This window comes from Streptomyces sp. NPDC044921 (assembly GCF_056432865.1).
Window position 1 is genome coordinate 57,672 of the sequence record NZ_JBWKIF010000026.1, and the last position, 57,671, is coordinate 115,342.

The window sequence follows — 57,671 nt, forward strand, 5'->3', positions numbered from 1 at the left end:
GAAGCGCGAGTAGAAACTGTCTGGCGTGACGCTCGTTTGACGCTCCGAGTTCCCGTACGCGGGACCGCGGGCGGATAGACTGCCTCTGACCTGGGCTTTTTCGTGACCCGTCCAGGTCGATCCCTTTCCGATGACGCATCATGTGGAGTGCGTGGCGATTCTGGAGCCGGCGCAGAAGGGCTCCTGAACTGCTGCTGTGCGGGGGAGCACTGACGATAGGTCAGCGTCTGGCAGTCCCGAGTGGGGGAACGCGCCCGCTCTCTCCGCTCCCCGCTCCCCGCTCTCCGCTCTCCGCCTCCCCGATCCGGTCGCTTCGCGAGGAGCGTGGGACGCGGGCTTCGAGCGGGCTCTGAGTAGCCTCTTGCGCCTCCAGGCCTGAGTGTTTTCGGTCAGGGTGCCGGTTCCGGGTGCGCCTGCGGGGCGCGGGGCATCGTCGATCCGGCCCCGGGGGCGGCGTTTTCTCCCTGCTCCGCCCTCCTCCCTGGGGCCCGTGGGCATGCCGAGCAAGGTGTCTGTCCGGTATGGCTTGATCGGATCACCTGTGCGATAGCGAATCGGCCATCCGGGCGGGCGCGGCGGCCGGATCCCGGGGCGGGATCCGGCCACTACAGGTACCGGGGAGTTTCACGGTTACCCGGTGTAAGGGCCAACAAATTCTCGAAAGTGGTATTCCGGTCCGGATTACTCGGTGCGAATTCGCACACCTGATCTCTCGGGCAATCCGTGAAAAGGGAAGAGGATTCCCCAATTCCGCGCCGTCGAAGCCCCTGACCACAGGGACGGCTGGAAAACGCCAGCGAACCGGCCCGGCCGCTCAGGTATTGTCGTCCAGGCGCTCTGGTGAGGACGGTGGGTGGAGTTCTGGGGGGAAACATCCGTGGGCGAGCGGCTCGGTTTCAAGATCCTGGGGCCCCTGTCGGTGACGGCGAACGGCCGTGCGCTCACCGTCGGCGGTGCGCGGCAGCGAACGGTCCTGGCTCTGCTGCTGCTCAACCCTGGCCGGATCGTACCGGTCGACACCCTCGTCGACGGTGTCTGGAACAGCGGCCCGCCCGCCACCGCCCGCACACAGATCGCGATCGTGATCGCCGCCCTGCGCAAGGCCTTCAAGGCCGAGGGCGTCACCGAGGACATCATCGTCACCGCCCACCCCGGATACGTCCTCAGAACCGAGGGGCACGCCGTCGACTCGGTGGACTTCGCCCGGCTGGTCAAGGACGCCGAGACGGCGGTGGAGCAGGGCCGGTACGCCGACGCGGCCGACAGCTACGCGCAAGCCCTCGCCCTGTGGACGGGCCCCGCCTTCGCCGGTATCGCCAGCCCGCTGGTGGAGGACGAGGCCGCCCGGCTCGAAGGGCACCGCCTCAACGCCTACGACGACGCCACCTCCGTCCTGCTGGAACTCGGCAACCACCAGGACCTCGTACCGGAGCTGGCGGCCGTCGTGCGGGAGCATCCGCTGCGCGAGCGCACCCGGCACCATCTGATGCTCGCGCAGTACCGGTCCGGGCGGCGGGCCGAGGCGATGGGCACCTTCCGGGAGGCGCGCTCCCAGTTCATCGAGGAACTCGGCATGGAGCCGGGCCCCGACCTCCAGGAACTGCACGACGCGATCCTGCGCGACGACCCCTCCCTCGCCCCCGCGCCGCCGGTCGTCACCGCCGACCTGCTGCGCTCCGACTCCGTCATCGTCCCTTCCGAACTCCCTCCGGACGTGCCCGGCTTCACCGGCCGCGAGCCCGAACTGGCGGTCCTCGACCTGCTGGTGGCGGACCGGGACCGCCACCAGGGGCCCGCCTTCGGGCTGATCACCGGCATCGCCGGCGTCGGCAAGACCGGCCTCGCGGTCCGCTGGGCCCACCGGGCCGCCGCCCACTTCCCGGACGGACGGCTCTTCGCCGACCTGCGCGGCTACGACGAGGAGCACGAGCCGACCGTCGCCGCCGACGTCATCAGCCGGTTCCTGCGCTCGCTGGGCGTGCCCAGTGACCAGATACCGCCGGAGACGGAGGCGCTCGTCGCGCTGTACCGCAGCGTGCTCGCCGAGCGGCAGGTGCTCGTCGTCCTGGACAACGTCCGCTCCTATGCGCAGCTGCGCACCCTGCTGCCCGGCAGCGGGCGCTGCGCCGTGCTGGTCACCAGCCGGGACCAGCTGGAGGAGCTGGTCACGTGGCCGCAGGAGGCCCGGGTGCACCTCGGCGTGCTGCCCGAGCCGGAGGCCGTGGAACTGCTCGGACGGATCGTCGGCACCGAACGCATCGCCTCCGCCCGCGCCGACACCGTACGGCTGGCCGAGCTGTGCGACCGCCTGCCGCTGGCCCTGCGCATCGCCGCCGCCCGGCTCGCCTCCAAACCGCACTGGAGCGTACGGCACCTGGTCACCCGGCTCACCGACGAGGCACGCAGGCTGGACGAGCTGAGCCAGGGCGCTTCCCGGGTGCGGGCCAGCTTCGCGCTGTCGTACCGCTACCTGCCCGAGGAGGCGGCGCTGCTCTACCGGCGGCTCGGCCTGCTCGACGTGCCGGACTTCGCGGCCTGGGTCGGGGGCGCCCTGCTCGACGTCGACGTGCTGGACGCCGAGCGGATCATGGAGGACCTCGTCGACGCCCAGTTCCTGGAGGTCGTCGGCGTCGACGCGACCGGCCGGCTGCGCTACCGGCTGCAGAACCTGATGCGCCTGTACGCCCGGGAGCGGGCCTACGCCGAGGAGCCGCCGGACGCCCAGCGGGCCGCCCGCGAGCGCGCCTTCCGCACCTGGCTGACGATCGCGGAGGAGGCCCACCGGCGGGAGTACGGGGGCCATTTCAGCGTCGTGCACAGCGAGGTGGCGCGCCGGCCGGTCGACCCCGTCCACCTCGACGAACTCCTCGACTCCCCGCTGGAGTGGCTGGAGGCGGAACGCCTGTCGCTGGTCGCCGCGGTCGAGCAGACGGCCGCCCTGGACATGGCTGACCTCGCCTGGGACCTCACGGTCTCGGCGGCGGTGCTCTTCGAGACCCGCCACTACCTGGACGACTGGCGCATCTGCTCGGAGGCGGCGCTGGCCACGGCCCGCAGGACGGGCAACCTGCGCGGGCAGGCCGCCATGCTCCACCAGCTCGGCGGCGTCGCCCAGTCCTACCGCCGGCTGGAGGAGGCGCACGCCCGCTACAGCGAGGCGCTGGAGCTGTTCGAGCGGGCCGGCGAGGAGCACGGGCAGGCGCTGAACCTGCGCAACCTGTCGATCCTGGACCGGTTCCGCGGCAACCTGGACGTCGCCATGGAGCGGCTGCGGACGGCCCGGGACATCCTGCGCCGGGTCGGCGACACCTCCTCCGAGGCGCACACCCTCGACAACATGGCGCAGATCGAACTGGACCGCGGAGCCACCGAACCGGCGATGAAGCTGAGCCTCGAAGCGGTCCAGCTCATGGAGTCGATCGGCGGCGGCAGCCGGCGCGGCGCCGCCCAGACGCTGCACCGGCTGGGCCGGGTGCATCTGGCCCGGTCGGACTTCGACCTGGCGGAAAAAGCGTTTCAGCAAGTGGTCACGCTGGTCACCGACAAGTCCGACCGGGTGGGGCTCGCCTACGCCCTGCTGGGACTCGGGGAGAGCCGCCTGGGCGCGGACGAGGTGGAGGCCGCCGCGACCACGCTGACCGAGGCGCTGGAGATCGTCGAACACATCGACTCCCCCCTCGTCGACGGCCGGATCAACCTCGTCCTCGGCGACGCGCTGCGCCGGCTGGGCCGCCGTGACGCGGCGCGGGAGCGGCTGACCGCCGCCCACGACGTGTTCGTCCGCGCCGACGCCCCGCAGTGGCGCGCCGAGGCGGAACGCGCGCTGGCCCGGCTGGAGGACGAGGAGGGCTGACGCCGGGCGCCGACGGGGGTGGGGAGGTCCGGGGGGCCCGGGTCCGCCACGTGCCGTTGTAGACGGCCGATACCCCACCGATAAGCGGGCTGCCTACGTTCGGCCGGTACCACTGCCAGCCGAAACGTGGAGTACACGATGCCGCCTGTCGCCAAGGCGCCCACCTTCGCCGTGATCTCCGGCGCCCAGGTCCACCGGGTCCTGGCGGGCCGGCACCGGGAGGTGGTGCGTCTGATCGAAACGGCGTACCGCGCCCACGGTGCCGGTGACACCGTCAACCCGCCGTCCTACTTCCTCCGCTTCCCCGACCGGCCCGCCTCCCGCATCATCGCGCTCCCCGCCTCGATCGGCGGCGGCATCGGCGTGGACGGCCTGAAATGGATCTCCAGCTTCCCCGGCAACGTGGCGGCGGGCCTCCCGCGCGCCTCCGCCGTGCTCATCCTCAACGACCCGGAGACCGGCTACCCGCTGGCCTGCCTGGAGAGTTCGATCATCAGCGCGGCCCGTACCGCCGCCTCCGCGGCGCTGGCCGCCGACACCCTCGGCCGGGCCCGCGGGGACCGGCCGCGCCGGGTCGGTTTCTTCGGCACCGGTCTCATCGCCCGGTACGTCCACCAGTATCTGGCGGGCACCGGCTGGGAGTTCGACGAGATCGGCGTGCACGACCTGTCGGCGGAGCACGCCGCCGGGTTCGCCGGGCACCTCGGCCGCTCCGGGGCCGGGGGCCGGGTCACCGTGCACGGGTCGGCCGAGGACCTCGTCCGCGGCAGCGACCTCGTCGTCTTCGCCACCGTCGCCGGCACCCCGCACGTCACCGACCCCGGCTGGTTCGGCCACCACCCGCTGGTGCTGCACGTGTCGCTGCGCGACCTGGCGCCCGAGGTGATCCTCTCCGGCGCCAACTTCGTCGACGACGTCGAGCACTGCCTGAAGGCCGACACCTCCCCACATCTGGCCGAACGGCTCAGCGGCGGCCGGGAGTTCATCGACGGCACCCTCCACGACGTGCTGACCGGCGCGGCCCGGGTGCCCGCCGGCCGGCCCGTGTTCTTCTCGCCGTTCGGCCTGGGCGTCCTCGACCTCGCCGTCGGCAAGCACGTCTACGACCGGCTGCTCGCCTCCGGCGAACTCGCCGTGGAGCAGGACTTCTTCCACGAGCTGCGCCGCTACGGCTGACCATCGACCGCCACCCTTCGAGGATGGGGTACACCTGTGACCACACTGCTCGACTCACCGCCCCGAGCGGCCGGCGCACCACGCCGGCTGCTCACCGTCCAGGTCGACGAGACCGTCCTGCCCCCGCACGACCCGCTGGACCTGTACACGGCGCTGCGCGCCCGTGCCGGCGACGAGGTGTTCCTGCTGGAGAGCCTCGCCGCCCCCGAGGAGGACGGCAACGGCGCCGTGGTCGGCCACGGCCGGCTCGCCGAACTCCAGGTGCACGCCGACCGCGTCACCGTCGACGGGGCCCCCGCCGTCACCGAGGCGCTGCGCGCCGCCGCCGACGACCTGGGGCTGGCCGAACTGCCGGACGGCGCCCGCGCCCTGGCCGACGCGGGCCAGGTGTGGGAGCTGCTGCGGGCCGCCCAGCGGACGTTCACCGTGCAGACCCCGGTGCCCGCCGACGGGTACGCCTTCGGCTTCCTGGCCACCGTCGGCTACGGCGCCGCCTGGCACATGGAGCGGCTGCCCGAGCGCACCCCCGGCGGCGGCCCCGACCTCGTCCTGACCCTCTTCCGCGAGGTCGTCTGCTACGACCTCGACGCGGGCACCGCCCGGCAGCTGACCGCCCGCTGCCCGGACTTCCCGCCCGCCGCGGTCCCCGACCTCGTCGCCACCGTCGCCGCCGGGCTGCGCCCGCCCGCCTGCGAGCCCGCCCCGCTGCCCGCGGCGCCCGCCGCGCGCGCGGTCCGGGACAGCACCGACGAGCGGGCCTTCCTCGCCCAGGTGGAACGCTGCCTGGCGCACATCGGCGTCGGGGACATCTACCAGATCCAGATCGGTCACCGCATCGACGTGGACACCGAGCTGACACCGCTGGAGGTCTACCGGCGGTTGCGGCACCGCAACCCGTCGCCGTACATGTACCTCGTCCCGCGGGACGGCTCCACGCTGATCGGCGCCAGCCCCGAGGTGCTGTTCCGCACCGAGGGCGACCGGATCGTCATGCGGCCCATCGCCGGCACCACCGCGCGCAGCGGCGACCCGGCGGTCGACGGGCCGCGCATCGAGACGCTGAAGGCCAGCGAGAAGGAACGCGCCGAGCACGTCATGCTGGTCGACCTGTGCCGCAACGACATCGGCCGGGTCAGCGCGCCGGGCACGCTGGACGTGCAGCGGCTGATGACCGTGGAGAGGTACTCGCACGTCTTCCACCTCGTCTCCACCGTCGAGGGGGTCCTCGCGCCCGGCGAGGACACCTGGTCGGTGCTGCGCGCCACCTTCCCGGCCGGCACGGTCACCGGCGCCCCGAAGATCCGGGCCATGGAGATCATCGAGGAGCTGGAGAGCGCGCCCCGGGGGATGTACGCGGGCGCGGTCGGCCTGGTCGACGTGCGCGGCTGGTCCCGGCTCGCCCTGTGCATCCGCACCGTCACCCACGACGGGACGGCGTACTCCACGCAGAGCTGCGCCGGCATCGTCGCCGACTCCGATCCGCTCGCCGAGTGGCACGAGACGCTGCACAAGATGGGCGCCGCCTACTGGGCGCTGACCGGTGAGGAGCTGCTGCCGTGAAGGTCCTGCTCGTCGACGCCTACGACAGCTTCACCCACATCATCGACCAGTACCTGCGCACGCTGGGCGCCGAGACGGACGTGGTGCGCTCGGGCACCCGCACCCCGGCGCAACTCGCGGCCATGGGGGCGGAGGCGGTGGTGCTGGGGCCCGGGCCCGGTCATCCGGCCGACTCCGGGCACGTGGAGCTGGTGCACGCCTTCGCCGGGCGGGTGCCGCTGCTCGGGATCTGCCTCGGCCACCAGGCGATCGCTCTCGCCTACGGGGCACGGATCGCCGTCGCCGCCCGGCTCAAGCACGGCAAGACCAGCCCGGTCGCGCACGACGGCGCGGGGGTCTTCACCGGCCTCGGCGGCGAGGTGACCGCCACCCGGTACCACTCGCTCGTCGTCGAGGAGCCGCTGCCGCGGGAGCTGGCCGTGACGGCCCGGGCCGCCGACGACGGCCATGTCATGGGCCTGCGGCACCGCACGCTCGCCGTGGAGGGGCTGCAGTTCCATCCCGAGTCCATCACGACGGTGGGAGGAATGCGGCTGCTGGACAACTTCCTGCGCAGGTCGGGACGGGCCGCCGTGCCCCTTGCCTGAAGTTATTCGATTTTCCCCTGTGCGGCCCGGGAAGGCTGCGGAGAGGGCCTCCGCAACCCCCGCGCAACCCCTGGAATCTATGGGTCCGAATTACTCCTAAACCCGTGGTGACCTGCGAGTATATCGTCGTTATCGCCCGAGCGGTGATCGCTGAAGCGCCTCCGATAATCGACTGAAGCCGCAGCTCCGTAATTTTCTCGGTGTCGGGACGGGACAGGCCGGACCGAAACCAAGAGAAGTAAATGACGGGGAGACGGAAATGCAGCTCACGCAGATCAGGAAGTCCGGGATCCACGCTCTCGCCGCCGCCGCCTTCACGGCCGGCGCCCTGTTCGCCAGCCTGGCGGTGGCCGGCCAGGCGCACGCGGCTCCGCACAGCGTGGTGGCCGTCGCCCACGAGGTGGACCCGTGGAGCGGCGTGGTCACCGGTGGCGACGTGGACCCCTGGAGCGGCGTGACCGCCGGTGGCGACGTGGACCCGTGGAGCGGCGTGACCGCCGGTGGCGATGTGGATCCCTGGAGCTGACGCCCGCGAGGCACTGGTCCGGGACCGGATGACTGAAGGAGAACCGGAGTGAACGCAAGGACCGCACCGGGTGGGCCGCAACGGTCCTGGCCCGAGCTGCTCGGCTCCGTCCTGAACGGTCGCGACCTGTCCGAGCCGGACACCGCGTGGGTGATGGACCAGGTGATGCGCGGCAAGGCCTCCGACGCCCTGATCGCCGGCTTCCTGGTGGCGCTGCGCGCCAAGGGGGAGACGACCGGCGAACTGGAGGGGCTGGTACGGGGGATGATGGCGCACGCCGTACGCATCGACGTGCCGGGGAGGACCGTCGATGTGGTGGGCACCGGAGGGGACGGGGCGAAGACCGTCAACATCTCCACGATGTCCGCGGTCGTGGCGGCGGGCGCGGGGGCGCGCGTCGTCAAGCACGGCAACCGCGCCTCCAGTTCCGCCTCCGGCTCGGCCGACGTACTGGAGAAGCTCGGGGTGAGCCTGCGGCTGCCGCCGCGCCAGGTGGCGGCACTGGCGGAGGAGGTCGGGATCACGTTCTGCTTCGCCCCCGACTTCCATCCGGCGATGCGGCACGCGGCGGTCGCCCGGCGCGCGCTCGGCATCCCCACCGTCTTCAACGCCCTCGGGCCGCTGACCAACCCGGCGGCCCCCGCGGCCCAGGCGGTCGGTGTCGCCGACGCCCGGCTGCTGCCGCTCGTCGCCGGGGTGCTGGCGCGCCGGGGGGTCGACGCGCTGGTGTTCCGCGGCGACGACGGGCTGGACGAACTGACCGTCACCACCACCTCCACCGTCCTCGCCGTGGAGGGCGGCACGGTCCGCCAGGAGGCGTTCGACCCACGGGCCCTCGGCTTCGGGTACGCCCCCGTCGAGGCGCTGCGCGGGGCGGACGCGGGATACAACGCGGACGTGGCGCGGCGGATCCTCGGCGGTGAGCGGGGGCCGGTGCGGGACGCCGTCCTGCTCTCGGCCGCCGCCGCCCTGGCCGCGCTGGAGCCGGCCGGCGGACGGACGGTCACCGAACGCCTCGCCCCGGCCGTCGGCCGGGCCGCCGAGGCGATCGACTCGGGTGCCGCCCGGTCCACCCTCGAACGCTGGGCCCTGGCCAGCGGCGCCCACGCCCTGACACCGGCGGCCTGACCATGGGCTCTCTGTGCGACCACCACGCCCCCGGTCCCCGCCGTCACGGCGGGGACCGGGGGCGCGGCCGGGGTGCGGAGTCCGGGCGGGGCGCGGGGCCGCGGGTCCGGACCGGCGTGCGGTGGGGGACGTGGCACACGTGCGGGCGTCGGTCCCGCGCGGAGGTGGGCCGGAGAGGCGCGCCGGGCGGGTCCGTCCGCGGCGGGGCGCGTCACGCGGCGGTGACCGGCCGGGAGGCGGGGACGGACGGTTCGGGGGCCGGTCCGCGGAGGAACCAGGTGAGGGCGGGGGAGGTCATGGCCGTGGTGACCAGGGCCATGAGGACCAGGATGGTGAACAGGTCCGGGCCGATGACCCCCAGTTCCAGGCCGATGTTGAGGACGACGAGCTCGGTCAGGCCGCGGCAGTTCATCAGCGCGCCGAGCGACATCGCGTCCCGCCAGGACTGGCCCGACAGCCGTGCCGCCGCCGTACTGCCGCCGAACTTGCCGAGCAGGGCCACCGCCAGGACCGCGCCGGCCCACAGCCACTGGGCGGCGTCACCGGTGAGCAGCGAGACATCGGTGCGCAGTCCGGTGCTGACGAAGAACAGCGGCAGCAGCACCGGGACGGTGAACGCCCGCAGCCGGGCCGCGGACAGCTCGACCGCCCGGGAACCGCGCGGCACGGCCACGCCGAAGAGGAACGCGCCGAACAGGGCGTGGATGCCGATGCCGTCCGTGACGAAGGCCGACACGCACAGGCCGGCGAAGACGAACACCAGGACCGAGCTCTCCGCGGCCTTGCCGGCCTGCCGGGTCAGCCGGGTCAGCACCGGCCGGACCACGTACATCATGCAGGCCACGAAGACCAGTGACCAGGCGGCGGTGACGGCCGCCTGCTCCATCGAACCGCTGGTGCTGACCGCCGCGACCAGCGCCAGCAGGCACCACGCGCTGACGTCGTCCACGGCCGCGCACGCCATGGCCAGCGATCCGAGGGGAGTGGTGTAGAGGCCGCGGTCGGTGAGGATCCGCGCCAGCACCGGGAACGCGGTGATGCTCATCGCGACGGCGACGAACAGGACGAACGGCAGCCGGCCGACCCCGGCCGGAGCGAACGGGCCGTACATCCCGAGCGCCAGCAGCGCGCCCAGCAGCAGGGGCAGCGCGACGCCGGCGTAGGAGACGGTGACTGCGGTACGGCTGTGACCGCGCAGGGCCGACAGGTCCAGTTCCAGGCCGACCAGGAACATGAAGGCGAGCAGGCCGAGGTTGCCCAGCACCAGCAGGTGCGGGAGGACGTCCGCCGGGAACAGCCAGTGCTGGGCGGCGGGGGAGATCCAGCCGAGCAGCGACGGGCCGAGCAGGATGCCGAGGGTGATCTCGCCGATGACGGGGGGCTGCCCGATCCGGCGGAAGAGCAGCGCTCCGACACCGCAGACGCCGATCACCACGGGGACGGCGACGAGCAGGCCCGGCAGCGGGTCAGGAGCCGACATGCGCTTCTCCTTCCAGGGGTGAGGGCGCGGCGAGCGCGGGTGCGGGCAGGGTGCGGGCCGGGGCGGACCCCGCCTCCGGCGCCGGGGCCGACGCGGCCGCGGACCAGCGGGCGTACCGGCGTCTGCCGTAGAGCAGCGGTGACCGGCCGTCGGTCTGGGTGACGCGGGTGACGCGGCCGAAGACGGCCGTGTGGTCGCCGACCTCCACGGCGTGCACCACCGCGCAGTCCGCGACGGCGAGGGCGGCCTCCGTCAGGTGCGGCCCCGCGGCACCCAGCGGGAGCCGCCACTCGGCCCGTGCGAACCGGTCGGTGCCGCCGGAGGCGAACAGGTCCGAGACGGACCGCGCCTCCTCGTGCAGCAGGTTCAGGGCGAAGTGCCCGCTGTCCAGGGCGGCGCGCAGGGTCGGGCCGGCGGTGCGCAGGCAGACCACCAGGGTCGCCGGGTCGAGCGCCACGCTCGCCAGCGAGCTGCAGGTCATGCCGCGTGGGGCGGAGTCGGCGTCGAGCGCGGTCACCACACTGACGCCGGAGGGGAAGGACGCCATCAGGGGGCGTATGTCGGTGGGCTCCGGCGCGGCGGCCGGTGCCGCCGAAAGGGCCGAAGCGGCCGGGGGAGTGCTCGTGTGCGTCTCAGCTGTACCAGTCATGCGGTCGGCTCCTGTCGGAAGCAGGATCGGGTCCTGAATCGGGACGGTGCGGGTCCGCCCGGCGGACTGCGGGGTTCAGCGCCGCCGGGCTGATCCGTGGCCGGAGCGGCCGGGGCCTACGCGCCGTGCAGGCGGCGCAGGTAGTCGTGGGCGCTGGGCAGCGTGTCCAGCAGGTGCTGCTGCTCCTGCCTGACCTTGTCGAACAGCGGCTGGGCGCCCGCGACGGACTCCGGCTTGTGGGCGAGCGCGGGCAGCGGTGTGTCCGGCTCCAGGCCGAGGCCGGCGAAGATGCAGTAATAGCTGCCGTTGGTCCAGAAATTGCGGAACTCCGCCTCGAAGTTCCCGTAGTACGTGGACTCGTCGGTGATCGGCGAATTGATCGGGAGCCCGGCTTTGTACGCCTCGATCTTCCGCTGGATGTTCTCCGGCAGCTTCAGCTCCTTCTGGGCCCGCCAGAACGGCGAGTCGTCGCGCGGCGCGTAGTAGAAATGCGCCTGGATGAAGTCGCGGGTGTCGTCGAACATCACCTCGATCTCCTGGTTGAAGCTGTCCGCCAGCGCCGGGTTGAAGGTGCGGTCGGGGAAGTGCTTGGCGAGCTGGTGGATCGCGGCGGTGATGAAGTAGATGCCGGTCGACTCCAGCGGCTCCAGGAAGCACGAGGAAAGGCCGATGCTCACCACGTTGTTGACCCAGGCGCGGCGGTTGCGGCCGACCCGGAAACGGACGTGGTTGAACTGTGTCTCCGCGGGGTCGAGCCCCCACAGTTCACAGAACTCCGCGGTCGCCTCCTCCTGCGAGGTGAACTTGCTGGAGTAGACGTAACCGGACCCGAAACGACCCAGCATCGGGATCTTCCAGGCCCAGCCGGAGGACATCGCGATGGCCGAGGTGTACGGCTCGACCCCGTTCGCCTCGTCGTCGTGCGGTACGGCGGTGGCCACCGCCCGGTCGCACAGCAGGTGGTCGCTCATGTCGATGAACGGCTCGCCCAGCGCCTTGTTGATGAGCAGTCCGCGGAAGCCCGAGCAGTCCACGAACAGGTCGGCGTCGAGCACCCGGCCGGACTTGGTGTGCAGGGCCGTGACGTGGCCGCGCCCGTCCTGCTCGACCCGCACCATCTCGTCCTGGACGTGCTCCACGCCCTGCTTGTCGGTGGCGAAGCGGCGCAGGAAGTCGGCGACCAGAGCGGCGTCGAAGTGCCAGGCGTAGCGGGTGGACGGGGTGCCGTCGAGCCACTTGGGCGACTTGTTCGCGTCCATCACCGGCGGCTCGCGGAAGCAGGCGTAGTCGAACGGCTCGTCGGTGCGGCCCTCGTGCCGGTTCTTGTACCAGTAGTGGGACAGCGGCGTGTTGTCGTGGTCGGGGAGGATGCCGAACGGGTGGTAGAAGTGGTCCGGCCGGCCGCTGTCCAGCGTGCGCGCCCCGGGCTCCCCGCGGCCCGGGGTGCGCCAGTTGACGAAACGCACGGCCATCTTGAAGCTGGCGTTGCACTCGCGCATCCACTCCTCCTCGGGTATGCCGAGGTAGTCGAAGAGCACGCGGTGCAGATTCGGCACGGTGGCCTCGCCCACGCCGATCCGGGGGATGGCCGGGGCTTCCAGTACCTGGATGTCGACGGTGCCCTGGAGCGCCTTGCCCAGATAGGCGGCGGTCATCCAGCCGGCCGTGCCACCGCCGAGGATGACGACTTTGCGGATGCGGGAGTCGGTGTCGGTCGTACCCATGTCGGTCATAGGAAGGCTCATTTCTCCGGTCGGGTGCGTCTGTGTGTCCTTGTGTGCAGCGCCTTTGTGCGCTGTCGAGTGGATTTACACGCCAGAATCGGCTGACCCGCTATGCGGCATCTATAGGTGGCCGGAATTGCCGCTTGAGCAGGTTCGTATGGGTGAGGTATAGGCGGCTCGGCGATTCTCGGTTGGCGTCGAATACCGCCCCGCAACTCCCAGCAGAGGATGGCTGCATCAGATGCCGTACGAAGACGGGAAGGCCGTTGCCCAGGGACCGGGCGGACTTCCCGGCATGCCGCTCGCCGAACTCCGGGGAATCCTCGCCGTGGTGGGGAACACTCCGCTCATAGAGCTGGAACGGCTCGCACCGGACTTACCGGTACGGCTGTTCGCCAAGGCCGAGCGGTTCAATCCCGGCGGCAGCGTCAAGGACCGGTCGGCGCTGTCGATGGTGCTGAACCGGATCCGCTCCGGGGAACTCGTGCCCGGTCGTTCCACCGTGATCGAGTCCAGTTCCGGGAACCTCGCGATCGGACTCGCCCAGATCTGTGCGTACTTCGGACTGCGCTTCGTCTGCGTGGTCGACGCGCGCACCACCCAGCAGAACCTCGCGATCCTGCGGGCCTACGGCGCCCGGGTCGAGGTCGTCACCGACCCGGACCCGGTCACCGGGGAGCTGTTGCCCATGCGGCTGCGCAGGGTGGCGGAACTGCTGGCCTCGACACCCGACTCGTACTGGCCCGACCAGTACGCCAACCCGCTCAACCGGCAGGCGCACCTGACCACCATGCGCGAGATCGCCGAGGCGCTGGACGGCAGGGTCGACCACCTGATCCTGGCGGCCGGCACCGGAGGCACCCTGGGCGGCTGCGCCGAGTACATCCGGCAGAACGGCCTGACGACGACCGTGCACGCGGTGGACGCCGTCGGCAGCGTGCTGTTCGGCCGGAGCGCCGGCTGCACCCGGCTGGTGCCGGGCCACGGCGCGTCGATCCGGCCCCAGCTGCTGCGGCCCTCGGACGCCGACCACGTCGTCCACGTCACCGACCTGGACTGCGTGAGGGGCTGCCGCCGGCTCGTACGGCGCGAGGCGATCCTCGCGGGCGGCTCCTCGGGAGCCGTGGTCTCCGCACTGGACCGCGTCGCACCGCACCTCGAACCCGGTTCCAACGTCGTGCTGATCCTGCCCGACGGCGGCGACCGCTACCTCGACACGATCTACGACGACGCCTGGGTGCGGCGGCACTTCGGCGAGGTCGCCGAACTGTCACAGGACACCGACCTGCCGACTCAACTCGTCTCCGAACCACCGGAGTTGGCGGATATAGGGCACCGATAGCGGGCCCCGCCACCATGAACGCATCCCCGAACACCACCACCCGAGGCCCGCGCGGCCGCACACCGACGCACGGAGGCATCCCATGACCACTCAGCTCCCCGCCCTCGACGACGGGCAGAAGGCGGAGATCAAGGAAATCGTCTGCGACATCCTCGAGCTGGAACTCGACGAGGTCACCGACGTCAGCCTGTTCAAGGAGGAGCACGACGCCGACTCGCTGCGCACCATCGAGATCCTCTCCTCCCTGGAGCGGACCTTCGGCATCGCCCTGACGCAGTCGGAGCTCGGCCGGATGGTCAACCTCGCCGGCGTCTACGCCGTGGTCGCCGAGGCGCAGGTCAAGTGAGCGGGGTCGCGACGCCGGACCGCGGCGGGCACGGTGCGCGGCACCGGGTGGTCGTCACCGGCCTCGGCGTGGTGACGAGCATCGGTACCGGTGTCGACGCCTTCGCCGCCGGCCTGCGGGCCGGCCGCAGCGGCGCCAAACCGATCGGTGCCTTCGACACCACCGGTTTCGCGTACTCCAACGCCTGCGAGATCACCGACTTCGACGCGGCGGCCTGGCTGGCCGCCCAGTCCCCGGACGACCTGGGCCGGGCCGCGCAGTTCGCGGTCGCCGCGAGCCGGATGGCGGTCGCCGACGCGGGCCTGACCGCACAGCAGGTGCGCGACGTGCGCTCGCTGGTCTCGGTCGGCACCACCGACGGCGAGTCCCGCGACCTCGACCACCTCACCGCGCTCCAGGTCGCCGAGGGCGATGACGCCCTCGACGAGGTGGCGGCCCGCCGGGTGTGGCCCGGCCGGCTGTCGGCCGGCATCGTCCGCGAGCTCGGCCTGGAGGACGTGGAGACCGTCACGGTGCCCACGGCCTGCGCGGCCGGCAACTACGCGGTCGGCTACGGCTACGACGCGATCAGCTCCGGAGACGTCGAGATGGCGCTGTGCGGCGGCGCGGACGCGCTGTGCCGCAAGACCTTCACCGGCTTCTACCGGCTCGGCACCATCGCGCCCGACGTGTGCCGCCCCTTCGACGCCGACCGGCAGGGCATCCTGACCGGCGAGGGCGCCGGCATCCTGCTGATGGAGTCGCTGGAGTCCGCGCTCGCCCGCGGCGCCCGGATCTACGCCGAGGTGCTCGGCTACGGCCTGTCCTGCGACGCCAGCCACCCGGTCGCGCCGGACCGGGACTCCATCGCCCGCTGCATCACCGCGGCGCACCGCAACGCCGGCATCGAGGCCACGGACGTCGACTTCATCTCCGCGCACGGCACCGGAACCAGGGCCAACGACGTGACCGAGGTCGGCGCCATCCGGCAGGTGTTCGGCGGCACCCTGCCGCGCACGGTCTCCATCAAGTCGATGATCGGCCACACCATGGGCGCCGCCAGCGCCCTCGCCTCCGCGGCCTGCGCGCTGGCGCTGCGGGACGGCTTCATCCCCCCGACGATCAACCACCGTGCGACCGACCCCGAGTGCGCGGTCGACTGCGTGCCCAACGAGGCGGTCGAGGCGGAGCTGAGGGTCGTGCAGAACAACGGCCTCGCCTTCGGCGGCAACAACGCCGTCCTGGTGCTCGGCAAGTGGGAGCAGGCGGCGTGAGAGCCGGCCGCGTGAGAGCCGGTGGCCGCAATCTTGGAAGGAGTTGACGCACATGGCGCTCCAGGCGAACGCCGCCGCGCCCCGGCTGGCGATATCCGGCTGGGCCGTGTCCTCGCCGTACGGCTTGGGCAGGGAGGGCTTCACCGAGGGTCTCAGGTCCGGGCTGCGGGCGGTCGCGCCGGTGGACGCGGCCACCTGGCCCGTCCCCTACGCGGAGGCCGGACTGATCCCCGGCTTCGACATCAGGGCCGTCCTCGGCCGCAAGGGTACCCGTTCCATGGACCGGGTCACCGGCATCGCGGCCACCACGGTCGGCATGCTCCTCGACGAGTACGGCACCCGGCTCGCCGCCGACCCGGAGCGCACCGGCCTGGTGCTCGGCACCTCCGGCAGCGTCCAGTCGATCATGGACTTCACCCGGGACGCGCTCACCGGCGACAAGCCCTACCTCGTCGACCCGGCACGCTTCCCCAACACCGTCATGAACTGCCCCGCCGGGGCCAGTGCCATCCGGCACACCCTCAAGGGCCCCAACGTCACCGTCTCCGGCGGCGCCGCCACCGCCCTGCTCGCCCTCCAGTACGCCTCCCGGCTGCTGCGCGGCGGACACGGCACGGCCCTGCTGGCCGGCGCGGCCGAGGAGTTCTCCGTGCAGCGGGCCCGGCTGGAACGGGTCGCCGACCACGACGGCGCCGAACCCCAGCCGCTCGGCGAGGGCGCCGCCCTCTTCCTGCTGGAGGAGGCGTCGGCCGCCCGCGAGGGGGGCCGGCCCGTGCTCGCCTCGGTCCTCGGCTCCCGTTTCCGCGCCTTCCAGGACAGGGGCCGGGCCGGAGTGGCGCTGGAGCGCTGCGTCGCCGATGTGCTGGCCGGCGCGGACGCCGCCCCCGGCGACATCGAACTGATCGTGCCCGGCAACCCGCCCGGCCTGCTCGGCAAGCAGGAGGAGTCCGCCCTCGACGGGCTGACCGGCAACCGGCTCCCGGTGCGCTCCCTGGTGGGCGACGCCGGCGCGGCCTCCGCCGCCTTCCAGCTCGCCGCCGCGCTGGCCGAGGCGGGCAGCGACCCGAGCCTGGTGGACCGGCTCGCCCTGATCACCGCGGCCGACCGCGACGGCACCGTCGGCGCGCTGCTGCTGCGGCTGGCCTGAGACACCCGCGGCCCCCCGTTCCGTCACCGAGGAAAGAGGCACGTCACATGTCCGACACACCGAGGCCGGTCGCCCTGGTCACCGGCGGTTCGCGCGGGATCGGGCGGGCCGTCGTGGAGACCCTCGCCCGCGACGGTCATGACGTCGCGCTGTGCTACCAGTCGAACGAGGAGGCGGCCGCGCTCGCCGCCAAGTCCGCCGCCGCGCACGGCGCCCGCACCCTGGCCCGCCGCGTCGACGTCACGGACCGCGCCGCCGTGGCCGCGTTCGCGGCCGAGACCGAGGAGCTGCTCGGACCGGTGGACGTGGTGGTCACCGCGGCCGGGATCGTCCGCGACCAGCACCTGGCGATGATGGCCGACGAGGACTGGGACGCCGTGCTGCGCACCAACCTCGACGGCACCTACAACGTCGTCCGCGCGCTCGCCTTCCCCATGCTCAAGCGCCGCCGCGGCACCGTCGTCACGCTCTCCTCGGTCGCCGCTGCGGGGCACGCCACACAGACCAACTACTCCGCGTCCAAGGCCGGGATCATCGGCTTCACCGCGGCGTTCGCCAAGGAGGCCGGACGCTCCGGCATCCGCGCCAACGCCGTCGCCCCGGGCTTCATCAGCACCGACATGACCGGCGGCCTCTCCGAGAAGCACGCCAAGGAGATGACCCGCCGCATCCCGCTGGGCCGCTTCGGCGAACCCCAGGAGGTCGCGGAACTGGTGTCCTTCCTGGCCGGCGACCGCGCCGCCTACATCACCGGACAGGTCTTCGCCGTCGACGGCGGACTGGTCGTCTGAGAACACCCCATCCGCCCAAGGGAGTCAGCCATGCCACGCGCCGCCCGGCCGCCGCGCTTCTACTTCAACCTGCGCAGCCCCTACAACTTCCTCGCGCTGCTGGAGCTGCGCGAGAACCACCCCGGCCTGCTCGACCGGCTGGAGTGGCGGCCCTTCTGGGAGCCCGACGAGATCAGCCGGAAGCTGCTGGCCGAGGCGGGCGCCGAGTTCCCCTACGTCCCGATGTCCCGGGCCAAGCAGTTCTACATCCTGCGGGACGTGCGCCGGCTCGCCGCGGCCCGCGGGCTCACCCTGACCTGGCCGGTGGACGCCGACCCGTGGTGGGAGCCCGCGCACCTGACGTGGTTCCTCGCCGAGCGCCGGGGCCTGGGCCGGGCGTGGGTGGAGCGGGCGGGCCGGGCCCGCTGGCTGGAGGGCCGTGACCTGTGCGACCCGGCCACCGTGCGGGAACTGGCCGTCTCCATCGGCCTGGACCCCGAGGAGGCGGGCGCCGTCACCGACGACCCGGAGATCCGGGCACAAGGTGTCCGGGCCCTGGTGGACGTGGACCGCGACGGTGTGTTCGGGGTGCCGTACTTCATCCACGGCTCGGAGCCCTTCTGGGGCCTGGACCGGGTCGCCGACTTCGCGGCGTCCTTCCCCGAGCACGCCCCGGCGCCCGCCGCGCAGGACCCCGGGCCCGGTATGGCCCTCGCCGGCGGCCCCGCCTCCGACCTGAGCCACGCGGGAGGCTGCGGATGACCTCCGCCGTGCGGGCCCTGCCGCTGACCTCGATCCAGGAGTCGATGTGGACCGCGTACCGCATCGCCCCGGACAGCGCCGCCTACAACATCGTGATGCCGCTGCGGCTGAGCGGCCGCGTCGACCCCGCCGCCATGGACGCCGCGGTCACCTCCGTCGGCGAGCGCCAGGAACTGCTGCGCTCCGTCTTCGCCGAACACGGCGGACGCCCGGTCCGCATCGCCTCCGACACACCCGTCGTACGGCTGGAACTGCGCGACCTCGACGGCATCGACGAGGGCGGACTGCTGCGCGCCGTCGAGGAGGCCGGGGCCCGGCCGTTCCGGCTGGAGTCGGGCACCTTCCGGGTGGTGCTGCTGCGCCGCGCCGACGACGACTGGGCGCTGGTCACCTCCGCCCACCACATCGTCAGCGACTTCACCTCCCGCTGGCTGCTGGTCCGCGACGTCCTGGTCGCCTACGCGGCCCACGCCGCCGGCACCGCCCCCGACTGGCGCCCGCTGAAGGGCACCTACACCGAGCACGCGGCGGCGGAGCTCGCCCACACCGCCTCCGAGGCCGGGGTGCGGGCCGCCGCCGCCTGGCGGGAGTCGGTCGCCGGATCGGCCCCGGCCGAACTGCCGCTGGACCGCCAGCGCCCCCGGGTGCGCTCGCTGCGCGGCGACACCGTCGTGCGGCGGTTCGCCCCCGAGGCCGCCGACGGGATCGGCGCGGCGGCGGCCGCGGCGGGCGTGACGCCCTTCGCGTACCTGCTCGCCGTGTTCCAGTCGCTGACCCACCGCTGGACGGGACAGGACGACTTCCTGCTCGGAGTGCCGGCCTCCAGCCGCTCCGGCCGAGGCCAGCGGGACGTGATCGGATGCTTCCTCAACACCATCCCGGTGCGCGCCGAGTTCGGGCCCGGCACCACCTTCCGGGGCGCCGCCGCCCAGGCCGGTGAGCGGATCATGCGGGGCATGCTGGGCGTGCGCTACCCGTGCGGCCTGGCCTTCCCGCAGGCCACCCTGTTCCGCGCCGCGCTGTTCCTGGTCCACATGGACCGCATGGAACCACCGGTGCCCAACGTGCCGCCGGGCCAGGCGGTGGGCCGCGCCATCCCGTACGCCGGGCTCGACATCGCCCTGATCGACGTGCCGCAGCAGGAGGGCCAGCTGGACCTGCTGCTGCGCATCGAGCAGACCCCCGAGGGCGTGACCGCCGTCTTCTCCTACGACACCGACGTCCTGGACCGGACGACCGTCGAACGATTCGCGGACGGCTACGAGCGGATGCTCACGGCCGCCGTACGGGACCCGGACGCCCGGATCACCGATGTGGAACTGGCCGCCGACGCCGACCTGGACGCCGTCCTCGCCCTCGGCTCCGGCGAGACCGGCGCCTTCGACGACTTCAACTCCTTCAACTCCTTCGATTCCTTCGAGAAGGCATGGGACCACCGATGACCACCACCACGATCGCGGTGATCGGCGCGGGCATCGGCGGACTCGCCACCGCCGCCGCCCTGCACCGCCGCGGCATCGACGTCCACGTCTACGAGCGGGGCGGCACCCTGCGCGAACAAGGCGTCGGCATGCACCTCGGCCCCAACGGCACCCGGCTGCTGACCCGCATGGGACTGGCCGGGCAGCTCGCCCGCGAGGCGGTGCGGCCCGAGGCGCTGGAGGTCCGCGCCTTCCACGACGGCTCCACGGTGGCGCGGCAGGAGATGGGCGCCGCCTGGGAGGAACGCTTCGGGGCCCCCTACCTGACGGTGCACCGCGGCGACCTGCACCGGATGCTGGCCTCGCTGCTGCCCGCCGAGCGGGTCCACACCGGGCGCGAGCTGACCGGTTACGAGGAGGGCGCCAAGGGCGTCACGCTCCGGTTCGCGGGCGGCACGGTCACCCGGGCCTCCGCGCTGATCGGCGCGGACGGCGTGCACTCCCTGGTCCGCCGTCGGCTCGCCGGGCCCGAGCGGCCCGTGTACTCCGGCAACTGCGCGCTGCGGGGCCTGGTCGACGCGACCGCCCTGCCCGACCTCGACCCGGCACGGATGTACATGTTCGCGGGCCCCGCCGGGCGGGTCCTGCTCTACCCGGTCAGCGGGGGACGGCAGTTCACCTACGTCGTCGTCGCCCCGGCGCCCGAGGGCCCCGACGAGTCCTGGACGAGCGCGGCCGGGCCCGCCGACCTCGACGCGGCGCTGGCCGGTTGGGCGCCGCAGGTGCGGGCCCTCGTCGGCGCGGCACGGGACGTGCGCCGCTGGGCGCTGTACGACCGGGCGCCGCTGGAGCGGTGGAGCACCGCCCGCACCACGCTGCTCGGCGACGCGGCCCACCCGATGCTCCCGCACCACGGTCAGGGAGCCAACCAGGCCATCGAGGACGCGGTGGCGCTCGCGACCTGCCTCAAGGAGGAGGCATCGGGAGCCGCGGGCATCGCCGCCGCGCTCCGCCGCTATGAAGCCACCCGCCGGCCGCACACGACCCGTGTGCAGCTGGGTTCACGGGACGGACAGCCCACCACCACACAGAAGAGGAGCCCTTCCATGACCAGCAACCTCAACAACAACCCGAACAACAACCGCAACCTCAACAACCGCAACGTCAACCACCAGGCCGCCGATGTGGCGTGGATCCTCGCCAACGACGTCGAGGCCAACCTGAACCACGACAACGCCGACGACAACGTGTTCGGCAACGCCGCCTGATCGCTCGTCAGCGACAGGTCGCGGCAACCACGAGCCCCCGGCGCCCCCCGGCGCCGGGGGCTCGCCCCTGTCCGCGGTGTCCCGGCGGAGCGTATAGGCGGCCGATAAACGCCCGATAGCGCTGCGTTCAACCATGGGCCACACCTCACCGCACAGAAGGGACACCCCATGGCTGAACACGCGAGCGACGAAAACGTGTACCGCGTCGTGCTCAACGACGAGGAGCAGTACTCGATCTGGTGGGCCGACCGCGCCCTGCCCGCCGGCTGGCACGCCGAGGGCACCGAGGGCAGCCGGGAGGAGTGCCTGGAGCGCATCAACGCCCTGTGGACCGACATGCGCCCGCTGAGCCTGCGCCGCCGCATGGCCGAGGCCGGCGCCGGCAGCTGATCCGCACCGCCGATCCCGATGGAGGAGAGATCGTGAACGAGCCTGCGAAGTCGGGACGCGTCCCCGGCCACCTGCTGATACCGCGGCTGTTCCGCACCCAGGCCGACCGCACCCCGGACGCGGCCGCCGTCGTCCGAGCCGACGGCACCGCCGTCACCTATGCCCAACTGGCCGCGCTCGCCGACCGGTTCGCGGCCGGCCTGCGGTCGGCCGGGGTGCGTCCCGGCGACTTCGTCGGGGTGTGCCTGCGCCGCGGGCCGGAACTGGTCGCCGCGTTCCTCGGCGTCTGGCGCGCGGGCGCCGCGTACGTGCCGCTGGACCCGCACCACCCGGCCACCCGCCTGGCAGCGGTCCTGGCGGACACCGGGGACCCGGTCGTCCTCGCCGAGCGGGCCACCGCGGACAGCCTGCCCGGCACCGTCCGCACGCTGACCGTCGAGGGCCTTCAGGACCTTCAGGACCTTCAGGGCACCCAGAGCGTCGAAGGCGAACTGCACCACGAGGGAGTGCAGTTCGCGGCCGACGCCGACCACCCCGCCTACGTCCTGCACACCTCCGGATCCACCGGCCGCCCCAAGGGCGTGCTCGTGCCGCACGGCGGGATCGCCAACCGGGTGCGCTGGCTGGCGCACCGGCACCGGGTGGGCCCGGGCGACCGGATGCTGCTCAAGACGACCGTCGGCTTCGACGCCGCCGGCCTCGAACTGTTCTCCCCGCTCGTCGCGGGCGGCGCCGTGGCGCTCGCCCCCGAGGGCGCCGAGCGCGACCCGGCCGCCCTGCTGCGGGCCGTCATCGACGGCGGCGTGACGATTCTGCAGGGCGTGCCGTCCGTCTACCGGCGTCTCGTCGAGGAGCCCGGCTGGGAACGCGCCGGCGCCCTGCGCCTGCTCTTCAGCGCCGGAGAGCCGCTCCACGCCGAGCTGTGCCGTGCCCTGCGCGAACGGGTGCCCGGGGCGGAGATCTGGAACACCTACGGGCCGACCGAGGCGTCCGTCGACATCACCGAGCACCGCTGGGACCCGGCGCGGGACACCGGGGCCGTGCCGATCGGGCGGCCCATCGGCAACATGCGCGTCCTCGTCCTGGACCAGGCAGGGCGCCCGGTGCCCGTGGGCGTCCCCGGCGAACTGCACGCCGGCGGCGTCGGCCTCGCCCTCGGTTACCTCGGCCGCCCCGACCAGAGCGCCGAGCGCTTCGTGCCCGACCCGCACCGGGCGGGCGCCCGCCTCTACCGCACCGGCGACCGGGCGCGCTGGCGCGCCGACGGCGTCCTGGAGTACCTGGGCCGCCTGGACCACCAGGTCAAGGTCAACGGCGTCCGGATCGAGCCCGGCGAGGTCGAGGCCGCGCTCGCCGCCCACCCCTGGGTGCGGGCCGCCGTCGCCGCCGGCGTGCCCGACGGCCGCGGAGGACACCGGCTGGTCGCCTGGGTGCAGTCGCGTGGCGAGCCGCTCGGCCCGCAGGAGCTGCGCGCCTTCCTGCGCCACTCGCTGCCGGAGCCGCTGGTGCCGACCGCCTACGTGCCGGTCACCGAGTTCCCGCTCACCCCGAACGGCAAGATCGACCGGTCCGCGCTGCCCGACCCGGCGACCGCCGCCATCGAAACCGCGCACATCCCGGTCCGCACGCCCGCCGAGCGGGTCGTCGCCGAGGAGTGGACGCGGCTGACCGGCACCCCGGCCGCCGAGATCGGCGCCGACCACGACTTCTTCCAGCTCGGCGGGTCCTCACTGATGCTCAACCGGCTGGCGGCCGGACTGTCCCGGGCCGCCGGACGGCCCATCCCGGCGACCGCGCTGCTGACCGCCACCACCGTGGAGCAGCAGGCCGCGCTGCTCACCCCCGGCCGGGCGGCGGACGACACCGCCGTCCCCCCGGCGCAGCGCTCCGTGACCCCGGTCGCCCGCGACCCGCACGGCCTGCCGCTGTCGCCCGGCCAGCAGAGCATGTGGCTGCTGGACCGGCTGCGCCCCGGCAGCGCCGAGTGGAACGCGCCGGTCTTCCTCACCCTGCCCCCCGAGTACGACGACACGGTCGTGCGCGGGGCGCTCCGCGCGCTCGCCGCCCGCCACGAGATCCTGCGCACCCGCTACCTGCTGCGCGGCACCGAGCCCGTGCAACTGGCCGACCTGCCGGCCGAGTGGGACGTGCGCTTCGCCCGCGCCGACACCGCGGACGAGCTGAACGCACTGGTGGAGGCCGAGTTCGCCGTCCCCTTCGACCTGGCGCGGGGGCCGGTGCGCCGGGCCCTCGCGGTGCGCGGCCGGGGCACGCTGACGCTGCTGCTGAGCATCCACCACATCGCCTGCGACGGCTGGACCTCTGTCGTGCTGGAGCGCGACCTCAAGGCGCTCGCCGAGGCCCTGCACACCGGCACCGACGCGCACCTGCCCGCCCTGCCCGTCCAGTACGCCGACCACGCCGCCCACCGGCGCGCCCGGCTGACCGACACCTTCCTGACATCCGAACTCGCCCACTGGAAGCAGACCCTGGACGGCATCACGCCGGTCGACCTGCCCGCCGACCGGCCCCGCCCGGCCACCCGGGACGCGGCCGGCGCCGCGCACGTCTTCACCGTGCCGGCCCCGCTCGCCGAGCAGGTCGCCGCGCTCGGCCGCAGCTGCGGGGCCACCTTGCAGCAGACCCTGCTGACCGCGTTCGCCGCGCTCGTGGCCCGGTTCAGCGGCAGCTGGGACGTCCCGGTCGGGGTGCCGGTCGCCGGACGGCACGGCGACGAGGCCGCCGACGTGGCGGGCTACTTCCTCAACACGCTGGTGCTGCGCTGCGACGCGCCCGCCGGCACACCGTTCAGGAAGGCGCTGGTCCGGGTCCGCGACACCGCCCGTACGGCCTTCGCCCACCAGGAGCTGCCCTTCGACCGGCTGGTGGCGGAGCTGGACGACACCCGCGACCCGGCCCGCACCCCGCTCTACCAGGTGATGTTCGACGTGCACGAGGAGGGCCGCACCGGCACCGCGGTCGACGCCGGTGACGTGGCCGCCTTCCGCGGGGCCTGGCGCACCGCCCGCACCGACCTGACCTTCGTGCTCCAGCGCCGCCCCGACGGCTCGCTGCTCGGCCTGGCCGAGTACGCCACCGCCCTGTTCGACGCGGCCACCGTCGAGCGGCTGGCCGACTGCTGGATCCGGCTGCTGGAGTCGGTCACCGCCGACCCGGACCGCCGGCTGGCCGACGTCGACCTGCTGCCTCCGCCGCTCCGCGCCGAACTGCTCGGCCGCGGTCCCGGCAGGCCGGAGCCCGGCACGGTCACCGGACCCGAGCGGACCGTCGACGCGGCCATCGCCGCCGCGGCCCGGCGCGCGCCGCGGGACACCGCGGTCGAGTGCGGCGGCGAGAGGTGGACGTACGAGCGGCTGGAGCGCCGGGCCGAGGCGTTCGCCGCCCGGCTGCGGGCCGCGGGCGCCGGCGAGGGCTCGGTGGTCGCCGTCCTGCTCGGCCGCACCCCCGACCTGGTCGCCGCGCTCCTCGGCGCCTGGCGGGCGGGAGCCGCCTACGTGCCGCTGGACCCGGCCGCCCCGGACGAGCGCACCGCGCACGTCCTGGCGGACGCGGCGGCGACGGTCCTGATCACCGACGGCACGCACGCCGGCCGGTTCACGGGCCGCTTCGCGGGCCGGGTGCTGGACGTGGGCACGGTCACCGGGACCACGCGTACCGGTGCCGCGTCCGCGCCGCCCGTCCCCGCGCCGGCCGACGACCCCTCCCGCCTCGCCTACCTCATGTACACCTCCGGCTCCACCGGGCGGCCCAAGGGAGTCGCCGTCGAGCACGGCTCGCTGCTCACCATGCTGCGCGCCTCCCAGGCCCACCTGGACTTCGGCCAGGGCCCGGACGACGCCTGGCTGGCGCTGGCCCAGGTCACCTTCGACATCTCCTGCACCGAACTGTTCATGCCGCTGGTGGCCGGGGGACGGGTGGTGCTCGCCCGGGAACAGGAACAGCGCGACCACGCCGCCCAGTTGCGGCTGATCGACGCGCACGAGGTCAGCCACCTCCAAGCGGCCCCGACGCACTGGCAGCTGCTGCTGGACGCGGGACTCGAACGCCGTCCGATCGTCGGCCAGACCGGCGGCGAACCCTGCCCGCCCGCGCTGGCCCGCGAACTCTCGCGCCGCCTGATGCGGTTCATCAACGAGTACGGCCTGACCGAGACCACCATCGCCGCCACCCGCTGGGACGCCGACGACACCGCCACCGGAGTGCCCGTCGGCCACCCCTACCCGCACGTGACGGCGTACGTCCTCGACGACCGGCTGCGGCCCGTGCCGTACGGCGTCACCGGCGAACTGTGCGTCGGCGGCGACGGACTGGCCCGCGGCTACCACGGCCGTCCCGACCTGACCGCCGCCGCCTTCGTGCCCGACCCCTACGGCCCCGCCGGGGCACGGCTGTACCGCACCGGCGACCGGGCCCGGATGCGGCCCGACGGCACCCTGGAGTTCGCCGGCCGCGCCGACGGCCAGGTCAAGATCCGCGGCCGCCGGGTGGAGACCGGCGAGGTGCAGGGCGTCCTCGTCGAGCACCCGGCCGTCGCCCAGGCGCACGTCACCGTCCACGGCTCCGGGCCGGAGGCCGCCCTGGTCGGCTACTGGACGCCCGCCCCGGACGCCGAGCCGGCCACCGAGGGCGACCTGCTCGACCACTGCGCCCGCCGGCTGCCCGACTACATGCTGCCCGCCTTGCTGGTGGGCCTGGAACGGCTGCCGCTGACCCGGCACAACAAGGTCGACACCGCCGCGCTGCCCGTGCCCGACCTGGCCGCCGCCCTCGCCGACGAGCCGTACTGCGCCCCCGAGGGACCGGTCGAGGAGGCCCTCGCCGCGATCTGGTCCGACGTGCTGTTCGGCGACGGCGCCGCCCGGCCGGTCGGGGCCCGCCAGGGCTTCTTCCGCCTCGGCGGCAACTCGGTCCGCGCGACCCGGGTGATCGCCCGCGTCCAGGAGGAGTTCGACGTCGAGCTGCCGCTGAGCGCCGTCTTCGAGCGGCCCACCGTGCGGGGCCTGGCCACCGCCGTGGAAGAGGCCGTACGCGCCGAGATCGAATCGCTCACCGAGGCCGAACTGGCCCTCGCCCACCGGGAGTACCAGCCGTGACCGCACCCACCGCACCCAACCGGGAACAGCTGGCGGCCGAACTGCTGCGCCGCCGGCTGGCCGCCCGCGCCACAGGCCGCCGCGCGGTCCCGGCCGGCATACCCCGCGCCGACCGCTCGGCACCCCTCGTCCTGTCCGCCGGACAGCGCAGCCTGTGGTTCCTGCACCAGCTCGACCCGGACAGCCCCGAGTACCTGCTGCCGATGGTGTACCGGCTGCGCGGCGCCCTCGACACCGGCGCCCTGCGCCGCGCCTTCGACACGCTGGCCGCCCGCCACGAGATCCTGCGCACCCGGTACGTCCTCGACGGCACCGAGCCCCGCCAGGTGATCGACCCGGCCGGCCCGGTGGACTTCGCCGTCGTCCACGGCGGCGAAGGCGACGGTGACGCCGACGGCCGCGCCGTCGCCTTCGCGGAGGAGCAGGCCGCCCGGCCCCTCGACCTCGCGACGCGGCAGCCGCTGCGCGTACGGCTGCTGCGGCTCGCCGCCGACGACCACGTGCTGGTCGCGGTGGTGCACCACATCGCGTGCGACGCGATGACCAGACCGCTGCTGCTGTCCGAGCTCTCGGCCCTGTACACGGCCGCCGTCGAGGACCGCGACCCGGCGGGCGCGCTGCCCGAACCGGCCCTGCAGTACTCCGACTACGCGGCCTGGCTCGCCGAGCGGGACGGCTCACCGGCCGCGGCCGCCGGCCTGGCCTGGTGGCGGGAGCGGCTGGCCGGGCTCGCCCCGCTCGGGCTGCCCACCGACCGGCCCCGGCCCGCCGTCCGCGACGGCGCCGGCGCGGTGGCGCGCTTCGAGGTGCCCGCACCGGTCGCGGAGAGCCTGCGGGGCCTCGCCCGGGACGAGGGCGCCACCGTCTTCATGGCGCTGCTCGGTGCCTGGCAGCTGCTGCTCGGCCGCTACGCCGGCACCACCGACGTGTGCGTCGGCACCGCCTCCTCCGGCCGCACCCGGCCCGAGCTGCGCCGGATGGCCGGCTACGCCTACAACACGCTGGCGCTGCGCGCCGCCTGGCGGCCCGGGACACCCTTCCGCCGCTTCCTCGCCGACAGCCGTACGGCCGTGCTGGCCGCCCTCGACCACCAGGGCACCCCCTTCGACCGGATCGCCGACGAGGTGGAGCCGGAGCGGGACCTGTCCACCACCCCCGTCTTCCAGGTCATGTTCGACCTGGTCTCCGGCGAGGGCGGCCCCGAGGGCCCCGAGCTGCCCGGTGTGACCGTCGCGCCCGTACCGGCCGAGAGCCGCGTCTCCCGCTTCGACCTCACGCTGCACCTGGCGGAACGGCCGGACGGCAGCCTGCTCGGCAGCCTGGAGTACGCCACCGCCCTCTTCGACGCGGCCACCGCCGAGCGGATCACCCGCCACTACCGGACCCTGCTCACGGCGATCGCCCGGGACCCGGGCACCCCGGTCGCCGACCTCGACGTCCTGGACGCCGCCGAGCGCGCCCTGCTCCTGGACGGCCCGGCCGCCCCCGTCGGCACCGACCGCCCGCTGGAACTCGCCGCGCTGCGCCCGGTCCACGAGACGATCGCCGCGCAGATGGCGGCCACCCCGGACGCGCCCGCGCTGCGGCACGACGGCACCACCGTCACCTACGCGCAACTCGACGCCCGGGCCGACCGGTTCGCCCGCCGCCTGACCGAACTGGGCGCCGGACCCGAGGCCGTCGTCGCCGTCCTCCTCGACCGCGGCCCCGACCTGGTCGCCGCGCTGCTGGGCATCTGGCGGGCGGGCGCCGCCTACCTCCCCGTCGACCCGGCCCACCCGGACGACCGCGTCGCCCACATGCTGGCGCAGACCGCGACCACCCTGGCCGTCACCGAAAGCCGGTACACCGGCCGCCTGACCGGCGTCCGCACGGTCGTCGTCGACGACCCGGCCGACCGGGCCGCGCTGGAGACGGCCGACGCCGAGCTGCCCGCCGCCCACGACCTGGACCGGCTCGCCTACGTCATCTACACCTCCGGCTCCACCGGGCGCCCCAAGGGCGTCCTGATCAGCCACCGCGGCCTCGCCAACTACCTCGGCTGGACGGTCCAGGCGTACGCGAGCGCGGGCACCGGGGGAGCGCCGCTGTTCTCCTCCATCGCCTTCGACCTGGGCGTGCCCGACCTGTACACGCCGCTGATGACGGGGCAGCCGGTGCACCTGCTGCCGCAGGACGCCGGCACCGCCGACCTCGGCGCCCTGCTCGCGGCAGGCGGACCGTACGCGTTCATCAAGCTCACACCGGGCCATCTCAACCTGCTGGTGGAGCAGTTGAGCCCGGAACAGGTGCGCGGCCTGGCCGGACTGGTCATCGCCGCCGGTGACTCCTTCACCGTACGGCTCGCCGAACGGTGGGCGACGGCGGCGGGCGAGGGCGGCACCCGGCTGGCCGCCGAGTACGGGCCCACCGAGATCACCGTCGGCAACTCCGCCTACTTCCTGCGCGGGCCGGTCGCCACCGAGCTGGTCCCCATCGGCCGGGCCGTCCCGCACACCACGATGTACGTCCTGGACGACCGGCTGCGCCCGCTGCCCACCGGCGTCCCCGGCGAGGTGTGGATCGGCGGCACCGGCCTGGCCCGCGGGTACGCCGGCCGGCCCGACCTGACCGCCGAACGGTTCGTGCCCGACCCCTTCGGCCCGCCCGGCAGCCGCCTGTACCGCTCCGGCGACCTGGCCCGGGTGCTGCCCGACGGCAACCTCGACTTCCTCGCCCGCGCCGACCACCAGGTCAAACTGCGCGGCTACCGCATCGAGTTGGGGGAGATCGAGACCGCGCTCACCGCGCACCCGGCCGTCGCCGAGGCCGTCGCGCTCGTCCGCGAGGACACCCCCGGCGACAAGCAGCTCGTCGCCTACCTCGTACCCGCCCCCGGCGCCGCTGCCGACGACCTCGGCCCGGCCGCCCTGCGCGCCCGCCTCGGCGCGTCGCTGCCGCCGTACATGCTCCCCTCCGCCTACCTCACGCTGGACTCGCTGCCGCTGACCGGCAACGGCAAGCTCGACCGGCGCGCGCTGCCCGCGCCCGGCCGCGCCGCCACGGCCGTCGGCGCGCACGTCGAGGCCCGCACCGACACCGAACGGGCCATGGCCGCCGTGTGGGCGGGGGTGCTCGGCCTGGACACCGTCGGCGTGCGCGACAACTTCTTCGACCTGGGCGGCGACTCGCTGCGCGCGGTCGCACTGGTCGGGGCGCTGCGCGCGGCCGGCTGGGAGACCAGCGTCCGGGACGTCTTCGCGCACCGGACCGTCGAACGCCTGGCACCGGCCGTCGCCCGCACCGGCGCCCCGGCCGCCGACGCGCCCCGGACCGTCGCACGGTTCGCGCTGATCGACGCCGCCGACCGGGCGGCACTGCCCGCCGACGTCACCGACGCCTACCCGGTCTCACGCATCCAGGCCGGGATGCTCGTGGAGATGCACGGGGGCAGCGGCGAGAACCGCTACCACAACATCACCTCCTTCCGGATCCGCGACGAACTCCCCTTCGACGCGGCCGCGTTCCAGCGGGCCGCCGACCTGATCGCCGAACGGCACGAGGTGATGCGCACCTCCTTCGCCCTGGACGGGTACTCCCAGCCGCTCCAGCTGGTGCACGCCGCCGCCCGCATGCCCGTCGTCCACGAGGACCTGCGCCACCTCCCCGAGGACGCCCGGCAGCAGGCGCTGTGGGACTTCGCCGACCGGGACCGGGCCGAGCTGTTCGACCTGACCCGGGCGCCGCTGATGCGGATGGCCGTGCACCTCCTGGACGACGAGAGCTGGTGGCTGTCGATCACCGAGTGCCACCCCGTCATCGAGGGCTGGAGCTACCACTCCCAGCTGATGGAGATGCTGCGCGCCTACCGCGCCCTGCGCACCGGCGGCGAACCCGCCCCCGCGCCGCCCGCGCCCGCCGTCCGCTACGCCGACTTCATCGCCGGTGAGCTGCGCGCCCTCGACGACCCGGCCGACCAGGAGTTCTGGCGCGGGATCGTCGAGGAGTACGACAAGGTCACCGTGCCGCCCGGCTGGGCGGGCGACCCCGCGGGACCCGACGAGCGCTACCGCATCGACCTGCCGCTGGCCGACCTGGAACCCGGCCTGCGCGCCCTGGCGACCGCCGCCGAGGTGCCGTACAAGAGCGTGCTGCACGCCGCGCACAGCAAGGTGCTGTCGCTGCTCACCCGTTCCGCCGCCTTCCGCGGCGGCATGGTCGCCGACGCCCGCCCCGAGGAGGCCGGCGCCGAGACCGTCTCCGGCATGTACCTCAACTCGGTGCCCTTCCCCTACGAGCGGACCGCCCGCACCTGGGGCGAACTGGCCCGGCAGGTCTTCGCGCACGAGGTCGCGCTGTGGCCGCACCGCCGCTACCCGATGCCCGCGATGCGGGTGCCCGGCGGGGAGGCCCACCTGATCGACGTGCTCTTCCACTACCTGGACTTCCACCAGGTCGACACCGAGCTGATCGACATCATGGCCAGCCGCGACGACAGCCCCAACGAGTTCCCCCTCGTCGTCGGCACCCCCGTCCGCGGCCACCTCTCCCTCGCCTCCCGCACCCGCACGCTCTCCCGGCCCGCCGCCGGCCGGCTGGCCGGGCTGTACCGCGCGGTGCTCACCGAGATGGCCCGCACGGGCGCCGACGGCGACAGCACCGGCGCCTTCCCCGACCGGTACGAGAGCGCCCGCCTCAAGGCGCCCGCCCTGCCCCACCCCGACACCCCGGCCGACGTCCTCGGCGCCTTCGAGGAGCGGGCCGCCCGCACCCCGGCGGCCACCGCCCTGCACGGCGAGGACTTCCGCCTCTCCTACGGGGAGCTCGACGTCCGCGCGAACCGGATCGCCCGCCGGCTGCGCGCCCTCGGCGCCGGCGCCGAGACGCGGGTGGCGGTGCTGCTCGACCGCGGCCCGGACCTCGTCGCCGCCCTGCTCGGCGTGTGGAAGGCGGGCGCCGTGCAGGTGCCCCTCGACCCGTGCGCGCCGGACGCCCGGCTCGCCGGGACCACACCACGGATCGCCCTCACCCAGCGCTCGTACCTCTCCCGGCTGCCCCTCGCGGACGTGCTGCTCGCCGAGGACGCCGCCCTCGAGGGCGACGGCTCGCCGCTCGGCCTGCGCCACGACCCGGACCGGCTCGCCTACGTCCTGCACACCTCCGGCTCCACCGGCGCCCCCAAGGCCGTGGAGGTCTCCCACCGGGCCCTCGCGCACTACCTCGACTGGGCCGTACGGCAGTACGCCGAGGCGGGTTCCGGCGGAGCGCCCTGGTTCACCCCGGCCGGTTTCGACCTCGGGATGCCCGCGCTGTACGCGCCGCTGATGACCGGGCAGCCGGTACGGGTGCTGCCGCAGAGGTACGGCACGGCCGAGTTCGGGCCGCTGCTGCTGCGCGGCGCGCCGTACGCGTTCGTCGGCCTGACGCCGGGCCATCTGGCGCTGCTGGAACACCAGCTGACCGACCGGGAACTGGCCGGGCTGGCGGCGCTCGCGGTCTGCGCCGGGGACGCCTACCCCACCGCGCAGGCCGACCGGGTCGCGGCCCGGATCCGCGCCGGCGGCGGGGGCATGGCCCTGGGCGCCGAATACGGGCCCACCGAGGCCACCGTCGCCGCCACCTACGGCCCCGTGCGCGAGCGTTCCGCGCGCGCCCTGGTCCCGCTCGGCTCGCCGCTGCCCGGCGTCCTGGTCCGCGTCCTCGACGCGGAGCTTCGGCCCGTGCCCGACGGCGTCACCGGTGAGGTGTTCCTCGGCGGTGACGGACTCGCCCGCGGCTACGGCGGCCGTCCCGACCTGACCGCGCTCGCCTTCCTGCCCGACTCGTACGGACTGCCCGGCAGCCGCCTCTACCGCACCGGCGACCTGGCCCGGCGACTGCCGGGCGGGCACCTGGAGTTCGCGGGCCGCACCGACAGCCAGGTCAAGATCCGCGGCCACCGGGTGGAGCCCGGCGAGGCCGAGGCCGCCCTCACCGCCGACCCGGCCGTACGGGAAGCGCTCGTCACGGCGGTCCCGGCCGCCGACGGCGGGAAGCGACTCGCCGCGTGGGTGGTGCCCGCCGAGGGCCGCACCGTCGAGGTCGCCGCGCTCCGGGACCGGCTGCACACCCTCCTGCCCACCGCGCTCGTCCCGGCCACCGTCGAGGTCGTCGCCGCCCTGCCGCTCACCGCCCACGGCAAACGCGACCGGGCCGCCGTCGTGGCCCGCGAGGCGACCGGCGCGGGCGCGGCACCGTACACGGCACCGCGCACCGCCACCGAACGGCGGCTCGCCGCGGTCTGGGCCGAGGTGCTCGGCCTCGAACGGGTCGGCGTCCACGACGACTTCCGCGAACTGGGCGGCGACTCGTTGCTCGTGCCGCCGCTGCTGGTCGCCGCCCGCCGCGCGGGCCTCGCCCTCGACCTGACCACGGCCCTGCGCCACCCCACCGTCGCGCGGCTCGCCGCCGCCCTGGACCACTCCGCAACCAGCTAGGGAAGGCTGATCCATGGAAGTCCCCCGCCACGCGCGCCACGCGCGCCACCTCATCTCCGTCGACGACCTCACCGACCACGAACTGCACCGCGTCGTCGCACGCGGCGCCGCCTTCTCCGCCGGCCTCGCCGGCCCGGCCCGCCCGCTGGACGGCCTGGTCACCGGCGTCTACTTCGCCAAGACCTCCACCCGCACCCGGACCGCCTTCTCCTCCGGCGCGCTGCGCCTGGGCGCCTCCCTGATCTCCTACGGGCCCGGCGACCTCCAGCTCAACACCGGTGAGACCACCGAGGACACCGGCCGGGTGCTGTCCGGCATGCTCGACGTGCTGGTGGCCCGCACCGCCGGCCCGGAGGCGGAACTGCGCGGCTGGGCCGGCCAGCACCGGATGGCCGTCGTCAACGCCATGACCGCCGAGGAGCACCCCACCCAGGCGCTGACCGACCTGACCACCCTGCTGCGGCACTTCGGCCGCATCGAGGGCCTGCGCGTCCTCTACGCCGGCGAGGGCAACAACACCGCCGCGGCGCTCGCCCTGGCCCTCGGCCGCTACCCCGGCGTCCACCTCGACCTGCGCACCCCGCCCGGGTACGGGCTCACCCCGTCCGTCGCCGCGCGGGCCGCGGCCCACGCCGCCCGCAGCGGCGCCCGGATCACCGAGCGGCACGACATGGCCGCCCTCGACGGGGCGTACGACGTCATCTACACCACCCGCTGGCAGACCACCGGCACCAGCAAGCCGGACGCGAACTGGCGGGAGATCTTCGCGCCGTTCCAGGTCGGCGCGTGGCTGTGGGACGACTCGCCCCGCGCGGTCTTCCTGCACGACCTGCCCGCCCACCGCGGCGAGGAGGTCACGGCGGACGTCCTGGACGGCCCGGCGAGCATCGCCTTCGCGCAGGCCACCAACAAGATGCACAGCGCCATGGCGGTCCTGGAGCACGCGTGCGCCCCGCTGACGGCCCGGGTGCCCCAGATCGCCTCCGTCCGATGAGCGGCCCCACGGGCCGTCCGGCCACGGACCCCGCGGAAGTACCGTGGCTGATGACGGAGCAGACGCGCGCCGGGAGCGAGAGCGGGGTGGGTACGGTCACCGAGGCGTCCGAGCCGGCACCTGGCACCGCACCGGAGCCGGCACCCGGCACCGCACCGGAGCCGGCACCCGCCGGGCCCGCGCCCCACCCGCCGTTGCGCCGCAACCGGGACTTCACCCTGCTGTGGGGCGGCGCCGGGCTGTCGCTGCTGGCCGGGCGGGCGACCGCGGTGGCCTATCCGCTCACCGTGCTGTGGGCCACCGGATCGCCGGGCGACGCCGGACTGGTCGGCACCGCGCTGCTGCTGCCCATGCTGCTGATGCAACTGCCGGGCGGGGTGCTCGTCGACCGCTACGACCGGCGGCGCATCATGATCGGCGCCGGGCTCGGCCAGGCACTGATCGCCGTGGCGGTGACCGCGCTGCTGCTCAGCGGACGCACCTGGCTGTGGGCGCTGCTGGTCGCCGCGTTCGCCGAGGGCGCCCTCGGCGTGCTCCACCAGCTCGCCGAACGGGCGGCCGTACCGGCCGTCGTCCCGCGCGAGCAGCTGCCCGCCGCGCTCACCGGCAACGAAGCCCGCACCCGCGGCGCCGCCATCGCCGGACAGCCGCTCGGCGGCGGACTCGTCGCGCTCGGCGCCGCACTGCCTTACGCCGCCGCCGCCGTCAGCCAACTGGCCGCTGTCCTTTGCCTGTTCGGAGTACGCGGCAAGCTCCAGCACCCACGCACCGGACCACCGGCGCGGCTCGGCACCGAGATCCGCGAGGGTCTGGTGTGGATGTGGCGGCAGCCCTTCCTGCGAGCCGTGATGACCGCCGTCGCGGTCACCAACGTCCTGTTCCAGGGCCTCAACCTGGCCGTGATGGCGGGCATCCAGGAACGCCACGGCACCCCCTTCGAAGTCGGCCTGGTGCTCTCCCTCAGCGGCGCGGGCGGGCTCGTCGGCGCGATCACCGGCGGCTGGTGGAGCACCCGGTTCCCGCTGCGCACCCTGGTCCTGGGCGGACTGCTCGCCTGGACCGCCTTCATGATCCCGGTGGCCGCCGCCCTGAACACCCCCGTCCTGCTCGGCGCCCTGTTCGCCGCGAGCGGCTACGTCGGCGGAGTCTTCAACGTCGCCGGCGGGGTCCTCCTGGTCCGGGCCGCACCCGACCAGCTGCGCGGTCGCGCCAACTCGCTGGCCAACCTGGTGGGTTCGGGCGCCATGGCGGCCGGGCCGGTGGCCGCCGGCCTCCTCCTGGAGTCCACGGGCGCCCTGCGCACCGCCCTCGCCCTCAGTGCCGTCATGGCGCTCACGGCACTGGTGGCGCTGGCCTCGCCCGGCCTGCGCCAGGCGCCGTTCCCCGAGCCGGGCGACACCCCCGCCGGCGACCCTGGGAACACCGCCCGCAAGCGTCCCTGAGACCTGCCCGAAAACCGGCCCTGACCTGCTCGTTTCCGGTATAGGTCGCCCATAGGGCCGTGCGCGAGAGTCGTAGCACGTGAAGCCTTCGGGCCACCGGCCCGCATCCCGCCCGGCCCACCTCGTGCATCCGCCCTTTCCGCCCCGTGTAAGGAGAACGCGCATGACGCTCAACACCCTGGACCGCAGGACCGCGCTGCGGGCCGCCTTCGGCGTCGCCGGAGCGGCCGCCACGGCGTCTCTCATCGGCGCCACGCCCGCCGAGGCCCACGGCGGCCGCCGCCACCCCTCCCTGCCGAAGGTCCCGGGCATGGTCGGCGACCGCTGGGCGAACGAGTTCTGGTACCAGTACGACGAGATGTCGTACTACACCCCGTCCCAGGAGATGTCGGACGCGGTCTACGCCATCATCGAACCGTTCGGCGGCTTCACCAAGACCTACGACGCCTGGGTCGAGACCCGCAAGAGCGGCCGCTACCCGCGCAGCTTCCTGGAGCTGATCAAGCCGAACAAGGCCGCCTTCGAGGTCATCTCACGCGAACAGATCAAGGTCTACGACCAGTTCTACGGCCGTGACCCGCGCGGACTGCTCTTCGCCTTCCAGGAGTACGGCCAGGGCACCCTGTTCGACCCGCGCCGTCCGGACGGCCAGAAGGTCCACATGATGAACTACACGCCGCCGTCGCCCACCCACGCCTACCACCGCTGGCACCCGTTCCTGGCCGGCTTCGCGCTCCTCGGCATCAAGCCGCACTACTGGACCCACATCAACCGGCTCGTCGGCGTCGCCTGGGAGCTGCAGTCGCTGGCCCAGCCGATCACGGACCGCGACGACAACCCGCACCTGCCCAAGCGCACCGTCCGCCGCGTCACCGCCAAGTGGATGTGCCGCGACCGCGCCGAGCTCGACCGGGCCTTCGACGTCTGGCCCTTCCCGGCCGACCTCGGCAAGTAGCGGCACGCAGCGGCAGACACCGACCCAACCGGGCAGGGGGCGCCCCCGCGGCGCCCCCACCGGCCCCCGTCCCGACCCGGCTCAGCCCCGTCCCAGCGCAGGAGGCACGTTCACCATGCAGGACACCGCCCGCTCCCTCGGATCCCCTCCCCGCATCGGCGTCTGGCTGGTCGGCGCCCGAGGCTCGGTCGCGACCACCGCCGTCGCGGGCGTGGCCGCCATCGCAGCGGGCCTCGCCTCCGCCACCGGATGCGTCACCGAGTCTGCCGACTTCGCCGGCGCCGGCCTGCCGGACCTCACCGACCTCGTCTTCGGCGGCCACGACGTGGTCGACGTGCCGCTGACGGTGCGGGCGGGCGAACTGGCCCACGCGGGCGTCCTGCCCGCCCCCGTCGTCGCCGCGGTGCGCCCCGCCCTGGAGACCGCCGACACCGCGATACGCGACGGCTCGCCGCTGCCGGGCGAGCCCCAGTACACCACCGCGCGCCGCCTCGCGGCCGACATCGACGACTTCCGCACACGGCACGGCCTGGAGCAGGTCGTCGTCGTCAACGTCTCCTCCACCGAACCGCTGCCCGAGCCCGACCCCGCCTTCCTCGGCCTCGCCGACCTCGACAAGGCCCTCGCCGCCAGCACGGACCTGCTGCCGCCGAGCGCGCTGTACGCCTACGCCGCCTTCCACGCCGGCTGCGCCTACGTCAACTTCACCCCGTCCGCCGGTGCCGCGCTGCCCGCGCTGGAGGAACTCGCCCGGCTGCGCGGGGTCCCGCACGCGGGCCGCGACGGCAAGACCGGCGAGACGCTGGTCAAGAGCGCCCTCGCGCCGATGTTCACGCAGCGCGCGCTCCGGCTGCGCTCCTGGTCCGGCACCAACCTGCTCGGCGGCGGCGACGGCGCCACCCTCGCCGACCCGGCCGCCGCGCGCAGCAAGACCGAGTCCAAGCAGCGCGCCCTGGAGGAGACCGTCGGGCACGCCGTCGAAGGCGTCGTGCACATCGACAACGTGCCGGAGCTGGGGGAGTGGAAGACCGCCTGGGACCACATCACCTTCGAGGGCTTCCTCGGCGTGCGCATGACCCTCCAGTTCACCTGGCAGGGCTGCGACTCGGCGCTGGCGGCGCCGCTCGTGGTGGACCTGGCCCGGCTCGCCGCGCTGGCCCGCCGCCGGGGGGAGAGCGGGGCGCTGCCCGCGCTCGGCTTCTTCTTCAAGGACCCGGCGGCCTCCGCGGAGCACAACCTGACCCTGCAGTACGCGGCCCTGACCGAGTGGGCGGCCACCTCCGCCGAGCCCGCGCGCCGGTCCGAGGTGGCGCGATGACCACCGCGACCGCGCCGCCCCGGGTGGCGGGCGCTTCCGGCTCCCCGGCACCCCGGCAGCCGCGTCCGCGCCGCCGCACCCTGCGGGAGATGACCCGCGGCGCCCGTGACACGCTCACGGCGTGCCGCGCCGCGGCCCGGGGGGCGTCGACGGCGTTCCGGACGGCGCGGGAGACCCCTGCCGCTCCTCCCCGCGGTCCCCGGTACGACACCGGCTACCGGCCCCGCTCCGTCGCGGTCCGGCAGTACGCCACCGCGGTCGCCGAGCTGGTACGGGCGCCCGCCGCGCTCACCGTCCCCGGCGACGTCCTGGCCGGTGCGCTCGGCGCCGGCCGCCCGGCGGGCGGGCGGACCCTGCTCCTGGCCGCCTCCTCCGTCAGCCTGTACTGGGCCGGCATGGCCCTCAACGACTGGGCCGACCGCGAGGAGGACGCCCGCGAACGCCCCGAACGCCCGGTGCCGTCCGGGCGGATCAGCGCCGGGGCCGCGCTGGGCATCGCCGGCGGGCTCACCGCCGCGGGCCTCGCCCTGGGCGCGCTCGCCGGCGGCCGCCGCGTCCTGCTGCGCCGGACCCTGCCGCTCGCGGCGACCGTGTGGGCGTACGACCTCGGCCTGAAGCACACCCCGCTGGGACCCGTCGCGATGGCGGCGGCCCGTGCCCTCGACGTGCTGCACGGCACCGGCCCCTCGCCGGCCGGTCCCGCGCTGCGCGCCGCGGCCACGGTCGGCGCCCACACCTGGGCACTGACCCGGCTCAGCCGCCACGAGGTGCACGGCACGGCGGGCCGCGAGCCCCTGCTGTCCATGGCCGCGACGGCGGCGGTGACCCTGGCGGCGACGGCCGGCACCCGGGGAGCCCCCGAGCGCCGGCGCCCGGACCCCGCGTCCGCCGCGACGCGGCGGACGTCGAGCGGCCCGCCGGCCACCCCGTCCGCCGTGACGCGCCACCTCACCGGCTCCGTTGGGCGTCACCTCGCCGGTTCCGTCGGGCGCCCCCTAGCCGACGCCGTTGGGCACCACCTCGCCGGTCCCGTTCGGCACCACCTCGCCCACTCCGTTGGGCGTCACCTCGCCGGCCCCGTGGCGCGTCCCCTCACCGGCACCGCTGCCCGGTCCGGCCCCGGTTCCGCCGCGTGGTCCGGCCCCGGCACCGGCGCGCCACGGCCGGCCGGCCGCTCCACCACGGTGACCGCCGTGACCGCCCTGACCGCCACCGTCTACGCCGTCACCTGCGCCCGCGCCCAGTGGGCCGCCCTGCGCGACCCGGACCCCGCGCGGACCCGGGCCGCGGTCGGCGCCGGCATCCACGCCCTCCTGCCCCTCCAAGCCGCCCTCGTCTCCCGCACCGGCGCTTCGAAGCTCGCCGCCCTGCTCGCCGCGGCCCTCCCGCAGGCAGCCCGCCTCGCCAGGAAGGTGTCCTCGACATGACAGCCCACCACGGCCACGGGCCCGGGACCCACCCGGCCGACACCGGCGACGGTGCGGCGGCGACCGGAGCCCGCCCGGGCACGGCGGCCGGCGTCGCCCCCCGAGCGCACCCGCGCCCGGCGCCGTCGGGCCGCCTCCGCTTCGCCTACGGCACCAACGGCTTCGCCGATCACCGGCTCACCGACGCCCTCGCGGTCCTCGCCGACCTCGGGTACGACGGGGTCTCGCTCACGCTCGACCACCAGCACCTCGACCCGTACGCCCCTGATCTGGCGGCCCGTGTCCGGGACGCCGGGCGGGCGATCCGGCGGGCCGGGCTGGCCGTGGTCGTGGAGACCGGGGCGCGCTATCTGCTCGACCCGGTGCGCAAGCACCGGCCGACACTGCTGAGCGCCGAGCCCGAGGGGCGGGCCGCCCGGCAGGAGCTGCTGCGGCGGGCGATCGTCATCGGAGCCGAACTGGGCGCCGAGGCCGTGCACTTCTGGAGCGGCACGCCCGACCCCGGCACCACCCGGGACGAGGCGTGGAGGCGGCTGGAGGAGGGCTGTGCGACGGCCCTCGCCCACGCCGAACGGGCCGGGGTCCGGCTGGCGTTCGAGCCGGAGCCGGGCATGCTCGTCGCCGACCTGGCCGGGTACCGCAGGCTGTGGCGGTCGCTCGGCGCGCCGGACCGGCTGGGGCTCACCCTGGACATCGGGCACTGCCGGTGCCTGGAGCCGTACCCGGAGCCGCGGTGCGTCGAGCTGGCCGCCGACACGCTGGCCCACGTGCAGATCGAGGACATGCGGCGGGGCGTGCACGAGCACCTGCCGTTCGGGGCGGGGGAGATCGACTTCCCGCCGGTCCTGGACGCGCTGCGCGCGGCCCGGTACCGCGGCCTGGTCTCCGTGGAGCTGCCCCGGCACAGCCACGCCGCGACCGCGACGGCCCGCCACAGCATCGAGTTCCTGCGCGCCGCGGCGGCCCGAACCGCCCTGCCCGCGCCCCGCACCCCGCGTGCGCCCGCATACCTCTCGAAGGAGGTCACACCGACATGACCGCGCCCACACTGACGCAGGCGCCCGGGGCCGTCCACGACGCCCTGACCGTGCGCACGCTGAGGGAGTCCCTGCTCTCCGTCCTCTCCACGGACCAGCGGAACCGTTTCGCCCGGGACGCCGCCGCCGTCGCCGAACAGGGCGCCGCCGCCCTGGACGCCCGCTTCCCCGCGGCCGGCCGGCACTACGGACGCGGCCCGCTGCCCGGCTGGGCCGGCTGGAGCGTGGAGGACGGCATCCGTACCGTCCTGCTGCTGCGGCTGCCGGCACAGGGCGGCGACCTGGCCGCGGAGGCCGCCGCCCGCTACCGGGACGGCGACGCCGCCGAGCGCCGGGGCGTCCTGCGCGCCCTGCCGTTCCTGCGCATCGGCGCCGCCGGCCTGCCCCTCACCGACGACGCACTGCGCACCAACGACACCCGGCTGATCTCGGCCGCGCTCGGCCCGTACGCGCGCGTCCACCTGGACCAGTACCGCTGGCGCCAGGCGGTGCTGAAGTGCCTGTTCACCGGGATCCCGCTGCACCGCGTCGCAGGCCTGCACGAACGCCGCGACGCCGAACTCGCCCGCATGGCCCAGGGGTTCGCCGCCGAGCGGCGGGCCGCCGGCCGGACCGTACCGGCCGACCTGTGGCTCGTCGCCACCCAGGACGCCGCGTCCGCCACCGCGGACCGGGCCCCGTACGACGCCTGACCCACCCACCCCGAGCGGAAGCCACGGCCATGCGCATCTTCGATCCCCACATCCACATGACGTCCCGTACGACGGACGACTACAAGGCGATGCACGCCGCGGGCGTCCGGGCCCTGGTGGAGCCCGCGTTCTGGCTCGGCCAGCCCCGCACCCACCCGGCCAGCTTCACCGACTACTTCGACTCGCTGCTGGGCTGGGAGCCCTACCGGGCCGCCCAGTTCGGCATCCGCCACTACTGCACGATCGGCCTGAACCCCAAGGAGGCCAACGACCCGCGCTGCCTGCCGGTCCTCGACCTGCTGCCGCGCTACCTCGCCAAGGACGGTGTCGTCGCGGTCGGCGAGATCGGCTACGACACCGGCACCGACGCCGAGGAACTCGCCTTCGCCCGGCAGCTGGAACTCGCCGCCGAGCACGGCCTGCCCGCCCTGGTGCACACCCCGCACCGCGACAAGGCCGGCGGTACCCGGCGCTCCCTGGACGCGGTGCGCGCCTCCGGCATCGACCCGGCCCTGGTCGTCCTGGACCACCTCAACGAGGTCACCGTCGGCGAGGTCGCCGGCAGCGGCTGCTGGATGGGCTTCTCCATCTACCCCGACACCAAGATGACCGCCGAGCGCATGGTCGCCGTCCTGAAGCGCTTCGGCACCGAGCGCGTGCTCGTCAACTCGGCGGCCGACTGGGGCCACAGCGACCCGTTGCTGACCCGCGCCACCGCCGAGGCGATGCTCGCCGCCGGCTTCGACGAGGACGACGTGGACCGGGTCCTGTGGCGCAACCCCGTCAGCTTCTACGGGCAGTCGGGCCGGCTGGACCTCGACGGGTACAACGAGACCCAGGCCGCCGGCCTGTTCGCGGGCAACTCCATCGCCCGCGGCGGGAGCTGAGGCCCCCATGCGCTTCCGACACCCTGACGGCAGCACCGTCCACCTGGCGTACTGCACCAACGTGCACCCCGCCGAGACCCTCGACGGCATCGTCGGCCAGCTCGCCGCCTACGCCGAGCCGGTGCGCGTCGCCGCCGGTGCCCGGCTGATCGGGATCGGCCTGTGGCTGCCCGCCGAGACGGCCGGCGCGCTCGCCGCCGACCCGGCCCGCGTGGCCCGGCTGCGCCGCGAGCTGAGCACCCGCGGCCTGGAGACGGTCACCCTCAACGGCTTCCCTTACCGCGGCTTCCACGCTCCCGTCGTCAAACGGGCCGTGTACTACCCGGACTGGTCGGAACCGGCCCGCCTGGAGTACACGCTCAACCTGGCCCGGGTGCTCGCCGGACTGCTGCCCGACGGCACGGCACACGGCTCGATCTCCACCCTGCCGCTGGCCTGGCGCACCGTGTGGACCACGGCGCAGCGCACCACCGCGGCCCGGCAACTGGACGCGCTCGCGGAAGGGCTGAAGCAGATCGCCGCCGACACCGGCAAGACCGTACGGGTCGGCATAGAACCGGAGCCCGGCTGCGTGGCGGAGACCACCGAGCAGGCCGTCGAAGTGCTGGCCGGCACCGACCCGCAGTGGATCGGCGTCTGCCTCGACGCCTGCCACCTCGCCGTCGCCCACGAGGAACCGGCCGCCGCGCTGGCCCGGCTGCGCGAGGCGGGCATCCCGGTGGTCAAGCTCCAGGCGTCCACCGCGCTGGAGGTCCCCGACCCCGCGGGGAGCTCCGTGCGCGAGGTGCTCGCACCCTTCGCGGAGCGGCGGTTCCTGCACCAGACCAGGGAGGCGGGCCCGGGCGGGGCACTGCTGGCCTGCGACGACCTCGGGGGCGCCCTGGCCGGAGCGCTGCCGGGCCGGTCGCCCTGGCGGGTCCACTACCACGTGCCCCTGCACCAGGAGCCGCCGCCGCCGCTGGCCGGCACCCGCGAGGTGCTGCGCGCCACCCTGCGGACGCTGTTCGCGGGGGAGCGGGCGGTCACCGACCACGTCGAGGTGGAGACCTACACCTGGTCCGTGCTGCCCGGCCACCACGACGACGCCCTCGTGACCGGACTGGCCGCCGAGATGACCTGGATGCGCGACGAGTTGACGGACCTCGGTCTGGCGCGGGTGACGTCGTGACCGGTCACCGGACGGACCGGCGGGTCGCCGTGCTGTGCACGGTCGGCCTGACCCGGCGGCTGCTCGACGAGATGCCCCAGGTGCGCGCGGTCGGCGAACAGGGCTTCACCGCCCGCCTCGACACCGTCTTCCCGGCCGTCACCGCGACCGTGCAGGCCACCCTGACCACCGGGGTGCTGCCGCGCGAGCACGGGGCGGTGGCCAACGGCTGGTACCACCGTGACCAGGGCGAGGTCATGATGTGGCGCCAGCACAACGGGCTGGTGCACGGCGAGAAGGTCTGGCAGGCGGCCCGCCGCCGCGACCCGGAGCACTCCACCGCCTACCTGTGCTGGTGGTGGGCGATGGGCGCCGACGTCGACACCGTCCTCACCCCACGCCCCGTCTACCACCACGACGGCCGCAAGTCCCCGGACTGCTACACCGTCCCGGCCTCCCTGCGCGACGAACTCACTGTCGCCCAGGGCGACTTCCCGCTCTTCCAGTACTGGGGCCCGACCGCGTCGATCGCCTCCACCCGCTGGGTCGCGGGCGCCGCCCGCTACGTCGTCGACCGCCGCCGCCCCGACCTGACCTTCGTCTACGTCCCGCACCTCGACTACGACCTCCAGCGGTACGGCCCCGACAGTCCGCAGGCCGTCCGCGCCGCCCGGGAGACCGACGCGGCCCTCGCCCCGCTCCTCGCCGACCTGCGCGAGCGCGGCACGACCGTGGTCGCGCTGAGCGAGTACGGCATCAGCCCGGTGAGCCGGCCCGTCGACATCAACCGCGCCCTGCGCCGCGAGGGACTGCTCTCGGTGTACGCCCAGCGCGGCATGGAGTACCTCGACCCGCACACCTCGCGGGCCTTCGCCGTCGCCGACCACCAGGCCGCGCACGTCTACGTGCCCGACCCCGCCGACGTCCCGCGCGTGCGGGACGTGCTGAAGGCACTGGACGGCGTCGACGAGATCTGGGACCGCACCCAGCAGGCCGCGTACGGCATCGACCACCCCAACTCCGGCGAACTGGTCGCGGTCTCCGAACCGGACGCCTGGTTCACCTACTACTACTGGCTCGACGACGCCCGCGCACCCGACTTCGCGCGCGGCGTCGACATCCACCGCAAGCCGGGCTACGACCCCGCCGAGCTCTTCTTCGACCCGTCGATCCCGGCGGTGAAGGCGAAGGCGGCACTGACCCTGCTGCGGAAGAAGGCCGGGATGCGCGCACCGCTGACCGTGGTGCCGCTCGACCCCGGTCTGGTCAGGGGCAGCCATGGACGGCTGCCCTCCGACGACCGGGACGGGCCGCTGCTGCTGTGCTCCGACCCGGCCCAGGAACGGGACCGCTACCACGCCACCGAGGTGAAGGAACTCCTCCTGCGCCTCAACGGACTGGCCTGAGACCGGCCGTGACGACACGAGAGGAGGAAAGATGTCATCGCTATCGGCCCCGGCCGCCGCGCACATCGATCACGCGGCGGACATCAGCGACGTGCACGTGCCGGAGACGGCACGCGCGGTGGTGGCCCGGCTGGAGGAGAACGGCGCGGCACACGTGTGGTGGTGGCCGCTGAACGAGGCCGTGGACCCGGTCGACTTCGCGCTGCTGGACGAGGCGGAACGGGCCCGTGCCCGCCGCTTCCACGCGGCGCGGGACGCGGCGGCCTTCACGACCACCCGGGCGGGCGCGCGCCGGGCGGTGGCGGAACTGCTGGGCGTGGCCCCGCAGTCCGTCCGCTTCGGCCGGCGCGTCTGCCCCGGCTGCGGCGACGCCGAGCACGGTCCGCCCGCCGTCGTGCGGCCGCCCGTCCCGCTCGCGGTCAGTCTGTCCCGCACCACCGGCTGCGGTGTGCTGGCGGTCCGGGCGGGCGACTGGGTGGGCGTCGACGTGGAGGCGTACCGCACGGTGGAGTCCGCGGCACTGGCGGAACTGGTCCTCACACCGAACGAACGCGAGCAGCTGCTGTCCCTCGACGAGGGCCCCGAGCGCACCCGGACCTTCCACCGGGCCTGGACCCGCAAGGAGGCGGTCGTCAAGGCGGTCGGCCTGGGCCTGATGGGCATGCCGCTGAACACCCTGGAGGTGAACCCGGCCGCGGACGGTCCGCTGACCGTGCGCCACGTGCACCGCGAGCGCACCACGACCTGGCACGTCGAGGACCTGCGCCTGCCGGGCCCCTGGTCGGCCTCCCTGTCCCGCCCGTCCGCCGGCCCGCTGGGCCCGGTCCACGTCCACCCGCCCGCCTGACCCCCGTACCGACTCCGTCGGTACGGCCCGCCCCGGGGAGCGCCCCCCGGCTCCCGGGGCACCACGGTTCCCGGCCCCCGGCCCTCCCCGGCGGAGGCCGGGAACCGTCCCGGCCGGCATCCCCGCGAGGGAGAAACGATGACCCACACCATCGGCACCGGCACCGGCACCCCGGTCCTGCCCCCGCCCCCCGGACCCCCGCCGGCCCGCAAGGGCCCCCCGCACACCCCGTCTCCGGGCGTCGCCCTGGTCGGCGGCGGACTCGCCGCGGCCGGTGCCGCCCTGCTGACCGGTGTGCTCGCGGCGGGCGCCCTGCGCGACGTCCTGGACCGGATGGCCGGTGTCGTCGCCCTGGTCGCCCTCTCCGCGGCCGTCGTGCTCGGCCTGGCCACCGCGCTGCGCGGACTGCTGGCGCCCGCGGTCCGCTCGCACGCCCAGCGCCTGCACCGCGCGCTGGGCGCGGTGGGCGTCGGCGCGCTGCTCACCCACATCGGCGTGAAGGTGGCGGGCGGCCGGGTGGACGCCGCGGCCGCCGCGCTCGGCTGGGGCAGCGGCGACGCCCTGGTCGGCCTGGGCACCCTCGCCTGCCACCTCTTCCTGCTCGCCCTGGCCACCGGCATCTGGCGCGGCGTCTTCGCGCGACGCCGCTGGATCCGCCCGTTCCGCCTCCTCCACGGCGCCTCCTACGCCGCCTGGGCCGCCGCCCTGGCCCACGGCCTGACAGCGGGGCGTCCCCCGGCCCCCTGGGTCACAGCCGCCTACCTGACGACCGCCGCGGCGGTGGCGGCGACGCTGATCCTGCGCTGGACCCGCCGCCGCACCTGAACCGGAACGCGGCCGAACCCCACCACGGCGCCCGCCGGTCCGGCGCCCCCCGGCCACCGCACCCGCCACTTTCGGACGATCCTCCGCGTCATCGACCGAAACCCATACCTCGATCCACCCCCACGGGTCCTTCCCATAGGGCCGATATAGATCGGACGGCCAGGTTCGATCCGATGCACCTGCGCTGTCGGCGGAGGTGCTCACCGCCCCACGCGACGATGGATGGAGAGGACTGGTCACGCATGATGACCGAGAGGACCAACACCGAGCCGCGCAGCGGCACCGTCACCCGGAGCCACGCCCTGCGGCTGGACGCGGTCAGCAAGGTCTACGGAAGGAACGGCCGTGGCGTCCGGGCCCTCGACGGCGTGTCCGTCGGCATCGAGCACGGCTCGTTCACCGCGGTCATGGGCCCGTCCGGCTCCGGCAAGTCGACCTTCCTGCACTGCGCTGCCGGCCTCGACAAGCCGACCTCCGGCCGCGCCTGGATCGGTGACACGGAACTCGGAGGGATGAACGAGACCCAGCTGACCAAGCTGCGCCGCCGGCGCGTCGGCTTCGTCTTCCAGGCGTTCAACCTGATCTCGTCCCTCTCCGTGCGCCAGAACGTCGAGCTGCCCCTGCGGCTGGCCGGCGAGCGCTTGGACAAGCGGTGGCTGGAGGAGATCCTGACCCGCGTCGGCCTCGGCGGCCGGGCCGGTCACCGCCCCGCCGAACTCTCCGGCGGCCAGCAGCAGCGCGTGGCCATCGCCCGCGCCCTGATCACCCGCCCCGACGTCATCTTCGGCGACGAGCCGACCGGCGCCCTGGACACCGTCACGGCGAAGGAGATCCTCTCGCTGCTGCGGTCCTGCGTGGACGACACCGGCCAGACCGTCGTCATGGTCACCCACGACCCCGTCGCCGCCTCGTACGCCGACACCGTCCTGTTCCTCGCCGACGGCCGCCTGGTCGACCGTATGCACGCCCCGACCGCCGAGCGCGTCGCGGACCGGATGACACACCTGGGAGCGTGGGCCTGATGCTGCGTTACGCCTTCCAGACCCTCAAGGCGCGCAAGGGCGGGTTCATCGGCGCGTTCCTGGCGCTGATGTGCGCCGCCGCCCTGGTCACCGCGTGCGGCATCCTCCTGGAGACCGGCCTGCGCGGAACCATCGGCACCGAGCGGTACGCCGCCGCCCCGGTGATCGTCGGCGGCGACCAGAACGTCCACCAGACCACCGTCAAGAAGAAGAAGGGCAAGACCAAGGTCAAGCACAAGGCGAAGCCGCTCTCCGAGCGCGTCTGGCTGCCCGGCTCCACCGTCACCGCGCTGGAGAAGGTGCCCGGCGCCCGGGCCGTCGTGCCCGAGATCACCTTCCCCGCCTACGCGGTCGGCCCCGACGGCCGCGTCGTCCAGGGCGTCGACGGCAAGCCCTCCTACGGGCACGCCTGGGCCTCGGCCGCCCTCACCCCGTTCAAGCTGGTCGACGGCGCCGCGCCCGCATCCGCCGCCGACGTCGTCGTGGACCGCGAACTCGCCGGCCGCACCGGCCTGAAGACGGGCTCGAAGCTCACCGTGCAGTCGACCGACGCCCCCCGCGCCTACACCGTCAGCGGCATCGCGGCACCCGCCGGCGGCGACCTGAAGCAGCAGACCTCGCTGTTCTTCTCCACCCCCGAGGCCCAGCGGCTCTCCGGCCGCGACGGCCAGGTCACCGCGATCGGCGTGCTGCCCGCGAAGGGCATCGCCACCGCCGAACTGGCGGACCGGGTGAAGAAGGCACTGGACGGCACCACCGCCCAGGTCGTCACCGGCGGCGACCGCGGCCCGGTCGAGTTCCTCGACGCGGCGAAGGCCCGCATCAAGCTCGTCTCCATGGGCGGCGCCATCGGCGGCACCTCGCTGCTCGTCGCGATCCTCGTGGTCGTGGGCACCTTCGCCCTCTCCATCCAGCAGCGCTACCGCGAACTCGCCCTGCTGCGCGCCATCGCCGCCACCCCCAAGCAGGTACGGCAGCTGATCGGCCGCGAGGCCCTGATCGTCGGCCTGGGCGCCGGGGTGCTCGGCGCCGTCGCCGGACTGCCGATCGCGTACTGGCTGCACCACAAGTTCGTCGGCTTCGGCACCATCCCCGACACCCTGGAAGTCACCTTCGGCTTCTTCCCGTTCGCCGCCGCCGTCGGCGCCGCCCTGCTGGGCGCCTGGTCCGCGGCCCGCATCTCCGCCCGCCGCACCGCCCGGATCCGGCCCGCCGAGGCACTCGCCGAATCCGCCATGGAGCGGACCGGCTTCGCCTGGGGCCGCTTCCTCGCCGGAGCGCTCACCCTGGCCGGCGGCATCGTGCTGCTGGCCGTCCTGAGCGTGCTGAAGACGGAGCCGGCGTCCACGCCGGTGACCTTCCTGACCGTCGTGGTGCTCGCGGTCGCCGTCGCCCTGCTCGGCCCGGTCATCGCCCGGCTCGCCGTCGCGGTCCTGGGCGTGCCGCTGCGCGCCTCGCGCGTCGCCGGCCACCTCGCCACGGCCAACGTCCGCGCCAACACCAAGCGGATGGCGTCCGCGATCACCCCCCTGGCCCTGCTCATCGGCATGGCCTGCACGGTGCTGTTCGTGCAGACCACGATGGGCGACGCCGCCTCGGCCCAGGCCAAGGACGGCAACCGGGCCGACTGGGTCGTCGCCTCCTCCGGCCCCGGCGTGCCCGAGCAGGCCGCCGACGCCCTGCGCGGCACCCCCGGCGTCACCGCGATCACCGAGGTGGTCCGTACGACGGTCCGCGTCGGCCTCGACAAATACCCCGCGCAGGGCCTGTCCACGGACGGCCTGCGCCAGAACTGGGACCCGGACGTCAGCGAGGGCACACTGGCCGGCTTCGGCACGCGCAGCGTCGCGCTCAGCGAGGTCGCCGCCGACCACCTCGGCAAGAAACCCGGCGACTCCCTCAAGATCACCCTCGGCGACGGCACCGTCGTCACCCTGAAGGTGGCCGCCGTCTACGCCCGCGGACTCGGCTTCGGCGACCTGACCATGGCCCACGACCTGGTCGCGCGGCACGTCGACAACCCGCTCGCCTCCTCCGTCCTCGTCCAGACCGCCGACGGCGGCTCGGTGGGCCGCGAGCAGCTGCAGAAGGCCGTCGGCGGGTTCCCGGGCGTCGGCGTCCTGGACCGCGGCCAGGTCGAGGACCTCCAGGCCGAGGTGCAGCAGTCCAACGCCGAGGTCAACTACGTCGCCATGGGGCTGATCATCGCGTTCACCGCCATCGCCGTGGTCAACACGCTCGCCATGTCGGTCTCCGACCGCTTCCGCGAGTTCGCCCTGCTGCGCCTGGTCGGCACCACCCGCCGCCAGGTCATGGGCATGCTGCGCATCGAGTCTCTGGTCGTGGTGATCATCGCCGCGGTGCTCGGCAGCGGCATCGCCTTCGCCGTCCTGACCGCGTTCAGCATCGGCATGACGGGCACCGCGGCCCCCTCCGTCGACCCGTGGATGTACCTGGGCGTCCTCGGCTTCGCCGGTGTCCTGGCCCTGCTGGCGACGGTCGTGCCGGGACGGCTGTCGCTGACCGGCCGCCCCGCGGACGTCATCGGCTCCCGCCAGTGACGGCACCGCGCCAGGGCACTCACGGCTGAAGGGCCGGCCCCGCGGGGCCGGCCCTTCAGCCGTGAGTCGCCTTCCCCCTCCCGCCCTAGTCCAGGACCGGGCCACCGCCCTTGCGGTCCACCCGGCTGCGGCGGTTGTCCAGGTGCGCGTAGACCCGCTCCAGCCAGCGGTCCGCGCCGTCGTAGCGCGGAACGAAGGAGGTACGGCCGTGCACCGCGACCCGGTTGTCCACGACGGCGAAGTCACCCACCCTCAGCCGGTGCGCCGTCATCGTCTCGACGAACGCCCCACGCAGTGCCGCCAGCGCCGCCTTCGCCGGGTCGTCCAGCGGGTGGGTGGCGGCGAAGTCGACCAGCACGTTGGGGTCCTCCGGGTCACCCACGAGCACCGGGTGTGCCGACCGGACGCTGTCGAGACCGCCGAACGACGGCGGCGGCTCGGTCAGGAACCGCGGCTCGCCGAGCACCCGGCGCTCCTCCTCCGACAGCAGCGGCAGCGCGCGGCGGACGGAGGAGGTGCACAGTTTCGCGTCGCCGGTCGGGTCCTCGCGAATGCAGAGCAGCCCCACGAAATCGGGCCGGTTGTCGTGGAAGGCGTTCTCCACGTGCAATTCCAGGAGAACGGAACCGGCGTTGCTCTGTGATTCCTCCCGGCCCGGCACCGGCACCACGTTCTGCACCAGGGCGCCGTTCTTCTCGCTCCGGAACGAGATCACCTCGCCGAGTTGCAGCATCAGCGAGGTGATGACGGAGGCGGCTGTCGTCGGAACGCGCTCGACGGAATTCGGCACGCTCGGCGTGGGCGGCAGCGGATCGCCCGCCACCACCGGCAGGTTGCGCAGCAGCAGCACTCCGTCCGCACCGGGGTCGTGACGGAACGCGCGCAGCGTGGCCAGCAGCGTGCGCGGCAGTGACGAGGAGGCGGCGAGGGCCGCGCCCAGCCACTCGGGGCTGTCGATGAGCGGATGCCCCGGGCCGGTCAGCCGACGGGTCAGGGCCACCAGGTGCGCCCTTTCCCGTTCGCTGAGTTCATACCCGGTCACCGTGTTCGAGGCGGCCGGCCCCAGCATCTGGATCTGAGTCATGGGAGAGATTCCTCGGGTGGTCGTCGGCAATGTCCCGGGCAATTCTGGGAGGCCGTCCTATCGCGTCCCTATGGGCCGTCGGTATAGGCCGTGAATAGCCCCGAGGAGGAGGCTCGAGAACAGTGACCGTACGCATCCGAGCACGTCTATAAAGCCCGGTCGCCCCGGCGGACGGGTGCGGAAAGGAGACGCGGGACATGACACTCCCACGCGATCGAAGCCGGGCGGAGACCCCTGGCAGGGCGGAGAAGCAGCCCCGCACCACCACGGGCGGGACGGCCGGCCCCTGCGCCACCGGCGCCACCGGCCGGGACGCCGGCCACGGCGAGGCCCGTACCGCTGACGGGGACGCGCGCCCCGGCTACGACATCCCCGCGGCTCCCGGCCCCGACCACCCCGGCGGGCGCGCCGACGCGGACCCCGCCACCGCCGTCGACCGGCTCATCGCCCGCGGCGAGGCGCACGTGTGGTGGTGGCGCTGCACCGAGCGGGTCGACCCCGCCGACCTCGCGCTGCTGGGCACGGAGGAGTTCCGGCGGGCCCTGGGCATGCTCGCCGAACGGGACGCCGCCGAGTTCGTGCGCACCCGGGCCGGAGCCCGCCGCGCGCTGGGCGAGCTGCTCGACATCGCCCCGGCCACCGCCCGGCTGGGACACCGGCGTTGCCCGGGCTGCGGCGCGGACGACCACGGCCCGCCGCTGCTGGTGCGCCCCGCGCTCCCGCTGGCGATCAGCCTGAGCCGTACGGCCGGCTGGGGCGTCTTCGTGGTGGGCGCCGGCCTCGCCATCGGCGTCGACGCGGAGGCGCTGCGCCCGGTGCACGAAACCCTGTTCGACGGGTCCGTACTGACCGCCGCCGAGCGGCGCCATCTGGACGCCATGACCCCGGGCCCGGCCAGGCACGCCGCGTTCCACCGGGTCTGGACCCGCAAGGAGGCCGTCGTCAAGGCGGTCGGCGTGGGCCTCGTCGGCACGGAACTGGACCAGCTGGAGACCCACCCCGACAGCGACGGCCCGCTGCACGTCACCCACCACGGCGTCGGCCGCCCCACCGAGTGGGCGGTGGAGGACCTGCGCCTGTCCGACCACCTCGCGGTGGCCCTGGCCCGCGCGGCAGGCCCCGCGGCCCGCGGCCCGGTCCACCTCCACCCGCCCACCGGCCCGTGATCCGGCGGCCCACCCCCGGCACCCCGGGCTCCGGCCGCAGTCCCGACCGCACACCGAGAGAGGACGTCACCCATCATGACCACGGAATCCGTCGCACCGCCGACCCGTCCCGCGGACCTCGACACCACACCGCGCGGGCCCCGCACAGGTCACCTGTCCACCGCGGAACTGGCCGCGTACTTCGACACCCTCACCGAGGCCGTCCAGCGGATCGACCCCGGCCCGTCCGCGCCCGGCGGCTGGGAGAACCGGGAGCGGCTGCGCTTCTCCACCTGGGTGCGCACCGCCTACGAACATCCCCTGTCGACCGCCGTGTTCGGCCACCCCGACGCCGATGCGGCCCGCCGCGCGCAGCACCGCCAGGCCGCCGAGCTCGGACTGCGCATGGACGTCTCGGGCACCGGTATCCGCCCCGCCCGCCCGACCCCCCACGTCCGCGCGGCCGCAGCCGTGGCCGCGGTCTGGTCGGTCACCGCGCTGGCCGTCACGCAGTCCCCACGGCCCCCGCGCGAGCGCGTCGTCTCCGACGCCTGGCGGATCGCCCAGGAGATCATCGCGCCTGCCCTGCTGACGACCGGCCCCGGCTTCACCCGTGCCCGCGCCCGCGGGGCGTGGTGACGCGTCCGGCTCACCGCACACCCCGCACGACGGCGAGGCGGAGCGGGAGACCGCGTACAGGCACACGCACACGGGCAGCGCCACGTACAGGCACAGGAACAGGGACGGCGACACGGGCCTGCTCACCCCGCCCCGGTGACGGGTGCGCCCCGCCGGGCCGCGGGCGCGAGCACCGGCGCGGACTCCCGCTCCCGCGGTCCCCGCGGTTCCCACGGGGCGGCCGCCGCGAGCAGCCGTACCAGCTCGTGGCAGTGGTACAACGGCCGTCCCTGATCGTCGAGTCCGGACAGTTCGAGGAGCGCGGCGTCGACGAGGGACTCCAGGGCGTTCTCCGCCGTGTCCTCCGGCAACCCGAGCCGGTCCCCGGCCCACCGCGCGGGGAACGGCTCGCCGTCCGCTCCGCCGAGCGCCCCGAACACCGCCCGCTCGACCGCGCCGAGCTGTTCCACCGAGGACGCCAGGACCCGGCTCAGGTCGAGGTCGCCGAAGGCGAGTTCACCCAGCCGGGAGGCGGGGTCGGCGAGCCGGTCGGCCAGCCGGGCCGCCGTCCAGTGCGGCCGGGCCGCCAGCCGCGCGCCCGCGATGGCCAGCGCCAGCGGCAGCCCGCCGCAGTACGCCACCAGGTCCTCGGCCCGGTCCGGGTCCTCCAGCAGCCGCTGCCGTCCCGCCCGGGCGGCCAGCAGGTCGAGGCCCGCCTCCTCCGCCAGCAGCGGCAGCGCGAACGTGTCGCCCGCCGTCACCCGGGCCAGCCGCCGCCTGCTGGTGATGAGGACGGCGGACGGCCCGGCCGGCAGCAGCGGGGCGAGCTGCCGGTCGCCGGAGACGTTGTCCAGCACCAGCAGCAGCCGCCGGCCGGCGGTCCGCGTCCGGTACAGCCGTACCAGCTCGTCCAGATCTCCCGCCGGCAGGTTCGGGTCGCCCTCGCCGAGCGCCCGCAGCAGCTGCGCGAGCACGGCGCGCGGGGCCCGCGGGGCGCCGTCGGAGCCGCAGAGTTCGGCGAAGAGCAGCCCGTCGGGGAAGTGCTCCCCGTTCTCGGCGGCGGCCCGTACCGCGAGCGCGGTCTTGCCGATTCCGGCCATGCCGGTCACCAGGATGCGCCGCTGTGCGGGCTCCTCGTGCCCCAGCCGCCCCCGCAGTTCCCGTAACTCGTGCTGCCGTCCGACCAGTTCCCCGTCGGAGGCCGGCAGCATCGAGGGCACCGGACCGCTCCGCCCGGCTCGCGCCCCGGCACCCCGCCCGAGCCCCAGCTCTCCGCCCAGCACGGCCTGGTACGTCGATCCGAGCACCTCGCCGGGGTCGATGCCGAGCTGCTCGGCGAGGACGCCGCGCCCCTCGTAGTAGACGTTCAGCGCGTCCGCCTGCCGGCCGCACCGGTACAGCGCGGTCATCAACTGGGCGCGCAGCCGCTCCCGCACGGGGAACGAGGCGACAAGTCCGGTCAGCTCCGCCGTCACCTGCTCGTGCCGCCCCAGCTCCAGGTCGGCCTCGATCCGCGACTCCAGGGCGAGCATGCGCTCCTCCTCCAGCGGCGCCAGTTCGGCGTCGAGCAGGTGCTCGGTGACGTTCGCGAGCGCCGGCCCCCGCCACAGCCGCAGCGCCCGGCGCAGCGACTCCGAGGCCTCCTCGAACCGCCGCTCCGCCAGCGCCCGCCGGCCGTCCCGTTCCAGCCGGCGGAACTCGACCAGGTCGACCGGGGCGCCGGGAGCGCGCAGGACGTACCCCGGAGGCCGCCGTACGATCTCGGCCTCGCCGCCCAGTTGCTTGCGCAGCCGGGACATGTACGTGTAGATCTGCGCGCTCGCCGTCGCCGGCGGATCCCAGCCCCACAGCAGTGAGCTGAGCCGCGCGTCGGACACGACCCGGTCCTGCGCCAGCAGCATGGCGGCGAGCACCGTGTGAATCTTGGACCCGGAGAGGGCAACCCGCTCGCCGTCCCGTACAGCCTCCACCGGCCCTAGGACCCGAAACTCCATGGGGCACCCCCTTTCTGGTGCGGCTATTCCTACAGTTGAAGAAGGTAGGACGCACGGTTATCGGAGGGTTATCGCCATGGCGGAGTCCGCTCCACGGAGCCGGCACCGAGTCTGGACACATCCTCCCTGCCGCCGGTCGGGCCATGGACGGGCCCACCTCCATGTGCCGGGTGAGGGCGGACTCGAACGACTGCCGGTCACGCGCCGTCGCTCCGGCCCCGCCTGACACGATGGCGGAGGCGCACCGCTCGGTGTGCGTGGTGACAAGTGGAGGTGCAGCCACATGACGGACCGCGACGTTCCGGCCCTCGACGACCCGGTGGGTCAGTCGCTCGGCGGCCGGCACGCGCATCTCGCCCGCCGGCTCGGCCGGGCCGTGAGCTACCTGCCGGACGTCGCGTCCTTCTCCGCGGTCTCCGCGGATCCGGACGCGGCGGAGTGGAACGACCTGGCGAAGCTGCTCGGTCCGGGCGAACTCGCCGACCTGTTCAGCGCTCCGGCCACTCCGCCACGGGACTGGGAACCCGTCTTCCGCATGGAGGGCCGTCAAATGGTGTGGTCCGGCGGCTTGCCGCCCGAGCCGGAAGAGGCCGGGCCCGCCGTCGTCGAACTGGGCGCGCCCGACGTGGCCGAGATGCTCGACCTCGTCGCACGGACCCGGCCGGGACCGTTCCGGCAGCGCGCCCCTGAACTCGGCACGTACCTCGGCATCCGCGAGCACGGCAAGCTGGTGGCGATGACCGGGGAGCGGCTGCGGCCTCCGGGCTGGACCGAGATCAGTGCCGTCTGCACCGCTCCCGAGGCACGCGGGCGCGGTCACGCCGCACGTCTGATCACCGCGGTCGCCGCGCGCGTCACGGCCCGCGGCGAGCGCCCGTTCCTGCACGTGGCCGAGGACAACACCGGCGCGCTCGCCCTGTACGAGCGCCTCGGCTTCACCACCCGCAAGCGGGTGACCTTCCGGGGCTTCCGCATCCCCTGAGCCCCCGGACGGCGGTCCGGCCGTCCGGGCCGGCAGGAATGGAACAGGCCGTTCCGGGCCGGCGCGGCGGCGCCCGGCGTGATGAGCGGCCGCCAACGCCACGAGGACGCGCGAAGGTTCTCCGCCGCGTCCTCGTCGGTACCCGCCGCCCCCTCACGTACGAGGGCGGGGGGCCGTGCGGGCTCCGCGACGGGTGACAGCGCGCCGTGCGGCGACAACCGCAGGGTGTCCTGCCGGAGTTCCACTCCGTCCCGGCACCGTGGTGAGGACACCAGGTCAGGAGGGGACGTCGCACCGGCGGGTGCTCGGGCCCGGCGATGACGTCCCTCGCTGCCGGTGGCCGCAGGGGCGCGTGAGCGCGGGGAGCGTTCCGGGCCGCCCAGGCGTCGGTGCGGGCCCCAGGACTCCTCCACGGTGGCGGTGGTCACCGGCCCGGGACTTGCGCGCGGGCCAGTGACGGCACCCCGCCCCACCGGTCCGGCAGCGTCGTAATCCCGCCGATTTCGCGGCAGGGGCGTACGACGAGGTGAGCGACGGCGCGCGCGGCGCGAGAATGGTGGGAGCCCGGCGCGTTCACGCGGCCCTTCCGGCGGGCGCTCCACCCTGCGCGCCTTCGCACCCGCGCGATCCGCCCGGGCACGCTCGGCCCCCACGCTCCACCGCGCAAGCCCGCTCCCCACTTCCGCCGTGCAAGCCCCCCCCGCCCCACAGCCCCCCACACCCACCGTGCAAGCCCCCGCCCCTCCCCGTCGCCTCCGCCGTGCCTCCCCGTTCCCAGGCCCTGCCTCGGAGGCTCCGCCCCGCACGACCCGCCACGCGTCACCCACCGTCCGCCCGGCACGACCCCCTCGCACGATCCCCCTCGCGCGCGAAACGGAGGACCGCACCATGGCCACACCGCTCACCGCCGCCCGGCTCGTCGCCGCGTTGCGCGCCGAGGGCTGCTCCGTGCGCGAGGTCGCCGGCTGGCGCACCAACAACCGCAACCACGTGGGCCCTTGGGGACCCGTGCACGGCGTGATGGTCCACCACACCGTCACCGGCCCGGGCACGGACGTCGTCGGCCTCATCTACCACGGCCACAGCGCCCTGCCCGGTCCGCTCGCCACCGGTTGCATCACCAAGGACGGGGTCGTCCACCTGACCGGCAACGGCCGGGCCAACCACGCCGGCGGCGGTGACCCCGACGTCCTGAACGCCGTCATCGGCGAGTCCTACGGCACGTACCCGCCCCCGACGCACGAGCACGACGGGTCGGGCGGCGCGGTCGACGGCAACGCCCGTTTCTACGGCTGGGAGTGCGAGAACCGGGGCGACGGCAGGGACCCGTGGCCGCCGGCGCAGTACCTCGCCATGGTGAAGGCCACCACCGCGGTCTGCCGTGCCCACGGCTGGGGCCACAAGAGCGCGATAGGCCACCTGGAATGGAGCGACTGGAAGGTCGACCCGCGCGGGTTCGACATGGCCGACTTCCGCCGTGACGTCGCCGAAGCCCTGGCCCTCCCGGCGGGCCTGTGGGAAGGAGAGGACATGCCCCAGTACGTCAACCTCGGTGTCGCCGGGCGGTACCAACTCGCGCCCGGCGCCTGGGACGCGGTGGAGTTCACCGCGGAGTGGACCGACGAGACCGGCGACCACGCCGCCGGCGGCAGCGTCTTCGCGCGCGGCCCGGCCCGGTTCAGCGGGACCTTCAGCGTGCACATCGACGGTCTGCCGGCGGGCGCGGTCGTGCAGGCGCGCATGTCGGAGTACCAGGGCGACGAACTGCGCGCCGACCACCCGATCCACGAGGTCGCCGGGACCGGCGGCGGCACCTTCGTGGTCCTGCCCGTCACCAAGCGTCTGGCGTCGGGCCGCGGCATGCGGCTGCGGCTGCTGAACCAGGCCGCCGTCCCGGTCACCGTCGCGAGCGCCGTGCTGACCGTGCTGGTGTGGAAGGAGCCTTGAGCAGCCCCGAGTGATCCCGGGGCACACCGTTGCGAGCTGATCGAGGGTGCCGCCCTGTGATGAGGGCGCGGGCGATGTTCCGCGCTCACGCCGCCCCCTTGCCTGCCGCGAGACGAAGCACCACCGCCTCCAGCCGCTGCGGGAGGCGCCGTGAGCGACACGGTGGCGACGGTCCGCCCGGCGGCCGGGACGACCCCGCCGACCCGGCGCCGGGACCGGCCCGGCCCGCAGCGCATCCTGCGGTTCCTGCCGTACTTCGTCCTCGGGCTGCTGCCGCGGCCGGAGCACTTCCGGCTGGCGCGGCGGCGCACGGTACGCGTCAGTACGCGTCCTCGCCGTGCCGGTGGCCGTCGGCGCGCTCGGCACGGCGAACTGGGCGGTGCCCCGGAT

General features: G+C 74.4%; 40 protein-coding genes and 1 pseudogene (1 of these 41 only partly in view). 36 read left to right on the forward strand and 5 right to left on the reverse strand.

Going from position 1 to position 57,671, the window contains the following annotated elements:
* Positions 1–877 precede the first annotated feature (877 nt).
* The 6 genes from AC07DA_RS31380 (at position 878) to trpD (ending at position 8,830) form a co-directional block, all read left to right on the forward strand.
* On the forward strand, positions 878–3,853 hold the full coding sequence (locus tag AC07DA_RS31380) for an AfsR/SARP family transcriptional regulator (RefSeq protein WP_479131597.1): 2,976 nt from the start codon (positions 878–880) through the stop codon (positions 3,851–3,853).
* A 138-nt stretch (positions 3,854–3,991) separates the two neighbouring features.
* Positions 3,992–5,029, forward strand: coding sequence for a 2,3-diaminopropionate biosynthesis protein SbnB (gene sbnB, locus AC07DA_RS31385; RefSeq protein WP_479131598.1), 1,038 nt, complete (start codon positions 3,992–3,994; stop codon positions 5,027–5,029).
* Positions 5,030–5,065: 36 nt separating this feature from the next.
* Positions 5,066–6,589 carry an anthranilate synthase component I family protein gene (locus tag AC07DA_RS31390; RefSeq protein WP_479131599.1) on the forward strand — a complete coding sequence of 508 codons (1,524 nt, stop codon included), beginning with the start codon at positions 5,066–5,068 and terminating at the stop codon, positions 6,587–6,589.
* Entirely contained in the window at positions 6,586–7,176 is a 591-nt protein-coding gene (locus AC07DA_RS31395; protein WP_479131600.1) for an anthranilate synthase component II, read from the forward strand. Before AC07DA_RS31390 ends, AC07DA_RS31395 begins: the two co-directional genes overlap by 4 nt.
* Positions 7,177–7,435: 259 nt before the next feature.
* Positions 7,436–7,702 carry a hypothetical protein gene (locus AC07DA_RS31400; RefSeq protein WP_479131601.1) on the forward strand — a complete coding sequence of 89 codons (267 nt, stop codon included), beginning with the start codon at positions 7,436–7,438 and terminating at the stop codon, positions 7,700–7,702.
* 48 nt (positions 7,703–7,750) lie between these two features.
* Positions 7,751–8,830, forward strand: a complete 1,080-nt coding sequence (trpD, locus tag AC07DA_RS31405; RefSeq protein ID WP_479131602.1) for an anthranilate phosphoribosyltransferase — start codon at positions 7,751–7,753, stop codon at positions 8,828–8,830.
* A 211-nt stretch (positions 8,831–9,041) separates the two neighbouring features.
* Here the strand turns inward: trpD and AC07DA_RS31410 are convergent, their stop codons facing one another.
* The 3 genes from AC07DA_RS31410 to AC07DA_RS31420 form a co-directional block, all read right to left on the reverse strand.
* A complete protein-coding gene (locus AC07DA_RS31410) occupies positions 9,042–10,310 on the reverse strand; it encodes a cation:proton antiporter domain-containing protein (RefSeq protein WP_479131603.1) in 1,269 nt (422 codons plus the stop codon).
* Positions 10,297–10,959 (reverse strand): flavin reductase family protein, encoded by a 663-nt coding sequence (locus AC07DA_RS31415; RefSeq protein WP_479131604.1) that lies wholly within the window; start codon positions 10,957–10,959, stop codon positions 10,297–10,299. Before AC07DA_RS31415 ends, AC07DA_RS31410 begins: the two co-directional genes overlap by 14 nt.
* 116 nt (positions 10,960–11,075) lie before the next feature.
* The gene (locus AC07DA_RS31420) at positions 11,076–12,692 is read right to left on the reverse strand and encodes a tryptophan halogenase family protein (RefSeq protein ID WP_479131605.1); all 1,617 of its coding nucleotides are present in this window, start codon (positions 12,690–12,692) and stop codon (positions 11,076–11,078) included.
* Between the two features lie 286 nt (positions 12,693–12,978).
* Between AC07DA_RS31420 and sbnA the strand changes: the two genes are divergently transcribed.
* The 25 genes from sbnA to AC07DA_RS31545 all read left to right on the forward strand — a co-directional run bounded on the left by sbnA (position 12,979) and on the right by AC07DA_RS31545 (position 49,511).
* Positions 12,979–14,025, forward strand: a complete 1,047-nt coding sequence (gene sbnA / locus AC07DA_RS31425; protein WP_479131651.1) for a 2,3-diaminopropionate biosynthesis protein SbnA — start codon at positions 12,979–12,981, stop codon at positions 14,023–14,025.
* Positions 14,026–14,107: 82 nt separating this feature from the next.
* On the forward strand, positions 14,108–14,371 hold the full coding sequence (locus tag AC07DA_RS31430; RefSeq protein ID WP_479131607.1) for an acyl carrier protein: 264 nt from the start codon (positions 14,108–14,110) through the stop codon (positions 14,369–14,371).
* Positions 14,368–15,624: a beta-ketoacyl-[acyl-carrier-protein] synthase family protein gene (locus AC07DA_RS31435; RefSeq protein WP_479131608.1), complete on the forward strand. Its 1,257-nt coding sequence runs from the start codon at positions 14,368–14,370 to the stop codon at positions 15,622–15,624. Before AC07DA_RS31430 ends, AC07DA_RS31435 begins: the two co-directional genes overlap by 4 nt.
* A gap of 52 nt (positions 15,625–15,676) precedes the next feature.
* Positions 15,677–16,771, forward strand: coding sequence for a beta-ketoacyl synthase N-terminal-like domain-containing protein (locus tag AC07DA_RS31440; protein WP_479131609.1), 1,095 nt, complete (start codon positions 15,677–15,679; stop codon positions 16,769–16,771).
* 47 nt (positions 16,772–16,818) lie between these two features.
* Complete coding sequence (fabG, locus tag AC07DA_RS31445) at positions 16,819–17,562, forward strand: 3-oxoacyl-ACP reductase FabG (RefSeq protein ID WP_479131611.1); 744 nt, start codon at positions 16,819–16,821, stop codon at positions 17,560–17,562.
* Positions 17,563–17,592: 30 nt separating this feature from the next.
* Positions 17,593–18,303, forward strand: a complete 711-nt coding sequence (locus AC07DA_RS31450) for a DsbA family protein (protein WP_479131612.1) — start codon at positions 17,593–17,595, stop codon at positions 18,301–18,303.
* Positions 18,300–19,745 (forward strand): condensation domain-containing protein, encoded by a 1,446-nt coding sequence (locus AC07DA_RS31455; RefSeq protein ID WP_479131613.1) that lies wholly within the window; start codon positions 18,300–18,302, stop codon positions 19,743–19,745. Before AC07DA_RS31450 ends, AC07DA_RS31455 begins: the two co-directional genes overlap by 4 nt.
* Positions 19,742–20,992, forward strand: a complete 1,251-nt coding sequence (locus AC07DA_RS31460; RefSeq protein ID WP_479131614.1) for an FAD-dependent monooxygenase — start codon at positions 19,742–19,744, stop codon at positions 20,990–20,992. The genes AC07DA_RS31455 and AC07DA_RS31460 overlap by 4 nt, the downstream gene beginning before the upstream one ends.
* A gap of 168 nt (positions 20,993–21,160) precedes the next feature.
* On the forward strand, positions 21,161–21,382 hold the full coding sequence (locus AC07DA_RS31465) for an MbtH family protein (RefSeq protein WP_479131615.1): 222 nt from the start codon (positions 21,161–21,163) through the stop codon (positions 21,380–21,382).
* 32 nt (positions 21,383–21,414) lie between these two features.
* The gene (locus AC07DA_RS31470) at positions 21,415–26,496 is read left to right on the forward strand and encodes an amino acid adenylation domain-containing protein (RefSeq protein WP_479131616.1); all 5,082 of its coding nucleotides are present in this window, start codon (positions 21,415–21,417) and stop codon (positions 26,494–26,496) included.
* Positions 26,493–32,951 carry an amino acid adenylation domain-containing protein gene (locus tag AC07DA_RS31475; RefSeq protein ID WP_479131618.1) on the forward strand — a complete coding sequence of 2,153 codons (6,459 nt, stop codon included), beginning with the start codon at positions 26,493–26,495 and terminating at the stop codon, positions 32,949–32,951. The genes AC07DA_RS31470 and AC07DA_RS31475 overlap by 4 nt, the downstream gene beginning before the upstream one ends.
* A gap of 13 nt (positions 32,952–32,964) precedes the next feature.
* Entirely contained in the window at positions 32,965–33,945 is a 981-nt protein-coding gene (locus AC07DA_RS31480; protein ID WP_479131619.1) for an ornithine carbamoyltransferase, read from the forward strand.
* 50 nt (positions 33,946–33,995) lie between these two features.
* Positions 33,996–35,387 carry an MFS transporter gene (locus tag AC07DA_RS31485; protein WP_479131620.1) on the forward strand — a complete coding sequence of 464 codons (1,392 nt, stop codon included), beginning with the start codon at positions 33,996–33,998 and terminating at the stop codon, positions 35,385–35,387.
* A gap of 163 nt (positions 35,388–35,550) precedes the next feature.
* Entirely contained in the window at positions 35,551–36,342 is a 792-nt protein-coding gene (locus AC07DA_RS31490; protein WP_479131622.1) for a Tat pathway signal sequence domain protein, read from the forward strand.
* Positions 36,343–36,457: 115 nt separating this feature from the next.
* Positions 36,458–37,660, forward strand: coding sequence for an inositol-3-phosphate synthase (locus tag AC07DA_RS31495; RefSeq protein ID WP_479131624.1), 1,203 nt, complete (start codon positions 36,458–36,460; stop codon positions 37,658–37,660).
* Entirely contained in the window at positions 37,657–39,087 is a 1,431-nt protein-coding gene (locus AC07DA_RS31500) for an SCO3242 family prenyltransferase (protein ID WP_479131625.1), read from the forward strand. The genes AC07DA_RS31495 and AC07DA_RS31500 overlap by 4 nt, the downstream gene beginning before the upstream one ends.
* Complete coding sequence (locus AC07DA_RS31505; protein ID WP_479131626.1) at positions 39,084–40,124, forward strand: sugar phosphate isomerase/epimerase family protein; 1,041 nt, start codon at positions 39,084–39,086, stop codon at positions 40,122–40,124. The genes AC07DA_RS31500 and AC07DA_RS31505 overlap by 4 nt, the downstream gene beginning before the upstream one ends.
* Complete coding sequence (locus AC07DA_RS31510; protein WP_479131628.1) at positions 40,121–40,816, forward strand: EboA domain-containing protein; 696 nt, start codon at positions 40,121–40,123, stop codon at positions 40,814–40,816. Before AC07DA_RS31505 ends, AC07DA_RS31510 begins: the two co-directional genes overlap by 4 nt.
* 29 nt (positions 40,817–40,845) lie before the next feature.
* Positions 40,846–41,703 (forward strand): TatD family hydrolase, encoded by an 858-nt coding sequence (locus tag AC07DA_RS31515; RefSeq protein WP_479131629.1) that lies wholly within the window; start codon positions 40,846–40,848, stop codon positions 41,701–41,703.
* 7 nt (positions 41,704–41,710) lie between these two features.
* Complete coding sequence (gene eboE / locus AC07DA_RS31520; RefSeq protein WP_479131630.1) at positions 41,711–42,871, forward strand: metabolite traffic protein EboE; 1,161 nt, start codon at positions 41,711–41,713, stop codon at positions 42,869–42,871.
* Positions 42,872–42,900: 29 nt separating this feature from the next.
* On the forward strand, positions 42,901–44,256 hold the full coding sequence (locus AC07DA_RS31525) for an alkaline phosphatase family protein (RefSeq protein WP_479131652.1): 1,356 nt from the start codon (positions 42,901–42,903) through the stop codon (positions 44,254–44,256).
* 31 nt (positions 44,257–44,287) lie between these two features.
* Entirely contained in the window at positions 44,288–45,103 is an 816-nt protein-coding gene (locus tag AC07DA_RS31530; protein WP_479131631.1) for a 4'-phosphopantetheinyl transferase family protein, read from the forward strand.
* Between the two features lie 138 nt (positions 45,104–45,241).
* Positions 45,242–45,928 (forward strand): hypothetical protein, encoded by a 687-nt coding sequence (locus AC07DA_RS31535; protein WP_479131633.1) that lies wholly within the window; start codon positions 45,242–45,244, stop codon positions 45,926–45,928.
* A gap of 242 nt (positions 45,929–46,170) precedes the next feature.
* Complete coding sequence (locus AC07DA_RS31540; RefSeq protein WP_479131634.1) at positions 46,171–46,950, forward strand: ABC transporter ATP-binding protein; 780 nt, start codon at positions 46,171–46,173, stop codon at positions 46,948–46,950.
* Complete coding sequence (locus AC07DA_RS31545; RefSeq protein ID WP_479131635.1) at positions 46,950–49,511, forward strand: FtsX-like permease family protein; 2,562 nt, start codon at positions 46,950–46,952, stop codon at positions 49,509–49,511. Before AC07DA_RS31540 ends, AC07DA_RS31545 begins: the two co-directional genes overlap by 1 nt.
* A gap of 85 nt (positions 49,512–49,596) precedes the next feature.
* Here AC07DA_RS31545 and AC07DA_RS31550 read toward each other — a convergent pair whose 3' ends face one another.
* Positions 49,597–50,595, reverse strand: coding sequence for a TauD/TfdA family dioxygenase (locus AC07DA_RS31550; protein WP_479131636.1), 999 nt, complete (start codon positions 50,593–50,595; stop codon positions 49,597–49,599).
* 197 nt (positions 50,596–50,792) lie between these two features.
* On the opposite strand from AC07DA_RS31550, the gene AC07DA_RS31555 reads away from it, so the two are divergent.
* Positions 50,793–51,761: a 4'-phosphopantetheinyl transferase family protein gene (locus AC07DA_RS31555; protein ID WP_479131637.1), complete on the forward strand. Its 969-nt coding sequence runs from the start codon at positions 50,793–50,795 to the stop codon at positions 51,759–51,761.
* Between the two features lie 75 nt (positions 51,762–51,836).
* Complete coding sequence (locus AC07DA_RS31560) at positions 51,837–52,379, forward strand: hypothetical protein (RefSeq protein ID WP_479131638.1); 543 nt, start codon at positions 51,837–51,839, stop codon at positions 52,377–52,379.
* 122 nt (positions 52,380–52,501) lie between these two features.
* On the opposite strand, the gene AC07DA_RS31565 is transcribed toward AC07DA_RS31560, so the two are convergent.
* Entirely contained in the window at positions 52,502–54,271 is a 1,770-nt protein-coding gene (locus AC07DA_RS31565; protein ID WP_479131640.1) for an AfsR/SARP family transcriptional regulator, read from the reverse strand.
* Between the two features lie 364 nt (positions 54,272–54,635).
* Here AC07DA_RS31565 and AC07DA_RS31570 point away from each other — a divergent pair, with 364 nt between their 5' ends.
* From AC07DA_RS31570 to AC07DA_RS31580, 3 genes and pseudogenes are all read left to right on the forward strand, one after another.
* Entirely contained in the window at positions 54,636–55,334 is a 699-nt protein-coding gene (locus tag AC07DA_RS31570; protein WP_479131641.1) for a GNAT family N-acetyltransferase, read from the forward strand.
* A gap of 888 nt (positions 55,335–56,222) precedes the next feature.
* On the forward strand, positions 56,223–57,281 hold the full coding sequence (locus tag AC07DA_RS31575; protein WP_479131642.1) for a peptidoglycan recognition protein family protein: 1,059 nt from the start codon (positions 56,223–56,225) through the stop codon (positions 57,279–57,281).
* Positions 57,282–57,509: 228 nt separating this feature from the next.
* A pseudogene (locus AC07DA_RS31580) lies at positions 57,510–57,671 on the forward strand (acyltransferase family protein) (its annotated part continues 137 nt past the right edge of the window); the annotation flags it as partial.

Excerpts from the sequence above, each read along its gene's own strand:
- sbnB (WP_479131598.1), top strand. The coding sequence starts at position 3,992 with ATGCCGCCTGTCGCCAAGGCGCCCACCTTCGCCGTGATCTCCGGCGCC.
- AC07DA_RS31400 (WP_479131601.1), top strand. The coding sequence starts at position 7,436 with ATGCAGCTCACGCAGATCAGGAAGTCCGGGATCCACGCTCTCGCCGCC.
- AC07DA_RS31410 (WP_479131603.1), bottom strand. The coding sequence starts at position 10,310 with ATGTCGGCTCCTGACCCGCTGCCGGGCCTGCTCGTCGCCGTCCCCGTG.
- AC07DA_RS31415 (WP_479131604.1), bottom strand. The coding sequence starts at position 10,959 with ATGACTGGTACAGCTGAGACGCACACGAGCACTCCCCCGGCCGCTTCG.
- AC07DA_RS31420 (WP_479131605.1), bottom strand. The coding sequence starts at position 12,692 with ATGACCGACATGGGTACGACCGACACCGACTCCCGCATCCGCAAAGTC.
- sbnA (WP_479131651.1), top strand. The coding sequence starts at position 12,979 with ATGCCGCTCGCCGAACTCCGGGGAATCCTCGCCGTGGTGGGGAACACT.
- AC07DA_RS31430 (WP_479131607.1), top strand. The coding sequence starts at position 14,108 with ATGACCACTCAGCTCCCCGCCCTCGACGACGGGCAGAAGGCGGAGATC.
- AC07DA_RS31440 (WP_479131609.1), top strand. The coding sequence starts at position 15,677 with ATGGCGCTCCAGGCGAACGCCGCCGCGCCCCGGCTGGCGATATCCGGC.
- fabG (WP_479131611.1), top strand. The coding sequence starts at position 16,819 with ATGTCCGACACACCGAGGCCGGTCGCCCTGGTCACCGGCGGTTCGCGC.
- AC07DA_RS31450 (WP_479131612.1), top strand. The coding sequence starts at position 17,593 with ATGCCACGCGCCGCCCGGCCGCCGCGCTTCTACTTCAACCTGCGCAGC.
- AC07DA_RS31455 (WP_479131613.1), top strand. The coding sequence starts at position 18,300 with ATGACCTCCGCCGTGCGGGCCCTGCCGCTGACCTCGATCCAGGAGTCG.
- AC07DA_RS31460 (WP_479131614.1), top strand. The coding sequence starts at position 19,742 with ATGACCACCACCACGATCGCGGTGATCGGCGCGGGCATCGGCGGACTC.
- AC07DA_RS31465 (WP_479131615.1), top strand. The coding sequence starts at position 21,161 with ATGGCTGAACACGCGAGCGACGAAAACGTGTACCGCGTCGTGCTCAAC.
- AC07DA_RS31480 (WP_479131619.1), top strand. The coding sequence starts at position 32,965 with ATGGAAGTCCCCCGCCACGCGCGCCACGCGCGCCACCTCATCTCCGTC.
- AC07DA_RS31485 (WP_479131620.1), top strand. The coding sequence starts at position 33,996 with ATGACGGAGCAGACGCGCGCCGGGAGCGAGAGCGGGGTGGGTACGGTC.
- AC07DA_RS31490 (WP_479131622.1), top strand. The coding sequence starts at position 35,551 with ATGACGCTCAACACCCTGGACCGCAGGACCGCGCTGCGGGCCGCCTTC.
- AC07DA_RS31495 (WP_479131624.1), top strand. The coding sequence starts at position 36,458 with ATGCAGGACACCGCCCGCTCCCTCGGATCCCCTCCCCGCATCGGCGTC.
- AC07DA_RS31500 (WP_479131625.1), top strand. The coding sequence starts at position 37,657 with ATGACCACCGCGACCGCGCCGCCCCGGGTGGCGGGCGCTTCCGGCTCC.
- AC07DA_RS31505 (WP_479131626.1), top strand. The coding sequence starts at position 39,084 with ATGACAGCCCACCACGGCCACGGGCCCGGGACCCACCCGGCCGACACC.
- AC07DA_RS31510 (WP_479131628.1), top strand. The coding sequence starts at position 40,121 with ATGACCGCGCCCACACTGACGCAGGCGCCCGGGGCCGTCCACGACGCC.
- AC07DA_RS31515 (WP_479131629.1), top strand. The coding sequence starts at position 40,846 with ATGCGCATCTTCGATCCCCACATCCACATGACGTCCCGTACGACGGAC.
- eboE (WP_479131630.1), top strand. The coding sequence starts at position 41,711 with ATGCGCTTCCGACACCCTGACGGCAGCACCGTCCACCTGGCGTACTGC.
- AC07DA_RS31530 (WP_479131631.1), top strand. The coding sequence starts at position 44,288 with ATGTCATCGCTATCGGCCCCGGCCGCCGCGCACATCGATCACGCGGCG.
- AC07DA_RS31535 (WP_479131633.1), top strand. The coding sequence starts at position 45,242 with ATGACCCACACCATCGGCACCGGCACCGGCACCCCGGTCCTGCCCCCG.
- AC07DA_RS31540 (WP_479131634.1), top strand. The coding sequence starts at position 46,171 with ATGATGACCGAGAGGACCAACACCGAGCCGCGCAGCGGCACCGTCACC.
- AC07DA_RS31545 (WP_479131635.1), top strand. The coding sequence starts at position 46,950 with ATGCTGCGTTACGCCTTCCAGACCCTCAAGGCGCGCAAGGGCGGGTTC.
- AC07DA_RS31550 (WP_479131636.1), bottom strand. The coding sequence starts at position 50,595 with ATGACTCAGATCCAGATGCTGGGGCCGGCCGCCTCGAACACGGTGACC.
- AC07DA_RS31555 (WP_479131637.1), top strand. The coding sequence starts at position 50,793 with ATGACACTCCCACGCGATCGAAGCCGGGCGGAGACCCCTGGCAGGGCG.
- AC07DA_RS31560 (WP_479131638.1), top strand. The coding sequence starts at position 51,837 with ATGACCACGGAATCCGTCGCACCGCCGACCCGTCCCGCGGACCTCGAC.
- AC07DA_RS31570 (WP_479131641.1), top strand. The coding sequence starts at position 54,636 with ATGACGGACCGCGACGTTCCGGCCCTCGACGACCCGGTGGGTCAGTCG.
- AC07DA_RS31575 (WP_479131642.1), top strand. The coding sequence starts at position 56,223 with ATGGCCACACCGCTCACCGCCGCCCGGCTCGTCGCCGCGTTGCGCGCC.